Genomic DNA, 56548 nt, shown 5'->3' with positions numbered 1-56548 from the left:
TGTCCCTCGGGGATGGGCCACATCGCGCTGCCGAACGACTCATCCGGGCGCACCCCCGCTTCGGGCAGCCTGCCACGGACGACGCCGGGACTCCCGCCGAACGTCATCCCGGGAATCGACGCCATGCGCTCAAACCACGCCCTCACACACCCCGCCCTCCCGAGCTGGGCAGATCACTTCTGCGCCAGCCGCCCTCTACTCTGCAACAGCAGTTGTTCATTGTCGCAGCCCGCACACCAACGCACCGCCGATCTGAGCGACTTGCCAGCCCGACCACTGAGGTCCTCAAGGGATCAGCACTGTCACTCACCCGGCGCGGCTATCCCGGCTACTGCCTGCTGGGGCACGCTGCGTCACTGGCTCCGTCCTCGCCGCGGTGACGGTGCTGCCGCTTCATCGCGGAGCCGCGAACGCGGGATGAGGACAGCCGAGGGGGACAGCCACGGTCCACAGAGCTGAGGGCCCATGGGATCACACCTATAGGCAGACCCTCCCGGACCAAAAGGCTCTGAAGCGCAATTTCCTGCCTCTGCTGGACTGACGTAGACGCCCCTGGACGGCCTCTACAACCTGTGCCATGTGGTGCCGGTGCAGCCCAACCAGAGGGCAGCACGACAGGTTTCGCCACGGTGTCAAGCCGCGTCCCAGAGTCCCGCGTCAAGGACACGCGCCGCCTTGGTGATACTTCCCGGCATCAGGTGCCGGTAGGTGCGGTACGTCTCCTCGATCGACTTGTGCCCCATCCACTCGGCCACGTCCGTGATCGGAATGCCTCTGCCAAGAGCGTTAGAGGCGAAGTAGTGCCGGAAGCCATACATCCCCATCCCGTCCACCACAGGCAGCTTCTCGAAGAGTGCGCGGACGCGCCGGCGTTCCATCGGCTCCGTGTAGTACCCGCTCGGCCCCCGCAGCAGATTCCCCTCCCGCGTGGTGCCGTGCTTTGCCTCATAGCGTTCGATCGCCTCCCGTACCGAGCGGGGCAGCGGAACCTCCCGGAACTCCCCCACCTTGCGATGCTTCAGCTTCGCCGGCCGGTGCGTGTTGGAGTGGATCTGCTCGTGCACCCGGTACACGTCATCCGCCACCAGATTGTTGACGTTCACGGCCCGCGCTTCGCCGTTACGCAGCCCGCACCCCACCATCATCACGATCTCCAGAGCAAGGTCCTCACCCGCCACAGCCAGAGCCCGCCTCACATAAGCCAGGTCCGGAATGACCACCCTCTGACGAACGTACTCTGGCTCCTGCACCCCCCTCACCGGGTCATCAGCCATCGCCCCCTTGTCATAGGCGTCCCGCAGAATCGCCTTGAGCGCACGCAAAATATTGACCTGATTACCCCGGCCGACACCGTCGGCCTCCAAGTCATCCAGAAAGCGCTCCACCACCATCGGCGTGACGGATATCAACTTCCGTGACCCCAGACGCGGAACGATATGCACGTTGATGGAGCTGCTGACGTGCTCGCCCGTCGAATACACGGTCATACGACGCTGCCGACGCAACCACTGCCTCGCGAACTCCGCGACCGTCTGCTGACCCAACTCCCGGCGCGCCTCCGCGACAGACGGCTCCGTGCGTTTCTTCTCCGCGTAGACCTCTATGAGGCGGTCGATCGCCTCGTCCTGCGTTGCGAAGCCACCCTCCTCAAGCTGCTTCCCCACGCCGTTACGGAAACGGATCGTGTACGGGTGCAGGCACCGCGTCGGCCTGGCACAGCCGCAGTCCTTGAAGAACGACCCCATACCGCGAGCGAGCTGACGAGCCACGTGACGCACCTTCCGAGCGGGAGCCGGGCACCTGCGCCCAGGCCCTCCGCCGCGGCGGCCACCAGGTCAGCAAGCCAGGACGCCCTCGCACCCGATGCTGACCATTTGCTGACCTGAGCGACCCTACTACGCCTCTGACCTGCACAAACGCCCAGATACTAGTGTCCTGAGTCGTTAGTTCGCGTGCGGTTGTAGAGTGTGGCGATGCCTGGTCCGAAGCCGTTGCCGCTGGAGCTGTCCGATCACGAACGCAGGGTGCTGCGGGGCTGGTTGCGCAAGCAGACTGCGTCGCAGGCGCTGGTGATGCGGTCGAGGATCGTGCTGGCATGTGCGGAGGGTCGGCCGAACGCGGAGGTCGCGCAGGACCTGGGCATCTCGCGGGAGACGGTGCGCAAGTGGCGGTCCCGGTTCGCCGCGGACCGGCTGGAGGGCCTGGTGGACCGGCCGCGTTCGGGTGCACCGCGGAAGATCACGGACGAGCAGGTCGAAGCCCTGGTCGCCAGGACGCTCGGCCAGACGCCGCCGACGGGTGATTCGCACTGGTCGACGCGTTCCATGGCCCAGTCGGCAGGCATGTCGCAGTCGGCGGTCTCGCGGATCTGGCGGGCTTTCGGCCTCAAGCCCCACATCGTGGAGACGTGGAAGCTGTCGACCGATCCGCAGTTCGTGACCAAGGTCCGCGACGTGGTCGGCATCTACCTCTCGCCGCCGGAGAACGCCCTGGTCCTGGCGGTGGACGAGAAGTCGCAGATACAGGCCCTGGACCGGACCCAGCCGGTGCTGCCGATGGCGCCGACCGTGCCGGCGAAGATGACCCATGACTACGTCCGGCACGGCACGACCAGCCTGTTCGCCGCCCTGGACATCGCCTCCGGCTCGGTCATCGCCCAGCACTACCGCCGCCACCGCCACCAGGAATTCCTCCGCTTCCTGAAGGTCATCGACGCCGCCGTCCCCAAGGACCTCGAGCTTCACCTGGTCCTGGACAACTACGCCACCCACAAGACCGAACCGGTCAAGAAGTGGCTGCTGCGGCACCCCCGCTTCCACCTGCACTTCACCCCCACTTCGGCGTCCTGGCTCAACCTCGTCGAGCGCTGGTTCGCCGAGCTGACCTCCCGCAAACTCCGCCGCTCGGCCCACCGCAGCGTCATCGAACTCGAACGGGACATCCGCGGCTGGATCAACGAGTGGAACAAGAACCCCAGACCGTTCGTCTGGACGAAGACCGCCGACAACATCCTCGACACCCTCGCCGCATACTGCACACGAATTAACGACTCAGGACACTAGATCTTGGACTTGAACATGGTGCGCAGCATGTCGAACTCCTGGAAGACGGCTCCCTGCCCGCTTTGTGCAGGTCAAGGGCTGTCTTCACTGTACACGGGCACGCCTCACGGCCGAAGGCCTCGCGGAATATCGCGCACCGTACCGGGCGACCGCCGTTCCCGAACGGCCCTCGGCCGACGGTCCCTCACTCGCACCTGGGACAATGGCGATCAGTCACGGATACGGAGTGCTGCTGTTCATGCGGTTTCGGAAGAGCGCTGTCATCGCGGTTGTGTGCGTCTTGGCCGCCGGTGTCTCGGGGGACCGTGTCGGCATCTCCGCGCCCGCGGGGGGACCTGTGGAGGATCTCCTGAACGGCAGGGACTGGGCGCACTTCGCCGGCGGGAGGCCCACGCACGCAGGGGTGCGGGTCACACCCCTCGACCGGCGCATCACACGCCAGGACGGTACCGGTGGACAGCCGAACCCACCGGTGAACCTGCGCGGCCCCCACATGGTGTTCCGAGGGGATGTCCGGATCGAGGCCGGCCTGCGGCGCACGGATCACACGGACGCCTACCTGCATCTGTACGGTGAGACGCCGGTCATCTACGACGAATGGCGCTACGAACGGCGCGGCGTGCGCATCGGCGTGGTCGGCGGGAGGCTTCGGATCGACCGCTGGGACGGGGACTCCGACAGACCTGCGCTGACCCGCACCTTCGGGAGCGGCCTGGGGCGCGAAGTCCGCCTCGCCGTCGAAGTCCGCGCCGACAGGCTTGTGCTGGAGGCCGACGGCAGGGTCGTGGGGACCGTTCCCGCGCGGGACGTCTTCCGCGGTGGCCGCATCTGGTTCGGCGCGGACGCGGGAGCCCGCGGGAAGGGCTGGACCCTCAGCGATCTCCACGCGCGGTCACTGGGGCGGGGCCGGCTGTCCGTCGTGGACGCGCCCGGCCTGCGAGTGCCCCGGTCCAGCGATGCGATGCGCGATCTGGCGGCGGTCCTCCCACGCCCGATCCGCATGGGAACCGCCCTGGCCGCGGGCCCCTTGCTGACGGACAGCACCTACCGCCGGACGGCGGGTGAGGAGTTCTCCATGCTCACGCCGGAGAACGACTTCAAGCCGCAGTTCGTCCAGCCTCGACGCGGCGTGTTCGCGTTCGCGGAAGGCGATACCTTGGTGGACTTCGCCGAGGCCAACAGGATGAAGGTGCACGGCCACACCCTCGTCTGGTTCGAAGCCCTGCCCGCATGGATGCGCGCCGAGATGACGCACGAGCAACGCAGGCGCGTCATGGTGGAGCACATATGCGCGGTGGCGGGCCACTTCCGGGGGAAGGTGGCGGAATGGGACGTGGTGAACGAGCCCATGTCCGACGAGGACGAGGACTACTCCAACGGCAACCGGGGCGTGCGGCCGCAGTTGTGGTTCGAAGCGATGGGTGAGCAGTACATCGACATCGCCTTCCGTGCCGCCCGCGAGGCCGACCCGGACGCGGTGCTCTACCTCAACGAGTACGGGGTGGAGGAGGACGGTCCACGCTGGGATGCCCTCTACGCGCTGCTGGTCCGGCTGAAGGAGCGGGGCGTTCCGATCGACGGCGTCGGTTTCCAGGACCACGAATACGCCGCCGGCGACCGTACCGACCCCGAGGTCTTCCGACGCAAGGTCCGGGCTCTGGCCGGGCTCGGCCTCAAAGCCCGGGTCTCGGAGGCTGACGTCCTCGTCGACGAGGACGAAGAGGACATCCAGGCCCGTCAGTTGGCGGGGAAACTCGCGGTCTGCGTCGAAGAACCCAACTGCACCTCGTTCTCGACCTGGGGGTTCACCGACAGGTACGGCTCCACGGCCGACCTGCGGCACTATCCCCCGAGTCCGGGGAACGCCCTGCCCTGGGACGCGACGTACGAGGCGAAACCCGCCTACTGGGCACTGCGTGACGTCCTGGACGACGCTCGCCACTCAGGTACGGGATAGGCCACCCGCGTGCCGCCCGCTGCTCCGGCGGACGGCACGCCCTCACGTCGCTCAACGCTCCGACGCGAACCGTACGAACTGTCCCCAGCCTGCGCGGCCGACGGCGAAGGCCGAACGGGCCACGTCCTTGGAGTCCCGTACGTGGACGGCCTGTTCGGTGACGGCGACCTCCACGCAGTCGTCTCCCTGGGTGCCGCTGTAGCTGGACTTGAACCAGGCGAGTTCCGACGTACCGCTGCTCATAGCTCTCCTCGCAGTCGCTCCAGCAGGTCCCTGGATTGCTTGGGATTGAGGGCCTGTGAGCGCAGTGTGTCATAGCGTCGGCAGAGCAGACTCATCTCTTTCGGGTCGGAGATCAGCCGTCCGTTCTGCTGCCCCTCGGAGTAGCCGACTCGACGCCCCTCCAGGGTCTCCAAGATGCGCATGGGTCCGTCAAGGCACCCGTGGAACTCCATTTCCACCGGCACCACTTGAAGCGTCACGTTGCGCGGCGCGGTCAGCTCCAGCACGTGGTCCAGCATGTTCGTCTGAACCTGCGCCCCGCCCAGTCCGCGCCGTAAGACCGACTCCTCGACGATGAAGCCGAACGGCACGGTCGGCTGCTCCCGCATCATCGCCTGCCGGTCCATGCGGGCCGCGACCTGCGCCTCCGTCTGCTCGTCGGTCAGCAGCGGAATGCTGTTGTCGAACACCGCCCGCGCGTACGCCTCCGACTGCAACAACCCCGGAACCAACCGGCACTCGTACGTGCACAGGCTCACCGCCTCCCGCTCCAGCCGGGCCCACCGCCGGAACCATGCCGCTAGCCCCGCCTCCCCCCGCGTCAGATGCCGCGCGGCCCTCCGCAGGGCACCGGTGTTGCCGAGGGCTTCCTCCGCCCGCTCCACGAACGCCTCGTCCGGCATTCGCCGTCCCAACTCCACCGACTCCACCGTGTGCTTGGAGTACTGGACAAGGGCGGCCAGCTCGGTCCGGCTGAGCCCGGCGTGTTCCCGCAGCGCCTGAACGAACGCGCCGAACGTCCGCAGACTGTCCGACGGATGCGGCTCTCGCTCCCACTCCCCCGTCGGAACCGCCCGCGCACCGGCCGCCGCCTCCCCCTCGACTCCCACCACGTCCATCCGCCGCCCCTTTCCTCGTCTCCGCGAACACCCCCAGCCTGACGGATCATCAGACGTACCGTCCACTCTTCGTGTCCGTACGCTGACTCAACGTACGGGGTGCCACACTCGTCCCCGCCCCCGTCCGACCGCCACCCTGAGGTCACCAAGCGCCAGGAGAGACCGTCCACGTACACCGCTGACCTGCGGAGACACCGGGCGGCGGCTCTGCCTGGCCGCGTCAGACGAGCTGGAAGGTGCAGTGATGCAGAACGGAACCGACCTCTACGCGCTCGACCTCAGCGGAGCCGCGTTCACGAAGGCGTGCGGCGGCCCCTGTACCGAGGGGTGCGTGACCCTGGCCCGGATCGGCGAGGACGCCTGGGCCCTGGGCGACAGCAAGCGTCCGGACGCGCAGCCGTTGCGGTTCACCACGGAGGAGCTGGACGCGGCCGGTATCGACCCGGCGCGCTTCGGCATCGGCGTCTGACACTCCTCCGCCCCCTCCCGCCGGTCGGGCCGGGCCCGGCCGGCGCCTCTCGAAGCGGGAACAGCCCATGCACCACCACGCCTACCTCTGGACCGGCCCGAAGGCACGCTTCGACGACGAGGCCCTGCGGCGGCCCCCGCACCCCGATCCGCCCCCGCCGGGAGGCAGGCCGGAACTGATCGAGCGCTACCGCCAGGTCGCCGCGGAGTTCCGCACGTCGGACCTCCCGCCGCTGGAGACGGCGTACTGGCTCGTCAAGCCCCGCACACTCGTCCGGGGGACATGGGACGAGGCGAAGGAGGCGGCGGCCTGGCTCGGCGAGCGGCTGGCCGAGTACACGCCCCGGTTCGCCGCCGAGGCCGACCGGGACACCGCGCGTCTGGCCCGGCTGGTGGACGCCGCCGCCGAACGCCTGCGTTCGGGCGCCGACGTGTCATACGGCCACTACCTCGAACGCCCCTCCTACCTCTCCCTCGCCGTGGTGACGTGCTCCCCGAACCGCTCGGCACCCGAACTGCCGTGCCCTCGCGCGTAGAACCCGCCGATCGTTCACTGGATCAGGTCGGTGTGCGGGTGCTCGGGGGAGGCCGGGCAGACGTAGAGCTGCATGTTGTCGGCGCTGCCCACTTCGACCCGCGTGGGCTGGGCGGGGGACAGGCCGGCCCGGTGGCCGGCGGCGTGGGCGGCGGCCCGGTCCTCCTGCGGCGCCCAGCCGCGCGTGCCGCCGTCCCATTCGAAGGAGGCGATGGTCAGCAGCGGGACCATCCGGGCCTCGCAGACGGCGCAGTACCTGCGGTACGGGTCGGTGCGGCCCCAAGGCGGCCAGCCCCCGACCTTCCAGCCGGGAGCGTCGGCCAGCTCGCTGTCGTAGAACTCCGCCGGATACTCCTCATAGGAACTGTCCAGGTCCGCACCGGCGGCCTGCCACCGGCTCCAGTCCCCGACCACCTGTCTCAACTCCCGGCTCAGATCGAGGCTGTCGGGATACTCGGTGATGGCCTCCGGTGCCAGCAGGCACGGTTCGGGCACGTAGCCGGGGTAGTTGGCCTCGTACGGTTCCGGTGGGGTGGCGAGGACGTCGACGACCGAGGCTGCGGTCCGCCAGAACACCGCGGTCGCGGGCTTCCAGTCCGGCTCGTGGTCGTAGGGGCACCAGAGGACCTGGAGCAGATCGGCCTCGCCGGGCGGCCGCAGCAGGGGAACGTCACGCAGATACAGCTGAGCCACGGGCAACAGGGGGACCGGGCGGTCCGCGGGCCAGGGAGGGCCGGCGTCGAGCCGCTCCGCGAGCCGCGCGGCCTTCTGCTCCAGTGCCGCCACCTCCTCGGGCGTGAACGAGGGACCGTAGGGATCGTCATGCCGCCGGGCCCGGTCGTGCCTGTCGAGCCGTATCTCCGCCGGTGACTGGCGGAACCCGCTGTCACCGTGCAGGTGCGTGTCCTCGCAGTGCGGCCAGGGTTCCCCGGCCGGCCACAGCAACGGCCCCCCGACCGAGCTGTCCCCGACCGAGGGCGATCCCGGGCGGGGGTGCAGCCGGATGGCGGGGCGGGCCAGCGCAGCCAGTTCGGGGAAGACCGCGGTCACCTCGACAGAACGCGGCGGAGTAGTCCGTTCGAACACCATGCCGGCGATCCTGCCATCCCCCACTGACAGTCCCCCGCCCCTCGATGGGCATGGCCGCCCGCCCGGTACGCCCGCTCCGCGTACGGGCGCGCCGCACATCTCGCTCGGCTGCTCGCGGTGGCCGAACCACGCTCCCGCGACGCTTCGCACGACCTCACGGAGCGCGCCGAACTCAGCGGCAGGCAGCACAACCCTCGCGTCGCAGCGCTCAACGCTCAGGCGCTGCCGGGGCCGGAGGTCGGGGCGTACTCGTACCAGTCGAACGCCACCGACCCCTCCGTGGCGTACATGCCGATCACCCGGCCGGTGAAGCCGCCGGCGATCTCGGTGGACAGGTAGCGTCCGTCGAGTTCGGCGAGTGGGTGGGTGTGCGGGGTGGTGGGGTCGCCGAGCGTGAAGGCGAGGGTGTCGGGGCCCGTGGTGCCGCCGTCGGTGAGTGCGGGTGAGGCGGGGACGAGGTCGGACGTGCGGATCGTCACGGTGAGGACCAGTGGTCCGGGCGGGGCGGGTCTGCGGGCCACGGTCTGGCGGAGCGGTCCGATCCGGGCGAGGACGGCGACCTCGCCGTTCCCGGCCTCCACCTCGTAGTGGTGGGCCTCGTCCAGGCGCACGCAGAGGCCGCCGCGTCCCGTGCCCGGCTCGATCAGGGCGGTGACGCGGCAGTCGTGGTGCTGTTGGCGGCGGCCGACGAAGGTGTACCCGGGGCTGTCCAGGGTGGGGCCGGTGGCGTGGAGGAGCAGCCGGCCCGGGCGTTCGGTGAGCGACCAGGAGCCCTCCGGGCGGGCGAACGGCGAGATCCAGTGCGGGGCGAGGGCGGGGGCTTCGAAGTCGTCGCGGGCGGGCGGGGCCGGGACGGAGTGCCGGGCGCTGTCCGAGGCCGGGACGGGGTGCCGGGCGCCGCCCGGGGCCGGGTGGCGCTCGGGGACGGGCGTGACGACGGGCCAGCCGTCCGCGTCCCACTCCACGGGGGTCAGGAACGTCTCGCGGCCGAGCACGTGCACGTCGGGCGTGAAGCCGCGGGGGCGGACGCCGAGCAGGACCATCCACCAGGTGCCGTCGGGGGCCTGTACCAGGTCGGCGTGGCCGGTGTTCTGGATGGGGCGGGCGGTGCCGCTGTGGGACAGCAGGGGGTTGGCGGGCGCCCCCTCCCAGGGGCCGCGCGGCGAGCGGCTGCGGGCCAGGGAGATGCTGTGGCCGCGTTCGGTGCCGCCCTCCGCGATCAGCAGGTACCACCAGCCGCCGATGCGGTAGAGGTGCGGTGCCTCGGGGTACTTGAGGCCGGTGCCCGACCAGGTGGGGAAGGGGCCCTCCAGTACCTCACCCTTCACCGGGTCGATCCGCGCCATGTTGATGCCCCCTTCGGGGCCGGAGAAGGCGCACCAGCAAGTGCCGTCCTCCTCCCAGGCCAGGTCGGGGTCGATGCCGGTGAGGTCGAGCCACACGGGGTCGCTCCACGGCCCCTCGGGCCGCTCGGCCGAGACGAGGAAGTTGCCGCCTCCGTCGATGTTGGTGTTGACGACCCAGAAACGGCCGTCGTGGTGACGGATCGTGGGAGCGTAGAGGCCTCCGGACGCCTTGGCCCCGGGGACGGGCAGCGGCAGTTGACCGGGCCGGTCCAGCACGTTGCCGAGCTGCTCCCAGTGCACGAGGTCCCTGCTGTGGAAGAGCGGCAGCCCGGGAAAGTACTCGAAGCTGGAGCACACCAGGTAGTAGTCGTCCCCGACCCGGCACACGCTCGGATCGGGGTGGAATCCGGGGATCACCGGGTTGTCGTACATATGCACGGAAGTATGTTCCCTTTCCACGGGCCGCGGGGCCGCCGCCATGGTGGCGGCGGCCCCGGAACCCCTCAGTGCCGGCAGGCGATGACAGGCCGTGTCAGGACGTCAGTGTCCAGTGCTGGTTGCTGCCGCCGGAGCAGGAGTAGAGCTGGAGCTGGGTGCCGTTGGCGGTGCCGTTGCCGACGGCGTCCAGGCAGAGTCCGGACTGGACGCCCACGAGGGACCCGTCGGAGTTGAGGCGCCACTTCTGGTTGTCGCCGCCCCAGCAGCTGTAGATCTGGATCCGGGCGCCGTTGCCGCTGCCGGCGGCGTCCAGGCACTTGTTGCCGTAGACCCGCAGCTCACCGGCGGCCGTCTGCTCCCACTTCTGGTTGTCGGCGCTGTGGCAGTCGTAGAGCTGGACCTGGGTGCCGTCGGAGGTGGCGGCGTTCGGCACGTCCACGCAGCGGCCCGAGCCGACGCCCTTGAGCTGTCCGCTCTGCGTGCCGCCGTCACCGCCGTCGTCGCCGCCGTCATCTCCACCGTCGTCACCGCCGCCGGGCGAGGCGCTGTTGAGGGCGTTGAGGACGGAGGTGTAGGCCGACTTCTTGTTGCCGTTGTTGTCGAACAGCAGCGGCGACTGGCTCGAGCGCCAGGAGTCGCTGTCCCGCACGCCCCAGACGGTGATGCCGAGGCAGCGCGAGACGGCCAGGCAGTCGTTGACCACGTTGGCGTAGGTCGTGGCCGAGGCACCCTCGATGTCGAGCTCGGTGATGGCCACGTCCACGCCGAGGGCGGCGAAGTTCTGCAGCGTGGTGCGGAAGTTGCTGTCGTAGGGGCTGCCGCTGTTGAAGTGGGACTGGAAGCCGACGCAGTCGATCGGCACGCCGCGAGACTTGAAGTCGCGGACCATGTTGTACACGCCCTGGGTCTTGGCCCAGTTCCAGTTCTCGATGTTGTAGTCGTTGTAGCAGAGCTTGGCGGACGGGTCGGCGGCCCGCGCGGTGCGGAAGGCGACCTCGATCCAGTCGTTGCCGGTGCGCTGCAGGTTGGAGTCGCGGCGGCCGCCCGAGTTGCCGTCGGCGAAGGCCTCGTTCACGACGTCCCACTGCGCGATCTTGCCCTTGTAGTGGGCCATCACGCCGTTGATGTGGTCGATCATCGCCTGGCGCAGCGAGCTGCCGCTCAGGCTCTGCATCCAGCCGGGCTGCTGGGAGTACCAGGCCAGGGTGTGCCCGCGCACCTTCTTGCCGTTCTGCACCGCCCAGTTGTAGATGCGGTCGGCGCTGCTGAAGTTGAACTGGCCCCGCTGCGGCTCGGTGGCGTCGATCTTCATCTCGTTCTCGGCCGTCACCATGTTGAACTCACGGTTGGCGATCGAGGTGTACGTCGAGTCGCCGAGTTTGCCCGAGGCGATGGCGGTGCCGAAGTAGCGGCCGCTCTGCGCCGCGGCGGCGCCGAGCGTGTTCTCGGCGGAGTGCGCGGGCGGCGCCGAGAGCAGTGCGGTGACCAGGGCGAGGACGCCGGTGACCAGGGCCACCAGCAGGATGCGGCGCTGTGGTCCGGCGCCGGATCTGGAAAGGGCCTGAGAGCCCATGACTGTGCCTCCAAGGTAGGGCGACTGTGCGCGGCTCTTCCCGGGCAGCGCGGGTCCGCCCGGGGCATGCGGTTCGACATCTCGGATCACGGTCGGTCGGCCGACGTTCACGAGAGATGATGGCGAGATTGACGAGGGCCCGTCAACGGTAATGACGGATGTATTTTCCGATTGCTTCTCGAAAGTTTCGCTCCTGTCCGGGAGTGCCATTGAGCCAGATGGCCGGGGAGCGCCTGCCGGGACAGGTCAGTGCGCCTACAAGACCGAGGAGGCGTCCTTTTCCCACTTACGCCGCCTCGGGGACCGGCACATTCTCGAAACTATCGGAACGCGACTTGACCCCGGGCGTCGGAACGCCGATCGTCTTCCGCATCCACTGCGAGGGGGCCAGGTGTTCGGGAGGGACGCGCGGTTGCTGGTCGGCGCCGTGATCGTGGCGTGCATGCTGCTCGCCGGGCCCGTCGCGCCGGGTGGGGCGCCCTTCGCCGGGTCGCTGCCCGTCGGTACCGCGCGAGAGGTCGTGGACGGCCGGGTCATGACATGGAACCTGTGCAACCCGTGCGGGGCCGGGAACGTCGACCGGGCGGCGGAGATCGCCACGTACCGGCCACAGGTCATCGGCATGCAGGAGGCGTGCGCGCGCGACGTCGAGCGAATCCGGGACCATCTGGAGAGCCTCTACGGGCTGGTGTACCACGTCGCGTACGGGTCGGTGCTCCGCGACTGGGGACGCTGCGGGGGCGTGCCCTGGAGTCCGGGGGGCTACGGGCAGGCGATCCTCTCGGCGGCACCGATGAGGGACCCGGTCGTCGTGGAGTACCCCGACGGCGGCTCCGAGGACCGCGGTTATCTGGCGGTCACCACCGAGGTGGCGGGCCGGCCGGTCCGGGTCTTCGACACCCACTTCGCCGAGCGGCGTCAGGAGCCGGTCCGGGCGGGGCAGGCCCGTGTGCTGGCGGCGGCCGTCGCCGAGCACGACCGCGCGCTCGTCCTCGGGGACTTCAACGCCGTACCGGACGCTCCCGAACTCGACCCCATGTGGCAGCTGGCCGTGGACGCCGACGCCCGGTGCCGTCCCTCGGCCGCCGCCGCCTGCGCGCCGACCACCGACTGGCGGAGCAGGTTCGACTACGTCTTCCTGCGCGGCCTCACCTCCCGCGCGCACGGAGTGCACCCCACCCCGTACTCGGACCACCACCTGCTGCACGCCGACCTGGACCCAGCATGAAGGGTGGACGGACAACCGGCGGCCACCGGCCGGTGGGCCGCACCACCTGAACTCGATGCACGGCCCCGCCCGGCGGGGACCCGTGGACACCGGTGTATCCCCCATCGGGCAGTTCTCGTCGCGAGCCCCGCGGGCGTGCCGGACGGCCGGCCCGCCGCCGCGTGTGCGTGCGCGTACCGCCGCCTGCTCCTCCGTCCGCCCAGGCCCAGGACTTCGGCCTGCGCCTCTGCCCCGGCGGACCGCTGCCGTGCCCCGTCGGCCGACCGCCGGCGGAGGGTGCCCACGGCGGGGTGAACCGCCGCGCGGTCCCTCCCGTCTCGTCGGGCGAACGCGGCCGACCGTGCCGCGCGTCGCGCCCGGCCCGTCCGGCGCCCCCTCCGCTCCCGGCCGCCACGGCGGTCCGGCCGGTGGGGGTGCGGGCGGCGGCGCCGTGTCCTTACGTACCGCCGGGGCGGGCCGGTTCGCACCTGCCGGCCCCGGCTCCCACTCCGGGGCAGGAGACCATGCATCCTTCAGTCGACGACCGACCCGCCCGCGACGGCTCCCTACGCGGTACGGGCACCCGGTGGCCGGCGGCCCGGGCCGGCCGCGTCCGCGGGACCTCAGCCGCCGGGAGCCCGGCGACCGGTGGCGGTGCCACGGCATGAGGCACCGTTTCGATCCGCTGACCGCGGCAGCGATGGCGGTCGCCGTGCTCTCCATCTCGGCGACGGCGCCCCTCACTGCCGCCGCCTCCGCCTCGCCGCTGGCCATGGCGTTCTGGCGCAACGCCCTCGGCTTCGCCACCCTCGGTCCGTTCCTGTTACTGCTGCGCCGCCGCGAGGTGGCACGCGTGGCCCGCGGCGAACGCACCCTGCTGCGCCGGGCGCAGTGGGCGCCCCTGGGGCTCGGCGCCCTGGCCGCCACGGCGCTCGCGCTGCACTTCGCGGCCTTCATGACCAGCACGCGGCTGACCACGGTCGCCATGTCGACCGCGCTCGTCGCCACGCAGCCCGTCTGGCAGGCCCTCATCGCGGCGAGCCGGGGCGTCCGGGCGAGCGGGAGGACCTGGGCGGGCCTCGGCCTCGCCGTGGCCGGCGCGGCCGGTGCCGCCGGTCTCGACATCACCTCCGGCGGCACCGCGCTGGCCGGGGACCTGCTCGCCCTCGGCGGTGCCGTCGCGCAGGCCGCCTACACCGCGCTGAGCCAGAGTGCGCGCAGTGACATGAGTACGCCGATGTACTCGACGGTCTGCTCCCTGGTCTGCGGTCTGGAACTCTTCCTCGTCTGCCGGCTGACGGACGTTCCGCTCACCGGCTTCGACACCTCGACCCAGCTGTCCCTGCTCGGTCTGCTCGTCCTGCCGCAACTCCTGGGGCTGGGCTCCCTGAACTTCGCGCTCGGCAGGGCATCGGCGACGACCATGAGCGTGCTGCTCCTGCTGGAGACCCCGGTGGCCGCGGTCACCGCCTGGCTGCTGATGGGACAGCGCGTCCAGCCGGCGTCCGTCCCGGGGCTGCTGCTCCTCATCGTCGGCGTGATGGTCGTGGTGAAAGACGGCGGCGGGGAACGCGCCCCCGCGCCACAGGAGCCCGGGACGCCGTACCAGCCGCCGTACGCACCGCCGCCTCCCGCCCACGCCTCACAGGGCTTCCCACCGTCTCCCTCCCGGCTGCCGGAACCCGCCCCATGGCCCGCCCCGCCCGGCCCGGCCCTGACCCGGACCTGGCCCGCCGCACCGACCCCCACCCCGCCTCCGCCCCCACCCCGGCCCCACGTACGCGACCCCCGAGTCGCCTGGGCCGCGCTCGAGGTCGACAGCCCCACCCTGACTCTCAGCTACCACGGCGCCGGGGTGTTCGACGGACTGCCCACCGCCCGGCAGCGCGCGGCGGAACAGCCCTGACGGGGTTGCCCTGACGGGTTGCCCTGACGGGGGCGCCGCCGCACGCCCCCGTCAGTCCGTCCGCGGCCGGGCCAGACCGCGGTCGTAGGCGAAGATGACCGCCTGGATGCGGTCCCTGGCGCCGATCTTGGCCAGGACCCGGCCCACGTGGGTCTTGACCGTGGACTCCGACAGGACGAACTCGGCGGCGATCTCACCGTTGGTGAGGCCCTTGCCGATGGCGACGAGGATCTCGCGTTCGCGGTCGGTGAGGGAGGTGAGTCTCGGGTCCTCGGCGGTGTCGGAGCGGTGGGCGGGGACGTACTGGGCGAACTCGTCCAGGAGGCGGCGGGTCAGCGCGGGCGCGATGACGGCGTCACCGGCGGCGACGGCGCGGATGCCGGCGAGGAGTTCCTCGGGGCGGGCGTCCTTGAGGAGGAAGCCGCCCGCGCCGGCGCGGAGGGCGGCGTGGACGTACTCGTCGAGGTCGAAGGTGGTGAGGACCAGGACGCGGGAGCGGCCGCCGGAGGCGACGATGCGGCGGGTGGCCTCGATGCCGTCCATGCCGGGCATGCGGACGTCCATCAGGACGACGTCCGGGCGCAGTTCGGCGGCCTTGCGGACGGCCTCCGCGCCGTGCGCCGCCTCGCCGACGACGTCGGTCCCGGGCGCGGAGTCGAGGAGCAGGTGGAAGCCGTAGCGCTGCAATGGCTGGTCGTCGACGATGAGGACGGTGGTCATCGCCCACCGTCCTGCGGCGTGAGGTCGAGGACGGCCTCGACGTGCCATCCGCCGCCGCCCGTCGGCCCGGCGGTGACGGTGCCCCCGTACAGTGCCGCGCGTTCCCGCATGCCCACCAGGCCGTGCCCTTCGTCGTTCGGCGGTCCGGACCGCAGCGCCGGCCCGGTGTCCACGGCCCGTACGGTGAGCCGGCCGTCCGCCACGAGGACGGCCAGCCGGGACCGGGTACCGCTCTCGGCGTGCTTCAGGGTGTTGGTGAGCGCCTCCTGGACGATGCGGTACACCGTCAGTTGTACCCCGCTGTCCAGGGCGTCCACGTCGCCGGAGGTCCGGTAGACGACCTCCAGTCCGGCCGATCGCACCGTGGCGCACAGCGCGCCGATGTCCATGATGCGGGGCTGCGGGCTGAGTTCGGGTCCGCCGGCGGGGTCGTCGACGGCCTCGCGCAGGACGCCGAGCACGCGCCGCAGCTCGCCGAGGGCCAGCCTGCCGGTGTCGCCGATGAGCCGGAGGGCCTCCTTGCCCCGTTCGGGGGCGGTGCCGGTGGCGTAGGCACCGGCGTCGGCCAGCGTGATGATGACGGACAGGTTGTGGCCGACGATGTCGTGCATCTCGCGGGCGACACGGGTCCGTTCGGTGGCCGCGGCCAGTCTGATGCGCTGGTCGCGCTCGGTTTCCAGCCGGGCGGCGCGGTCGCGGAGCCCTTCGAGCTGGGCCCGGCGGATGCGGACCGTCAGGCCGAGCGCGAGGGCCGCGGTCGCCGTGCTCAGCAGGAAGAACAGCGCGTCCCAGACGGAGACGACCGACGCGGCGCGGACCGCGACCAGCGCCATGGCGCCCGCCATCACCGCGCAGGCCCACGGCAGTTGGCGCAGCCGCCCGTGCAGGGTCAGGCTGTAGAGGGCGACGAACAGGGCGACGTCCGCGCGCAGTGCCGCGTCCAGGGACCACTGCACGACGAACACCGCCGCGATGGCGCCGAAGGCCACGAGCGGACGGCGCCTGCGCCACAGCAGGGGCAGCACCAGTCCGGCCTGAAGCGCCAGCATGGCCGCGACGGGCAGCTGGGCGAAGGCGAGCCGGATCCGCCGCGGGCCGTCGCCGTCGTCGCCGTCGTGCAGCAGGTCGGGCAGGCAGAACATCAGGAAGAGCAGGACCACGACCGCGGTGTCGAGGACCCAGGGGCGCGCCCGGTCGGCGTGCCGCAGCCGCCGGCCGCCCCGGGACAGGCGGGCGACCAGCGGCCCCAGCACGCCGAGCTCGTCGGTGGTCACGGTCATGGACGTCACGGTGCCATGGTCCGCCCGGCCGGCCGTCACTGCCACGGCCGGTCTCCTCGGGCGTCGCTGCCACGGCCCGTACGGTCACACGTCACTGTCACGTCGCGCCGGTCAGACGTCGGTGCGGGCCAGCCGGTACGCCGCGCCCGCGAGCGCCAGCGCCGTCCAGCCGGCGAAGACGAGCAGCCCGGTGCCCGGCGACAGCGTCGAGGAGTCGTGGGTGAGGGCGAACATCGCCTGCCCCGCCTCGGACGGCAGATAGGGGCCGATGTTGTCCTGCCAGGAGCTGGGCAGCAGGGAGATGAGCCCCGGGATCAGCATCAGGGCGGCGACCAGTGCCGAGATGCCGCCGGCCACCGACCGCAGGAGCGCGCCCAGGGCGGTGCCGATCACGCCGACCATGCCGAGGTAGAGCCCGGCGCCCAGCAGGCTGCGCACGACCCCGGCGTCCGAGAAGCCCAGGGCCGCGGGCGTGTCCGAGACCATGCCGTTCCCGCACAGGAAGGCGACGAACCCGCCGGCCGTCGCCAGGACCAGGGCGACGAGACCGAACACGGCCGCCTTGGACCACAGCACGGGCAGCCGGCGGGGCACCGCCGCGAGCGTGGAGCGGATCATGCCGGTGGAGTACTCCCCCGCCGTGACCAGCACGCCGAGGACGCCCAGGGCGAGTTGGGCGAAGTTGGTGCCGAAGAGGGACAGGCTGACGGCCGTCGAGTCGGCGAGGTCGGGGTCCAGGTTGCCGGAGTCGTAGCCCGACGTGTAGCGGCTCGCGGCGATCAGGCCGAAGGCCACCAGGAACAGCAGGGCGACGCCCAGGGTGATCCAGGTCGAACGCAGGGACCACAGCTTGGCCCACTCGGAGGCGAGCACCCGCCGTCCGGTCACCCGGTGGACGGGGCGGGCGGGCGCGGTCCGCGGCTCCTCGGCGGTTGCGGTGAGCGTGCTCATGCGGTCCTCCCCAGGCTGTCGCCGCCGTCGGCGCCGGTCGTCGTGCCGCCCGCGCCGGTCGTCGTGCCGTGGTACTCCACGGCGTCCCTCGTCAGGTCCATGAACGCCTCCTCCAGTGACACGGTGCGCGCGGTCAGCTCGAACAGGGCGATCCCGTGCTCCGCCGCCCGCAGCCCGATCTCGCGCGCGGTCAGCCCGGTCACCTCAAGCTCCTCCGAGCCGATCCGGCCGGTGACGTCGACGCCCGGCCCGGCCAGTACGTCCCGCAGCCGCGCGGGATCCTCCGTCGCCACCTTCACCGTGTCGCCGCCCGCCTCGCGGATCAGGTCCGCCACGGTGGTGTCGGCCAGCAGCCGGCCGCGTCCCACGACGATCAGATGGTCGGCCACGAGGGCCATCTCGCTCATCAGGTGCGAGGAGACGAAGACCGTACGGCCCTGTTCGGCGAGCCCCTTGAGGAGGTTGCGGATCCAGAGCACGCCCTCGGGGTCGAGCCCGTTGACCGGTTCGTCCAGCATCACCGTCTGCGGATCGCCCAGCAGCGCCGCCGCGATGCCGAGCCGCTGCCCCATGCCGAGGGAGAAGGCGCCGGCCCGCTTCCCCGCCACCCCGCTCAGCCCGGCGAGCTCGATGACCTCGCCGACGCGGCGGTCCGGGATGCCGTGGGTCAGTGCCAAGGCCCTGAGGTGGTGGTACGCCGAGCGGCCCGGGTGGTTCGACTTGGCCTCCAGGAGGGCGCCGACCTCCTGGAGCGGTGCCCGGTGGCGGGCGTAGTGGCGGCCGTTCACGGTGACGGAGCCGCTGGTCGGGGCGTCGAGGCCGACGATCATCCGCATGGTCGTGGACTTGCCCGCGCCGTTGGGGCCGAGGAAGCCGGTCACCGTGCCCGGCCGCACGGTGAACTCCAGCCCGTCGACGGCCGTCTTCTCGCCGTACCTCTTCGTCAACCGCCGTGCGTCGATCATGCGCGCGCCTCCCTGTCGGCCCCCGGCGCCCGCCGTCCGCGGCGCCACACGGGAAACGCTAGGGGCCGGGGTGCGGCACTCCGGTGGTACCGGGGGGCCGAACCGCGCGGGGTGCGTAGTACCCGGGTACTACGCGACCGCCCGCTCGGAGGCCGCCGGGACCGGCCGGTCCACGGCGCCGGCCGCCGCGCCGGCCGCCTGTGTGCCGCGGCGCTGGGCTTGGTGCCCACGGGTGAGGGCGTCGAGGTCGAGGTGGCGGGCGAAGGCGGGGTGGGCGGCGAGGCGGCGGGCGTAGGTCCAGAGGTGGGGGTGCGCGGTGACGCGGTGGACGGCGGTGGCGTCCAGGTGGTGGCGGTGCACGGTGTCGAGCTGGACCAGCGTGACCCACAACTGCACGTCGGCGAGCGTGAGTTCGGCGCCCAGGACGTACGGCTGGGAGGCGAGCCGGGAGTCCAGGGCGTCCAGGGTGCGCAGCAGCTCGGTCAGGGCCGTCTCGCGTGCGGCCGGGTCGGCGTCGGTGCGGCCGGCGTGCTGGGCGGCCTCGGTGATGCCCTCGCAGAGCCGGCCGACGGCCGCGACGGCCTCCTCAGCGCCCCGGGGGTGCAGGTCGGGGCCGTGGGCGCCGAAGCGCCGGGCCAGGTCGCGCAGGATGCCGGGGGTGTGGGTGCTGACGATCGTTCCGGTCCAGTTGTCGCTCAGGACCGGTGCGACGGCCGGGCCGGGGTGCTGGTGCGAGCTGGCCTCGTACAGCGGGCGCAGCGTCTGGTGGCCGCCGTCGGGGGCGTCGGGGAGGGCGGGCAGCACGGTCACCGGGAGGACGTCGTCGAGGCCGAGGAGGCTGTGCGTGACGGCTATCTGCAGACAGTCCGGACAGGACGGCGACAGATGGAGCCGGTAGCGCCGGGGCGCGGCGTAGTAGCCGCTGCGCGCGTCACAGCCGATCCTGCCGCGGAAGGACGGCACGACGGTCGGGGATATGGCGGACATGCGTCTCCCTGGGGTGCTCGGTCACAGGCGTACGAGCGCTCTTTCCCTACTGAATCACTAGGATTACCGTATGGGAGTCTCGGCCCCCCGGTCCGACCCCGTCAAGTGGGCCCGTGCCGCCCGCGCCGGAACGTCTCACCAGGTGAGAAGCGCGCGGACGGCCCCCCGCCTCACGGCCGCCGCCACACCCCCCGTGCCCGAAGCCTCGGCAGTACGCCCTCGCCGAACCAGTACGCCTCCTCCAGGTGCGGATAGCCGGAGAGCACGAACTCCTCGATGCCCAGGGCCGCGTACTCGCCGATCCGGTCGGCCACCTCGTCGTGGCTGCCGACCAGTGCCGTGCCCGCGCCCCCGCGCACCAGACCGATGCCCGCCCACAGGTTGGGGTGGATCTCCAGCCGCTCGCGGCTGCCGCCGTGCAGCGCGCGCATCCGCCGCTGCCCCTCGGACTCGCTGCGGGCGAGCCCCGCCTGGACGGCCTCGACGGTCTCCGCGTCGAAGCCGTCCAGGAGCCGGTCCGCCTCGGCCCAGGCCTGCGCGGCGGTGTCCCTGGTGATGACGTGCAGCCGGATGCCGAAGCGGATCCGACGCCCCTCCCGCTCGGCCGACCCTCGTACCCAGGCGATCTTCTCCGCGACGGCGGCGGGCGGCTCGCCCCAGGTGAGGTACACATCGGCGTGCCGGGCGGCGATCTCGCCCGCGATCGGCGAGGAGCCGCCGAAGTAGATTTCGGGGAGCGGGTCGGGCACGCGGGCCAGCCGCGCGTCCTCGACGTGGAGGTGCCGGCCGCGCGCGTCGACGGTCCGGCCCTCCCACAACTCCCGCACGATGCCCAGGAATTCACCGGTGCGGTGGTAGCGGGCGTCCTTGTCGAGGAAGTCGCCGTACGCCCGTTGCTCGTGGCTCTCGCCGCCGGTGACGACGTTGAGCAGCAGCCGTCCGCCGGACTGCCGCTGGAAGGTGGACGCCATCTGCGCGGCGAGGGTCGGCGAGAGGAAACCGGGGCGGAAGGCGACGAGGAACTTCAGCCGCTCGGTGTGCCGGCTGACCATCGCGGTGGTCAGCCAGGCGTCCTCGCACCAGGCCCCCGTCGGGGTGAGCACGCCGACGAAGCCCAGGTCCTCGGCGGCGCGGGCGATCTGGCCGAGGTAGGCGACGGTCGGCGGCCGGTCGCGCGCGGAGCGCGTGGCGGGGGCGCCGTGGCTGCCGCCGACGACGTGCCGGCTGTCGCCGTTGGTCGGCAGGAACCAGTGGAAGACGAGGGACACGACGGACTCCGATCAGGGTGTACGGGTGGGCGGTGGCCGGCCGGGGTTCAGCCCGTCGCCGCCAGCACCGTGGTACGGCCGCCCAGCGCCGCCGAGAACTGGTCGGTGACCCGGGCCAGCCCCTCGGCCGGGCCCGGCGCGAGCGTCGCGGTGCCGTCCTCGCCGACGGTGATGTCCTTGTCGAGCGTGAACCAGCCCGGTGTGATGTGCGCGGGGCCCATGGAGGCGAGGACCGGACGCAGGGCGTAGTCGATGGCCAGGACGTGGGCGGTGGTGCCCCCGGTGGCCAGCGGCAGGACGGTCTTGCCCGCCAGGGCGTACTGCGGCAGCAGGTCGAGCAGCGACTTCAGCAGGCCCGAGTAGGCGGCCTTGTAGACGGGCGTGCCGATCACCACCCCGTCCGCCTGCTCGAACAGCGCGGTGGCCCGGACGATCGCCGGGTGAGCGAAGTCGGCCAGGAGCAGCGCCTCGGCGGGCAGGGAGCGGACGTCGAGCGCGGTCACCCGGTGGCCCTGGGCGACGAGCCGCCGGTCCAGGTGGCGCAGCAGGCGGGCGGTGCGGGAGGTGGCGGAGGGGCTTCCGGAGACGGACAGGACGGTGGCCATGCGGGGACCTTTCGATGCGTCGGGTCGGTCGGTGGAGGTCAACGGGGCCCGTGACCGGATCAGTTGGGCCCGAGCGTGTGCCCGCGCCCTCGCCACTCCTCGGCGAGGAGGGCGTAGGACCGCACCCGGTCGGCGTGGTCGTGGGTGATCGTCGTGACGAGGACTTCGTCCGCGTCCGTGGCCTCCCGCAGCCGCTCCAGTTCGTCGGCCACCCGGCCGGGCGTGCCGACGAACCGGGTGTCGAGGCGGTCCTGGACGAGCGCCCGGTCCGCGTCGGTCCACGGGTACGCGCGCGCCTCCTCGGGCGTCGGGAACGGGATGGCGCCCTCGGCGGTACGGATGCTGCGCACCCACGGGCCGTACCCGGCGGCGAGTGCGCGGGCGGTGGCGTCGTCCTCGGCGACGACGACGTCCGCCGAGACGCTGACGTACGGCTTGTCGAGGAATTCGGAGGGCTGGAAGAAGGACCGGTACCCCTCCACCGCCTCCAGGACGGTGGCCGGGCTGACGTGGTAGTTCGCCGCGAACCGCAGCCCCCGGCGGCCCGCGACCGCCGCGCTCTGGCCGCCGCTGCTGCCCAGGATCCACACCTGGAGGTCGGCGCCCTCGCCGGGCACGACGTGTGCCTCGACGCCCTCCGGGGAGCGGTAGGTGCCGGCCAGCAGGGCGAGGAGGTCGTCGATCTGCTCGGCGTAGTCCTGCGGTGCGGCGCCCGGCAGTGAGAGCAGCCGGCGTTGCAGGGCGATGCGGGGCGAGCCGAGGAGCTGCGCGAAGTCGAACCGGGGCGGGACGAGCAGGCCGTTGGGTGCCCGCCCGTCGACCACCGGGGTCGCCGTCGGCAGCGCCTGGGCCCGCTCCCCCGGCGGGCGCCCGCCCGAGCGGCCGAGACCCAGGTCGAAGCGGCCGGGGTGGGCCGTGTCGAGCAGCCCGAACTCCTCCACGGTGGACAGCGCCGTACGGTGGCCGAGCTGCACGGCGCCGGAGCCGAGCCGGATGGTGGAGGTGGCGGCGGCGGTGAGCGCCAGGACGACGGCGGGCGAGGTGCCGGCGACGCCGGGGTTGAGATGGTGCTCGGCGAACCAGTAGCGGCCGTAGCCGAGGCGTTCGGCCTGCTGGGCGAGGTCGACCGAGTTGCGCAGCGCGTCGGCGGCCGTCGCGCCGGACGGGATCGGGACCAGGTCGAGGACGCCGAGGGTGAGGTCAGACACGGGCGGACTCCTCCGGGACGGGGGCGGCCGGGAGCACGGGGCCCCAGGCGAACGGCGGGTCGGGGATCTCCCGGCGCAGCACGGGGGCGACGGCGGACTGGAACAGTTCGAGGGAGGCGCGGTGCCGGTCGGGGGGCAGCCCGCCGGCATCGGCGTGCACATGGAGGACGGTGTGCCCGAACCGCTCGTGGTAGCGGTGGACCTTCTCGACGACCTGCTGCGGGCTGCCGATCAGCGCCGAGCTGCGGGCGACGTAGTCCTCCAGGGTCTCGAAGACCACGGGCAGGCCGGCCTCGCGGGCGAAGGCCAGATTGGCCTCGAACACCGGCCGGTAGGCGGCGACGGCCGCCTGCGAGGTCGGGGCCACGAGGAGGCCGGCCGTACCCGCGCCGACCGTGAGCGCGGCCGGGTCGTGGCCGTAGTGCGCCCAGCGCTCCCGGTAGTACCGGATCAGTGCGGCGTACGGTTCCATCGGGTGGGTGACGTTGGCGGAGAACAGCGGCTCGCCGTGGCGGGCGGCCAGGTCGACGGACTCCCTGCTGGTGGCGCTGCCGTGCCAGATCCGGACCGGCCGCTGGTACGGGCGCGGCCACACCTCCGCGTCGGTGAGCGGCGGGCGGAAGCGGGTGGCCGCGGTGACCTTGTTCTGGCGCCAGATCCGCCGGAACACCTCGTAGCTCTCGGCGTTGCGCTCCCACTGGTCCTCGGGCGTGACGTGGAACAGCTCGCGCTGGGCGGCGCCGTTGCCCTTGCCGATGATGAGGTCGAGGCGGCCCTCGGAGAGGTGGTCGAGGGTGGCGTAGTCCTCGTAGGCGCGGACGGGGTCGAGGAGGCTGAGGGTGGTGACGCCGGTGAAGAGCCGGATCCGCCGGGTCAGCGCGGCGATGTGGCTGAGGACGACCGGCGGCGCGGAGGAGAGGAACGGCCGCTCGTGCCGCTCCCCCACGCCGAAGCCGTCGAAGCCGAGTTCCTCGGCGAGCAGCGCGCTGTCGAGGACTTCGCGGAACCGGTCGTGGGTGGGGGTGAGGACACCGGTGAGCGGGTCGGGGCGGTGCACGATGAGAGTGAGGGCGAGGAACTTCACGACGCCACCCGCTGCTCGGCGCCCGCGTGCTCCGGCTCCGGCCGCCGCCCGTCGTGCGCGTGGCCCGGGTGGGTGAGACCGAGGTGGTCGCGCAGGGTGGTGCCCTCGTACTCGGTGCGGAACACGCCCTGTTCCTGGAGCAGCGGGACGACCGTGTCGGCGAACTCGTCGAGGCCGCCGGGGGTGAGGTGCGGGACGAGGATGAACCCGTCGCTCGCGTCGGTCTGCACGAACGCGTCGATGGCCCGGGCGACGGTGGCGGGCGAGCCCACGAAGCTCTGGCGGTTGCCGGTGTGGATGACCAGGTCGCGGATGGACCAGTCGTGCGCGGCGGCGAGCTCGCGCCACTCGCGGGCGACGGCCAGCCGGTCGTGGTACTCCCGCACTTGGGCGCGCCCGCGCACGAGGTGCTCGTCGCCGGTGTCCGGGTCGATGTCGGGCAGCGGGCCCTCGGGGTCGTACGAGGACAGGTCCCGGTTCCAGACGAACTCCAGGTGCCGCAGGGCGGTGGCCCCGCTGACCTGGAGGCGGCGCACCTCGCGGGCGCGCTCCTCCGCCTCGGCGTCGGTGTCGCCGAGCACGAAGGTGGCGGCGGGCAGGATGAGCAACTGGTCGTGGCGGCGGCCGTACTTGGCGAGGCGGGACTTGACGTCGGCGTAGAAGGCCTTGCCCGCGTCCAGTCGCGCGTGCCTGCTGAAGATCGCGTCGGCGCTCGACGCGGCGAACTCGCGGCCCTCCTCGGAGTCGCCGGCCTGGAAGATCACCGGACGGCCCTGCGGGGAGCGTGGCACGTCGAACTGCCCGTGGATGTCGAAATGTTGCCCTGTGTGGACGAAGGACCCGGCCTTCGCGTCCCGCAGGAACGTGCCGGTGGCCGGGTCGGCGACGATCTCGTCGCCGTGCCAGGAGTCGAAGAGGTCGTGCGCGGTGGCGAGGAACTCCTTGGCGCGGGAGTAGCGCTCCTCCTGCGGCAGAAAGCCGCCCCGCCGGAAGTTCTCGCCGGTGAAGGCGTCCCAGGAGGTGACGACGTTCCAGGCGGCGCGGCCGTCGGAGAGGTGGTCGAGACTGGCGAACTGGCGGGCCACCTCGTAGGGCTCGTTGAAGGTGGAGTTGATGGTGCCGGTCAGTCCGAGCCGGTCGGTGACGGCGGCGAGCGCGGCCAGGACGGTGAAGGTGTCCGGGCGGCCCACGACGTCCAAGTCGTAGATCTTTCCGTGCTGTTCGCGCAGTCGCAGGCCTTCGGCGAGGAAGAGGAAGTCGAACTTGGCGCGTTCGGCGGTGCGCGCGAAGTGGGCGAAGGAGGCGAACTCGATGTGGCTGCCGGCCTCCGGGTCGCTCCACACGGTGGTGTTGTTGACGCCGGGGAAGTGGGCGGCCAGATGGATCCGCTTGAGCGGCTTGCCGGTGTCGGTAGGGTGCGGGGGCTTGGTCATGGTGGGCAGGTCCCTCCGGCTCAGGCGGCCGCGTAGCGGTTGGCGGGGCGGGCGAGGCCGAGGAGACCGCGCAGGGTGTCCGCCTCGTAGGCGCGGCGGAAGAGGCCGCGGCGCTGGAGTTCGGGGACCAGGCGCCGGCCGACGGCCGGGAGGTCGTGCCCGGTGACGGCGGGCCGCAGCCGGAAGCCGGTCAGCCCGGTCGACCCCAACTCCTCCAGCAGGTCGGCCAGTTCGGCGGGTGTCCCGGCGAAGACGCGGGCGTCGGAGGTGTACGGGGCCCCGGCGAAGTCGTCCAGCCGGGCGAGCCGGTCCTCCGCGGCGGCCCGGGTCTCGTCCAGGAAGACCACGAGGTCGCCGAAGACGTGCAGGGGTTCACCGGCGCGTCCGGCGGCCTCCTGCTCGGCGCGGATCTCGGCGACGATCGCGCGCGCCTGGCCGGTGTCGTGCGGGGTGACGTAGCCGACGTCGGCCTGCCGGGCCACCAGCCGGTACGGGACGTTCTGGTGGGCGAGAGCGGTGACGAGCGGCTGGCCCTGGGGCGGGCGCGGGGTGATGGAGGGGCCCTTGACGCGGAAGAAACGGCCCTCGAAGTCGATGTAGTGCAGCTTGTCCCGGTCGACGAAGCGGCCGGTGACCACGTCCCGGATCTCGGCGTCGTCCTCCCAGCTGTCCCACAGCCGCCGCACCACCTCGACGTAGTCGGCGGCCTCGTCGAACAGGTCGGTGACCGAGGGCTGGGCGGACAGGTTCTCGGCGAGGTCGACGCGCGGGACGCGGCGGCGGCCGAAGTGGTCGGCCTCGTGCGGGCGGGCGCTGATCCGCACCCGGAGCCCGGCCCGGCCGCCGCTGACGTGGTCAAGGGTGGCGATCGCCTTGGAGAGGTGGAACGGCTCGGTGTGCGTGGCGATCACGGTCGGGACCAGGCCGATGTGCTGGGTCAGCGGGGCGACCCGGGAGGCGATCAGCACGGCGTCGAGCCGGCCGCGCACCTGGTCGGTGCGGTCGTCGGGGTCGAGGAGGAGGGAGGACTGGAGACCGAGGCCGTCCTCGAACGTGACGAAGTCGAGCAGCCCCCGCTCGGCCTCGGCGACCTGGTCGGCCCAGTACCCGGCGGTGAACAGCTCCCGGGGACGGGAGCCCGGCTCGCGCCAGGAGGCGGGGTGCCAGCCGGTGCCGTCGAGGGCGACGGCGAGGTGGAGGGGGGAGGAGACGGTGGACGCGTCGGACACGGGGAAGGCCTTCCTGGAGGTCCGTGGCGGGGAGGGTGGGTCAGGGGCGGGGCCGCGCACCGGGCGGGGCCGTCGCCGGTGTCCGGACCTGGAGGATCGTCGTCCGGCGGCGGAGCGTGAAGCCGAGCGACTCGTACAGCGCGATCGCCCGCGCGTTGCTCGCGGCGGCGTGCAGGAACGGGGTGTCGCCGCGTTCGCGGATGCCCGCCGCGACCGCGCGCACCAGCCGGGTGGCCAGGCCCCGGCCGCGGTGGTCGGGGTCGGTGCAGACCGCGCTGATCTCCGTCCAGCCGGGCACCCGCAGCCGCTCACCGGCCATGGCGATCAGCCGTCCCCGGTGCCGGATGCCGAGGTAGGTGCCGAGTTCGACGGTCCGGGTGAGAAACGGCCCCGGTGCGGTGCGGGCGATGAGGTCCAGGATCTCGGGGACGTCGTCGGGGCCGAGCCGTACGGCCTCGGGGTCCGGCTCGGCGCGCAGGGCGGTGTCGACGAGCTGGACGCCCTGTCCGCCGCCGACGGTCTCCCAGCCGGCGGGGACGCCGCCGACTCCCTTGATCTGTACGACGGCCGACGGTCCGGCGAGCGCGTGCAGATCGGCCCAGGCGGCCGGGTCCACGGGTTCGGCGACGGCGGCGAACGCGTAGACGTCGGCGGGATAGCGGGCGGCCCGGCCGACGCGTTCGGCGAACCGGGCGGCGTGCGGCCCGGTGAGCGCGGCCCAGACGGGGTTGTCCAGGAGGTGCGGCGCGGGCGGGGCGGCGGGGGCCTCGTCCGCGGGGAGGTGGATCGTGTGCGCCATGGTGGCGGGGTTCCTTACGGGTCGAAGAGGGGACCGTCCGGGGCTACTTGTTGCTGCGGGGCAGCCCCGGCGGGTTCACCTCGGACTCCGTCACGGCCTCGTCCGACAGCCCCCAGCGGCTCAGCACCTTGGCGTACGTGCCGTTCTCGATGACGTGGTTGAGCGCGTCGGCGAGCGGCTTCGCCAGCCCGCTGTCCTTCTTGGTGGTGGCCGCGATGAGCCCCTGGAGGGTGGCCCCGGCGCCGGAGTAGGTGCCGACGACCTCCGACTCGCCGGCGGTGGCGACGTGGTAGGCGGCGGTCGGGTTGGGGCCGAGGGCGAGGTCGATCCGGCCGGAGCGGAGCGCGAGGTAGGTGTCGGTGGGGTTCTGGTAGTACTTGATGTCGACCGGCTTGCGCCCGGCCTTCACGTTGGTCCTGCTCCACTCGACGAGCAGCTTCTCCTGGTTGGTGCCGCTGCTCACGGCGACGGTCCGGCCCGCCACGTCCTTCGGCCCGGTGACCTTCCAACCGCTGCCCTTCCTCGCCTCGAAGGCGAGGTTGTCCTCGCGGTAGGAGGCGAAGTCGTACTTCTCCTTGCGCTCCTCGGTGACGGTGATGTTGCTGAAGCCGACGTCGTACTTGGCGCTGTCGAGGCCGACGAAGATGTTCTCCCAGGAGACCGGGTTGAGGTGTGCCTCGAGCCCGAGCACGTCGGCGACGAGGTACGCGAGGTCGGGTTCGACGCCGATGACGGTGCGGTCGTCGGTGGCGTAGAAGGTGAGCGGTGCCGCGGAGCCGGAGGAGTCGGCGATCTCCAGGGTGCCTCTCTCGCGGATGGGGGCCGGGACCTCGGCGGCGAGGGAGGCGACCTTGTCCGTGGTGATGCGGGCCCGGTCGGGGCTGGTGTCGATCGTCGTCCTCGCGGTGGCGCCCGGGGTGGCCGCGACCTCGGCCGTGGCGCCGTCGTCGGGGTTGCCGCAGGCGGTGAGGGCGAGGGCGGCGGCGAGTCCGAGCGCGGTGGCGGTGGTGCGGCGGGTGAGGGGGGCGGTCATGGGCGTGCTCCTGGTGGTCGGAGAAGAGGTGGGGCGGGCGGCAGGTCAGAGGACCTTGGAGAGGAACGCCCGGGTGCGCGCGTGCCGCGGGTCGTCCAGGACGGCCGCGGGTGGGCCCTGTTCCACCACGACCCCGCCGTCCATGAACACCACGGTGTCGGCGACCTCGCGGGCGAAGCCGATCTCGTGGGTGACGACGATCATCGTGGTTCCGGTGCGGGCCAGGTCCTTGATGACGTCGAGGACCTCGCCGACCAGTTCCGGGTCGAGCGCGGAGGTGGGCTCGTCGAAGAGCAGCACCTTGGGTTCGAGGGCGAGCGCGCGGGCGATGGCGACGCGCTGCTGCTGGCCGCCGGACAGCTGGCGCGGATAGGAGTCCGCCCGGTCCGCGAGTCCGACCCGCTCCAGCAGCCGGCGGGCTCTCTCGCGCGCCTCCTTGCGGGGGCGGCGCAGCGCGGAGACGGGGGCCTCGATCAGGTTCTCCAGCACGGTCAGATGCGGGAAGAGGTTGAAGTTCTGGAAGACGAACCCGATGTGGGTGCGCTGCCGCAGGACGTCCTTCTCCTTGAGTTCGTGCAGCTTGTCCCCGGCGCGGCGGTAGCCGATGAGTTCGCCGTCGATGCTGATCCAGCCGCTGTTGACCTTCTCCAGGTGGTTGATGGTGCGCAGCAGCGTGGACTTGCCCGACCCGGACGGGCCGAGGATCACGGTGACCTCGCCGGCGCGGACGGTGAGGTCCACGCCGCGCAGCACCTCCAGCGGGCCGAAGCTCTTGTGGACGCCGTGGACGTCCACCATGACCTCGCTCATCGGGTCTCTCCCAGGGGTTGCGGGCTCCTCAGCGGTACGACGGGGCGGTCGCGGTGGGCCGCCGCCGCGCGCAGGGTGCGCAGCGAGCGGCGGGCGCGCTGGAGGGGGGTGGGTGGTGGGGTGCGGTCGGCGCCGCGGGCGTAGCGGCGCTCGACGTAGTACTGGGCGACCGACAGCAGCGAGGTGAGCAGCACGTACCAGGCGGTGGCGACCAGCAGCAGTGGGATCACCCGGCCGTTGCGGCCGTAGACCACCTGGACCTGGTAGAACAGCTCGCCGATCGACATGACGTAGACCACCGAGGTGCCCTTGAGCAGGCCGATGACCTCGTTGCCCGCGGTGGGCAGGATGGCGCGCATCGCCTGCGGCAGCACGATCCGGCGGATCTGGCGCAGCCGCGGGATGCCGAGGGCGGCGGCGGCCTCCAACTGGCCCTGGTCGACGGCGAGTACGCCGCCGCGGACGATCTCGGCGCAGTAGGCGGCCTGGTGCAGGGTCAGCCCGATGACGGCGGCGCCCATGGTGCCGATGATGCTGTTGCTGTCGACGGACCAGAACACGGGGCCGAAGGGGATGCCGAGGCCGAGCCGGTCGTAGAGCGCGCTCAGGTTGAACCAGAACACCAGCTGGACGATCATCGGGATCGACCGGAAGATCCAGATGTAGGTCCAGGCGACGGTCTGGAGCACCGGGCTGCGCGAGAGCCGCATGAAGGCGAGCACGGTGCCGAGCAGGAAGCCCAGCACGGTGGCGTAGGCGGTGAGTTGGAGGGTCACCCAGACGGCCCGGACGATGGTCTCGGACAGGACGTAGGCGCGGAAGACGTGCCATTCCCAGACCGGGTTGGTGGCCAGTCCGTGCGCGAGCTGGGCGACCAGGACGAGGACGGCGAGGGCCGCCGCCCAGCGGGCGTAGTGGCGGGCGGGTACGACGGTGAAGGTGGCCGGGTCGTCGGGGGCGGGCGGGGTCCGCCCGGCGGCCGGCCCGGTGTGCGGTGCGGCCGCCTCGCCGGGTGGCGCGGCGACGGAGTCGGTGGTGGGTCCCATGGTGGCGTTCTCGCTCACTGGTCACTCGTGCTCGGGCGGGTTGATCCGGGAGGCGTCGATCGCGGAGGCGGTGGTGCCCCATTTGTCGAGGATCCGGGTGTACGCGCCGTCCTTGAGCAGCTCGTTGACGGCGGCCTGGAAGGCCTTGGTGAGCGGGGAGCCCTTCTTGAAGGCGAAGCCGACGTCGAGCCGGTGGTACTCCCCGAGGAAGGTGGTGCCGGAGGCGGGCTGGGCGGCCTGGTAGCGCAGGCCGTTGATGGTCGACATGACGACGTCGATGCGGCCCTGCTGGAGCGCGGTGAGGGTGGCGGCGTTCTCGGAGAACACCTTCACGTCGTACGGCTTCCTGCCCGCCTTCGTGCACACGTCCTTCTGGGCGGCGAGGGTGGTCTCGAAGGTGGTGCCGGCGCCGGTGCCGATGGTGAGGCCGCACAGCTGGGTGAGGTCGGTGATCTTCTTCTTGAGGGTGGTGCTGCCCTTCTTGACCGCGAAGCCCTGGCCGTCGTCGATGTAGGTGACGAAGTCGATGGTCTTCAGCCGGGCTGTGGTGACGCCGAAGTTGCCGGTGCCGACGTCGTACTTGCCGCTGTCGAGGGCGGGCAGGATCGTCTCGAACGAGGCGTCCTGGCGCTGGAGTCTCACGCCGAGCACCTTGGCGACGGCGTCGGCGAGGTCGATGTCCTGCCCCGCGGGCGCCTTGTCCGAGCCGTTCGGGTAGTAGGCGCTGGGCGGGGCCCCGACGGCGCTGCCGACCCGGAGCGTGCCCGACGTCCGTACGGCGGCGGGGAGCAGGGCGGCGACGGAGTCCACCTTGCGCACGGCGGCGACGGGGTCGTCGGTGGGTGCGGGCGAGGCGCCCGCGCCGACGGCCGCCGTGCCGTCGGGGTCGCCGGAGCCGCAGGCGGTGAGCGCCAGGAGCGGCAGCAGGGCGAGCGCGGCGGCGCCGAGCGACCGGGTGCGCAGGGCGCTCATCCGCCCACCACCGCGAGGTTCTGGGTGCCCCGGGGCGTCCGCGCGGCGTCGCGCTTGGCGACCTCCTCGCGGACGAGCGGGATCACGTAGCGGCCGAAGTCGACGGCGTCCTGGAGCAGGTCGTAGCCGCGTGCGGAGAGGATGTCGACGCCGAGGTCGTAGTAGTCGAGGAGGGCCTGGGCCACCGTCTCGGGGGTGCCGACCAGGGCGTTGGAGTTGCCCGCGCCTCCGGTGGCGGCGGCGGTGGGGGTCCACAGGGCGCGGTCGTAGCGCTCGCCCGCCTCGGCGATGGCGAGCAGCCGCTGCGAGCCGGCGTTCTCCGGCTCCGTCCGCCCGTGGTGGCGCCGGCTGATCCGTTCGCCCTTCGCCCGGCGCTCCTTGATCGCGCCGACGGTGCGGTGGGCCTTCTCCCAGGCCTCCCGTTCCGTCGGGGCGATGATCGGGCGGAACGCCACCTGGATGCGCGGCACGTCGGTGCGGCCCGCCTCCCATGCGGCGGCCCTGACCGCGTCGATCTGCTGGGCGGTCCTGGCCAGCGGCTCGCCCCACAGGCAGTAGATGTCGGCCTCGGCGCCCCCGGCGGCGTACGCGGCGGGCGAGGAGCCGCCGAACGAGACGTCGGGGCGCGGCTGTTGGACGGGGAAGACGTCGCTGACGAAGTCGTGGAAGCGGTAGTGCTCGCCCTGGTGGTCGAAGGGTGTGCGGGTGGTCCAGATCTTCTTGACGATCTCGATGTACTCGCGGGTGCGGGCGTAGCGCTCGTCCTTGGTGAGCGTGTCGCCCTCGCGGCCCTGCTCGTGGTTGTTGCCGCCGGTGATGAAGTGCACGGTCAGCCGGCCCTCGCTGATCTGGTCGAGGGTGGCGAAGGTCTTGGCGGCGAAGGTGGGGTAGGACACGTTCGGCCGGTGGGCGAGCAGGATCTCCAGGCGCTCCAGCCGGCTCGCGATGTACGCGGCGGCGGGTGCGGGATCCGGGGAGCCGGAGCCGTAGGCGAACAGCACACGGTCCCAGCCGTGTTCCTCGTGGGCGGCGGCGAGACGGAGCGTGTACTCCTTGTCGAAGGCGGCGCCGGAGCGCGGGGTGGTTTCGGAGCCGTCGTTGGTGGCGGCGATCCCGAGGAACTGCACGGGCATGACGGTGGCCTTTCACGGGTGAACCGCGGCGCGGAGACATGACGAACTCGCCCTGCGCACGGGTTGGGTGATGGTGCGTCAGAAAAGGGAGAGTGGTGCGGGCCATGCGCTGCCGGTGGTGCGGTGCGGGCAGCTCGGTGCGGGTGTGACGACGACGGGCGTCGGGGAAGGGGCGTGCGGCGGCAGCGCGCGAAGGCGGAGGGAGCGGCCCGCGTCGGGGGTCACCGGGACAGGCCGGGACTCACCGAGGGAGGGACGGGCCGGTCAGCGGGCCCGCTGCCGAGTCAGGCGCAACACGCGGCGGACCACACTCGACCGAAGTCGATGTGACCGCGCGAGACCAAGCGCTGCTGGGCGTCCATGCGATTAATTGAGCAGTGCGTCGCGCCGTTCGTCAAGCGGCGTTCGGATGGCGGACCGGCCCGGAGCCGCCGCCCGCCAGGCCCTGTTGACAGCTGCGCGCGGTGGGCACATACGATCGAGGGCGGGTCGGCTCCGCCGTGTGCGGCAGCCTCTCCGGCCGCGTTGAGGGACGCGGTGACCGTGACGACGTCGGACCCCGGACGCACCGGACCGGCGCGGCTCCTGCCGCGCTCCCTGGTGTCCCGGGCGGTCATCCACGCCAGCGACTCCCTCCCCCGGAGAGGCCTTCCGATGTTCACGCCTTCCGATGTCACCGCCGTCGGCTCCGGCCCCGCCGGCCGGGCCGCCGCGCAACAGCCGCCCGCGCCGGGCGGTTCGGGCGCCGCCGATGCCCCGCGGATCGTGCCGCGCCGGCACCTCGGGCGTCAGGCGACCGCCGTCCTCGCGCTGCTCGTGCTCGCCATGGTGGTCAACTCCGTCGTCCGCAACGACGCCTTCCAATGGGCCGTGGTGGGGCGGTACTTCGCCGCCACCGCCGTGCTCGACGGGCTGCTGCTCACGCTGTGGCTGACCGGCGCGGTGATGGTGCTCGGGTTCCTGCTCGGCACCGTCCTCGCCGTGATGCGGCTCTCCGCCAACCCGGTGCTGCGCACGCTGAGTTGGGGCTATGTGTGGATCTTCCGGTCCACTCCGCTGCTGGTGCAGCTGCTGTTCTGGTTCAACATCGGCGCGCTCTACCCGACGCTCGGCCTGGGCGTCCCGTTCGGCCCGCAGTTCGTGACCGTCGAGACGGTGAACCTCCTCGGGCCCACCCTGACCGCCGTGATCGGGCTCACCCTGCACGAGACCGCGTACGCCGCCGAGGTGGTGCGCGGCGGCATCCTCTCCGTCGACTCCGGTCAGACGGAGGCCGCGCAGGCGCTCGGGCTGAGCCGGCGCCGCACCCTGCGCCGGATCGTCATTCCGCAGGCCATGCGCTCGATCGTGCCGACCGCCGGGAACATGCTGATCGGCACGCTCAAGGGCACGAGCATCGTCAGCGTGCTGGCCGTGCACGACCTGCTGTACTCGGTGCAGCTGGTCTACAACCAGACCTACCAGGTCATCCCGCTGCTGATGGTCGCCACTCTCTGGTACATCGCGGTCACCACGGTGCTGGGCGCCGGGCAGTTCTACGTCGAGCGGTACTACGCACGCGGCAACGTCCGCGCCCTGCCGCCCACCCCGCTGCAACGGCTGCGGGCACGGCGGAGGCCCGGCACCGGGGTGCCGGGCCCGACGTGGTGGGTCAGGACTCGCCGTTGAGCATCGCGGCGGTCAGGATGTTGCCGGCGACTCCCCAGCCGCCGTCCGGGACCTCGTCGACGAGGACGACCGTGGTCGGCCGTGCGCGCTCGCCGTAGATTTCGGCGTAGAGGTCGGTGGTGCGCTCGACGATCTTCTTCTTGTCGGCGTCGCCGAGGGTGCCGGCCGGGACCTTGAAGTGGGCGAAAGGCATGGTTGTCGCTCCTTGGAAAGGATGTGTCGCGGGTGTGTGTGCCGGTCAGAGGCTGGCGCCGGGCGTGAGCAGTTCGCCGATGCCGACGCGGTGGTAGAACTCCGCGCGGACGCGGTCGTAGACGGCGGAGACCACCTCGCTGCCGTCGCGGCTGGGGTCGACGTGGGTGCGCAGCGGGCGGGCGCCGTGCGGCAGGCCGACGACGCGGACGATCTCGTCGGCCACCTCGTCCACCTCGCGCCCCGGCGGGAAGACACCGGCGAGCGCGCCGGTCATGCTGTCCCTGAGCGTGCCGTACGCCGCGTCGTACTCCGCCGCCCTCGCGGTGTCCGCGGGGGTGCCCGCGTGCGCGAAGTGGTTGGTGCCGCTCGGATACGCCCCCGGGATGACGAGGGTGGTCTCGATGCCGTACTTGACCACCTCGGCTGCGTAGCTCTCGGCGAGCGCGTCCATCGCGGCCTTGGCGGCGAAGTAGGGCGCCAGGAAGGGCGGATGGCCGCCGCGGGTGGAGGAGGACCCCACCCAGAGGAGGAGGCCGCGGCCCTGGCGGCGCATGAGCGGGAGCACCGTGCGGTTGACCCGCTGGGTGGAGAGGACGTTGATGTCGTAGACGTCGGCGAGCTGCTCGGGCGTGAACGCCTCGGCCGGCCCGAGGACCATGTGGCCGGCGTTGTGCACCACGGTGTCCAGGCGTTCCTGCTCGGCCTCGATCCGGGCGACGGCGGCGTCGACCGACTCCTGGTCCTGGACGTCCATCTCGACGGCCGCCAGGCGCAGCCCGTGTTCGGCGGCGAGCGCGTCGAGTGCGGCGACGGCGGGGGCGTTGCGGCCGGTGGTGGCCCGCATGCCCGCGTAGACGGTGTGCCCGGCCCCGGCCAGGGCGCGTGCGGCGAGGTTGCCGAAGCCGCTGGAGGCGCCGGTGACCACCACGACCTGAGGGCGGGTGCTCATACCATCCCTCCGTTCGCGCGCAGGATCTGTCCGTTGACCCAGCGCCCCTGCGGGCCGGCCAGGAAGGCGACCACGCGGGCGATGTCCTTTGGGGTGCCGAGCCGCTCCAGCGGCGGGGTCTTGGCGAGCCGCTCGATCTGCTCCTCCGTCTTGCCCTCGAGGAAGAGGTCCGTGGCGGTGGGCCCGGGCGCGACCGTGTTCACGGTGACGTCCCGGCCGCGCAGCTCGCGGGCGAGGATCAGGGTGAGCGCCTCGACGGCGCCCTTGCTCGCCGCGTAGGCGCCGTAGGAGGGGAACTGCGTGCCCACCACGGAGGTGGAGAAGCCGACGAACGCGCCGCCCGACCGCAGCCGGCGCGCGGCCTGCTGGGCGACGACGAAGGTGCCGCGGATGTTGGTGCGGTGCACGGCGTCCAGGACGGCGAGGTCGAGCTCGGCGACGGGGGCCAGGGCCATCCGGCCGGCGCAGTTGACGACGACGTCCACGCCGCCGTACTCCTTCTCCGCCCGGTCGAACAGTGCGGCGACCGCCTGCTCGTCCGCGACGTCGGCCCGGACGGCGATCGCCCGGCCGCCGTCGGCGGTGATCTCCGCCACCGTCTCCTCGGCGGCCGCCTCGTCACCGGCGTAGTCGACGACGACGGCGAGCCCGTCCTTGGCGAGCTCCCGGGAGACCGCCCGGCCGATGCCGCGGGAGCCACCGGTGACGACGGCGACCCGGGTGGCCGCCGGCTGCTGGGCTGAGGTGTTCGTGTTCATGCCTCCAGCGTGGACGGCCGCCGCCGGCGGAACCAGGGGATCCCGTCCCCTGTGTCCCGGCCCCGCCCGGGCACACAATGGACACCATGGCTTCTGCGAAGTACACCGAGCTGGGAGCGTTCCTGCGGTCCCGGCGGGCGCGCATCAGACCCGGCGACGTGGGGCTCCCGACGGGGCCCCGGCGCCGGGTGCCCGGGCTCCGACGGGACGAGGTCGCCCAGCTCGCCGGGGCGTCCGTGGACTACTACAACGAGCTGGAGCGGGGCGCCGGATCGCAGCCGTCCGAGCAGATGATCGCGGCGCTGGCCAGGGCGCTGCGGCTGACGGCCGACGAGCGCGACCATCTGTACCACCTGGCCGACCGGCCGGTGCCGGCGAACGCGGGCGCCGTCTCGCACGTGCATCCCGGGATGCTGGACCTGTTGCAGCGGATGCCGTCGACGCCGGCGCAGGTCATCACCGACCTGCACGTCACCCTGGTCCAGAACCCGCTCGCGGTGGCCCTGCTCGGGGACCAGACCGGGTTCCGGGGCGCGCGGGCCAGCTTCGTGCACCGGTGGTTCACCGAGCCGGAGGCGCGGCGGCTGTACCCGGAGGCGGACCACGGGATCCAGTCCCGGGCCTTCGTCGCCGACCTGCGCGCGGCCGCGGCGCGGCGGGCCGCGCGGGACGGCGAGGCGCGGGAGCTGGTCGAGTCGCTGCTCGACCGCTCGGCGGAGTTCGCCGCGCTGTGGAACGACCACGACGTGGCGTTCCGGCGCAACGACCGGAAGCGGTTGAACCATCCGGCGCTGGGGCTGGTCGAGGTCAACTGCCTCAACCTGTTCAGCGAGGACGGCCGGCAACGGCTGCTGTGGTTCACCCCGGCGGTGGGCACGGAGAGTGCGGGTCTGTTGGACCTGCTGGGGGTGGTGGGGACGCAGGAACTGGCCGCCGGGGGTGGGGCGGGGTAAAGGGGCGCAGCCCCTTACGGGTGCTCGGCCTCCGGGCGGGGTGACCGTTGCTGTGGGAGGGCGATCAGGCCCGGTTCCGGGGGTTGGCCCTGCAGGGCGACCGTCCGGGTCGGGGCGGGGATGCGGATGCCTTCCACCCCGTACCGCGCATGGAGCCGCTTGATGAATTCATGCTTGATCCGGTACTGGTCGCTGAACTCCCCCACCCCCAGGATCACCGTGAACCCGATCCGCGAGTCCCCGAACGTGTGGAACCGCACCGCCGGCTCGTGCTCCGACAGCGCGCCCGTGATCTCGGTCATCACCTCCGCGACCACCTCCAGGGTGACCCGCTCCACGTGCTCCAGGTCGCTCTCGTAGCCGACCCCCACCTGCACCAGCACGGTCAGGTTCTGCTCCGGCTTGGTGTAGTTGGTCATGTTCGCCTTGGCGAGCTGCCCGTTGGGTATCACGACCAGGTTGTTGGAGAGCTGGCGGACGGTCGTCTGCCGCCAGTTGATGTCGACGACGTACCCCTCCTCACCGCTGCTCAGCCGGATGTAGTCACCGGGCTGGACGGTCTTGGACGCGAGGATGTGGATGCCCGCGAAGAGGTTGGCGAGGGTGTCCTGCAACGCGAGCGCGACGGCCAGACCGCCGACGCCCAGCGCGGTCAGCAGGGGCGCTATCGAGACGCCGAGCGTCTGGAGCATCACCAGGAAGCCGATCGCCAGCACCACCACCCGGGTGATGTTCACGAAGATCGTGGCCGAGCCCGCGACGCCGGACCGGGACTGCGTGACCGTCTGCACGAGGCCGCTGATCACCCGGGCCGCCGTCGCCGTGCTGACGGCGATGAGGAGCACGGTCAGCCCCTGGTCGACGTGGTGCCCCACGCCACTGGTGAGCGGCAGCGCCGCCGCGGCGGCCGCCGCCCCGCCCGCGACCGCGGCCCACGGCACGACGGTGCGCAGGGCGTCGACGACCACGTCGTCGCCGCGCCAGCGGGTGCGCCCGGCGTGCTTGCCGAGCCAGCGGAGCAGCAGCCGCAGCAGGAACCCGGCGAGCAGCCCCGCGACGAGGGCGACCCCGGCGACGACCAGATCGTCCAGGGTGAGCGCCCGGGTCACCGGACGCCCCCGGCGGTGAGGGGTGTGTCGGCGGAACCCGCCGCCGGCCGGATGTGCGGTTTCGTCACGTGCCACCTGCTCGTTCTCGGATGTGCGGTACGCCCAGCGGGACGCCCGAGGGCGCGACCTGGGACGCGACCTGGGACGCGACCTGGGACGCGACCTGGGACGCGACCGCACATCCTGCCGCATCCGCCTGCCGGTGCGTCAGCCGACTGGGACGGGCGGTGCGTTGGTCGTTCACCGGGGTGAAAGAAATGCCCGGGGGCTGCGCGGTTCGTCGTCATCCGCAGGCCGGTGGGGGCTGGCCGCGCAGTTCCCCGCGCCCCTGGAAACCCCGGGCAGCCCCCGGGCTGTGGGGTCCCGCCCCGAAGCCCCCCGTGCCGCCTCGCCCCCGCACGAGATATCTTGATGTCAAGCAATGTCACAGACGACGCAGACGAAGACGACGTGGACGTGGAGCGGAGCACCCGGTGACTGACTCGACCATCATCTACACACACACTGACGAGGCCCCGGCCCTGGCAACGCATTCGTTCCTGCCGGTGATCAGGGCGTACGCCTCGCAGGCCGGTGTCGCCGTGGAGACCCGCGACATCTCGCTGGCCGGGCGCATCATCGCCGTCTTCCCGGAGTACCTGAACGAGGACCAGCGCATCCCCGACGCGCTGGCGGAGCTGGGCGAGCTGGCCAAGACCCCGGCCGCCAACATCATCAAGCTGCCGAACATCTCGGCCTCCATCCCGCAGCTCAAGGCCGCCGTCGCCGAGCTCCAGGGCCAGGGCTACGCCCTGCCGGACTACCCGGACGACCCGAAGTCGGACGAGGAGCGGGAGATCCGCGCCCGGTACGACAAGGTCAAGGGCTCCGCCGTGAACCCGGTGCTGCGCGAGGGCAACTCCGACCGCCGCGCCCCCGCCTCGGTGAAGAACTACGCCAAGACCCACCCGCACCGCATGGGCGCCTGGTCCTCGGACTCGAAGACCAACGTCGTCACGATGGGCGCCGACGACTTCCGCTCGACCGAGAAGTCCGCCGTCATCGCCCAGGACGGCACCCTGCGCATCGAGCTCAAGGGCGACGACGGCTCCACCACGGTGCTGCGCGAGTCCGTGCCGGTCCAGGCGGACGAGGTCGTCGACGCCTCCGTACTGCGCGTCGCCGCGCTGCGCGAGTTCCTCACCGCGCAGGTCGCCCGTGCCAAGGCGGAGGGCGTCCTGTTCTCCGTGCACCTCAAGGCCACGATGATGAAGGTCTCCGACCCGATCATCTTCGGTCACGTCGTGCGCGCCTTCTTCCCGAAGACGTTCGCGAAGTACGGCGAGACCTTCGCCGCCGCCGGCCTCACCCCGAACGACGGCCTCGGCGGCATCCTCAAGGGCATCGAGAACCTGCCCGAGGGCGCCGAGATCAAGGCCTCCTTCGACGCCGAGCTCGCCGAGGGCCCGGCGCTGGCCATGGTCGACTCCGACAAGGGCATCACCAACCTGCACGTGCCCTCCGACGTGATCATCGACGCGTCGATGCCGGCCATGATCCGCACCTCCGGCCACATGTGGGGTCCGGACGGCCAGGAGGCCGACACCCTCGCCGTCATCCCCGACTCCTCCTACGCGGGCGTCTACCAGGCCGCGATCGAGGACTGCCGCGCCAACGGCGCCTACGACCCGTCGACGATGGGCTCGGTCCCGAACGTCGGCCTGATGGCGCAGAAGGCCGAGGAGTACGGCTCGCACGACAAGACGTTCGAGATCCCGGCGACCGGCACGGTCCGCCTGGTCGACCAGTCCGGCGAGGCCGTCCTCGAGCTGGCCGTCTCGGCCGGTGACATCTTCCGCGCCTGCCAGACCAAGGACGCCCCGATCCGCGACTGGGTCAAGCTCGCCGTCACCCGCGCCCGCGCCACCGGCGACCCGGCCGTGTTCTGGCTGGACGAGGACCGCGCCCACGACGCGCAGCTCATCGCCAAGGTGAAGCAGTACCTGCCGGAGCACGACACCGAGGGCCTGGACATCCGCATCCTGCCCCCCGTCGAGGCGACCAAGCTGTCGGTGGAGCGCATTCGCCGCGGTGAGAACACCATCTCCGTCACCGGCAACGTGCTGCGCGACTACCTGACCGACCTGTTCCCGATCCTGGAGCTGGGCACCAGCGCCAAGATGCTGTCGGTCGTGCCGCTGATGGCGGGCGGCGGCCTGTTCGAGACGGGCGCGGGCGGCTCGGCCCCCAAGCACGTGCAGCAGCTCGTCAAGGAGAACTACCTGCGCTGGGACAGCCTGGGCGAGTTCTTCGCGCTGGTGCCGTCGCTGGAGCAGTACGCCGAGGCCACGGGCAACACGCGGGCCAAGGTCCTCGCCGACGCGCTCGACCGTGCCACGGCGACGTTCCTCAACGAGGACAAGTCCCCGAGCCGCCGCGTCGGCGGCATCGACAACCGCGGCAGCCACTTCTACCTGTCCCTGTACTGGGCGCAGGAACTGGCCGGGCAGACCGAGGACGCGGACCTGGCGAAGGCCTTCGCCCCGCTCGCCGAGACGCTCGCCGCGAACGAGCAGAAGATCGTGGCCGAGCTGGCCGCGGTCCAGGGCAAGCCGGCGGACATCGGCGGCTACTACCAGCCCGACGTGAAGAAGGCGTCCGCGATCATGCGCCCGTCCACCACGTGGAACGAGGCGCTGGCGTCGCTGGCGTGACGCCACCGCCGTAGGGGGCGCGGAGCCGCGTGCGCGAGCGCGGCTCCGCGCCCCTCGGGGGTCGTGGACCCCCTCTCCCCCGGCAGAGCCCCCGGTTATGATCGGCCAATGTCCGACACGACCGAAACCACGCCCGGCTGGCTGTCCTCCGACGACCTCGAGCAGGCGCGCGCCCAGATGCCGATCCTCTACGTCGAGGCGGTACCGGTCCGCGTCGACGACAGCGGTGAGGTCACGAGCATCGGACTGCTGCTGCGCATCGGCCCCGACGGCACGGTCAGCCGCACCCTCGTCTCCGGCCGCGTCCTGCACCACGAGCGGGTCCGCGACGCCCTGCTGCGGCACCTGGAGAAGGACCTCGGTCCGGTGGCCCTGCCCCGGGTCCCCGCCTCGCTGCAGCCCTTCACCGTCGCCGAGTACTTCCCGACGCAGGGCATCACCCCGTTCCACGACCCGCGTCAGCACGCCGTGTCCCTGGCCTACATCGTCCCGGTGACCGGCGACTGCCGCCCCCGGCAGGACGCGCTGGACCTGGTCTGGTTCAGTCCCCAGGAGGCCGCCTCCGCGATGGTGCAGAACGAGATGCCGGGCGGCCAGGGCGTCCTGCTCAAGCAGGCACTGGCCCACGTGGGCTGCGCGTTCTGAGCGCACGGGCACGGAAGTTCTGAGCACGCGGGCACAGGGGTCCCGAGCACACGGGCACGCGAAAAAGGAAGAGGCCGGAAAACTCCGGCCTCTCCCTTTTCGCTCTCCGACCGTCGGGACGACAGGATTTGAACCTGCGACCCCTTGACCCCCAGTCAAGTGCGCTACCAAGCTGCGCCACGTCCCGGTCGCGTCCGACGCGGGTCACCCCGCGTGATCACGCAGGTCAACCCTACCGTACGGGGGCACCGCGCCCCAATTCCCGGCCCTGGCCGGCCACCGCGGCCGCCGTCTCCGGCGGCATGTTGTACGGCGTCACCACATGGATCGCCGCCGGCCGCACGGGCCCGGCCGGCGGCAGCGCCCCATGGGCGCGCAGCAGGATCCGGCAGGCCTGGCGCATGTCCTGGCGCAGGTCGTGGTGGAGGACGGCGGAGAGCCGGTGCGCGGCCAGCAGCCGGGTGTTGTCCTGGTCGAGGTCGTGCGCGACGAACACCGCGCACTCGCGGCCCACCGCCTCGAACGCCTTCAGCGTGGCCACGTTGCCGCCGCCGATCGAGTAGACCGCGCGGATCGCGGGATCGCGGGCGAGCGCGTCGAGGACCAGGTGGTACTGGGCGGCGTCGAGCCCCTGTCCCTCGTCGATCTCCACGAGCGCGCGGCGGGGCCGCAGGCTGCGCAGGGTGCTGCGGAAGCCCATCTCGCGCTCCTCCTCATTGCGCATGAAGCCGCTGCTGAGGCTGATCAGCACACTGCCGGGACGGTCGCCGAGCCACTGGGCGGTGAGATACGCGGCCGTGGCGCCCGCCGCCCGGTTGTCGATGCCGACGTAGGCGAGGCGGCCGCCGGCGGGCAGGTCGGTGGCGAGGGTGACCACCGGGACGCCGGCCGCGGTGAGCCGGCCGACGGCGGCGGTGACCTCGGGCACGTCGGGCGCCTTGAGCAGCACGCCCTGCGAGCCGCGCCGGGCGATCCGGTCCAGGGTGGCGACGAGGCCGTCCACCGGGCCGGTCTCGCGCAGGTGGAAGCGGCAGCGCAGCACGGCGGGCTGGAGCAGCGGCAGCTCGGCCTCCAGGGCGCCGCGCACGGCGGAGGAGAACCGTTCCGGCGCCTGCATCACGATGTCGATCATGAAGGTGCGGCCGACGAGGCCGACCTGTGTCTGCTGCCGGTCGAGTTCGGCGATGGCCCGGTGCACCTCGCGCGCGGTGCCGGGGCGCACTCCCCCGCGTTCGTTGAGGACGCGGTCGACGGTGGCCTCGCTGAGCCCGGCCTGGCGGGCTATCTCGCGCAACGGGTACGGGTGGGCCATGTCGGGGGTCTCCTGGGGGTTCTCTCGGGGTCGGCTGAGGGGTTTTTGAGGGTTCTCTGCTGGTTGTCCGAGGGGTCCGCGCTCCTCAGAATGGCAGTGATCGGGCGTTCCGTCGCCCCTCGGTCAGGAAAGGACGCCGATGTCCCACGCCACCCCCGTGCGCAGCTCATGGCTGTCCGAGCAGGACTGCGACCTCGACGCCTTCCGTGCCCTGGTGGAGCGCACCACCGATCCGGCCGACCATCCGCACGCCGCCGAGGTGGCGCACGACGTCCTCTTCTACGACGGCGACCGGCTGCGCGCGGCCGGGGCGGCCGAGCGGCGGGCGGTGGCGGAGGAGGTGGTGCGCGCGCTGACCGACGGTCCCGGGGTGGCCGTCTTCCGCGGCGCCTTCCCCGACCCCGGCGTCGTGGACCGGGCCACCGCGGCCTTCGAGGCGCTGATAGCCGCACAGCGCGCGGCCGGCACGGTGGCGGGCGACCACTTCGCCGCGCCGGGCGCCAACGACCGGGTGTGGAACGCGCTGGAGAAGCTGGCGCGGCAGGACCCGGAGGTGTTCGCGGACTACTACGCCAACGAGATCGTGGCGCTGGTCTGCGAGGCGTGGCTGGGCCCCGGCTACCAGATCACCTCGCAGCTCAACCAGGTGAACCCGGGCGGTGCCGCTCAGTCCCCGCACCGCGACTACCACCTGGGCTTCCTGTCGGCCAAGGCGGCGGCCGCGTATCCGGCGCACGTCCACCGGCTCTCCCCGGTGCTGACGCTCCAGGGCGCGGTGGCGCACTGCGACATGCCGGTCGAGTCGGGGCCGACGCTCTACCTGCCGTACTCGCAGGGCTACGAACCGGGCTATCTGGCCTGGCGGCTGCCGGAGTTCCGCGCCTACTTCGACACGCACCACGTGCAGCTTCCGCTCGCCAAGGGGGACGCGGTCTTCTTCAACCCGGCGCTGTTCCACGCGGCGGGCGCCAACCGCTCGGCGGACGTCCGCCGGATGGCCAACCTGCTGCAGATCTCGTCGGCGTTCGGCCGGGCGATGGAGAGCGTGGACCGCGAGGCCGTGGTGAACGCCGTCTACCCGGTGCTGCTCGAGCGGAAGGCCCAGGGCGCGGACGAGGAGTGGCTGGACCGGGTCGTCGCCGCCTGTGCCGAGGGCTACCCCTTCCCCACCAACCTGGACCTCGACCCGCCGGTGGACGGCCTGGCCCCGCCCTCGCAGGCGGATCTCGTACGGCGCGCGGTGCGCGAGGAGTGGCCGGCGGAGACGCTGCGCGAGGCCCTGACGGCCGCCGCCGGGCGCCGCAGGAGCTGACGAGGACCCGCGACCGGCCGGAAGGGAAGGGGCACGCGATGGGACTGCTGGACGACAAGGTCGTACTGGTCAACGGCGGCAGCCAGGGCGTCGGCGCCGCCGTGGCCCGGGCCGCCGCCCGGGAGGGCGCGGTGGTCACGGTCACCGGCCGCCGACCGGAGCCGGGCGAGGCCCTGGCCGCCGAACTGACCGCCGCCGGGGCGAAGGCGACGTACGTCCGCGCCGACCTCGCCGACGCGGAGGAGGCGGGCGCGAGCGTGACCCGGGTGGTCGCGGCGCACGGCCGGATCGACTGCCTGGTCAACGCGGCCGGACTCACCTCGCGGGGCACACTGCTCGACACCACGCCCGAACTGTTCGACGCACACATCGCGGTGAACCTGCGGGGGCCGTTCTTCGCGATGCGGGCCGCCGTGGCGGACATGGTGCGGCGCGGCGCGCCCGGCACGATCGTCAACATCGGCTCCAACTGCGCGCACGGCGGCCCGCCGCACCTGGCCGCGTACTCCGCCGCCAAGGCGGGGCTCGCCGGGCTGACCCGCAACGCGGCCCACGCCCACCGCTGGGACCGCGTCCGGATCAACACGCTCAACATCGGCTGGACGGCGACGGAGGGTGAGGACGCCACCCAGCGGGCCTTCCACGGGGCGGGCGACGACTGGCGCGAGGAGGCGGGCCGGCGTCTGCCCATGGGCAGACTCGGCGACCCGGACGAGATCGCGGACTTCGTCGTCCTGCTGCTCTCCGACCGCTCCGGCGTGGTCACCGGGTCGGTCCTGGACTGGGACCAGAACGTCGTCGGCGGACAGGACTGACGTACGGTCCGGACGGGGCCCGAAACGGGACACGGCCGGCCCCGAGCACGACCGAGAACGAAACGAAAGGCAGCACATGCGCATCGGCATCATGGGGCTCGGACGGATCGGCGCGTTCCACGCCGAGACCCTCTCCGCCCTCCCGGTGGTCGACTCCCTCGTGGTCACCGACCCGTTCACGGAGGCCGCCAAGCGGGCCGCGGAACGGTTCGGCGCCGAGGTCGCGGACTCGCCGGAGGCCGTCCTGGCGTCGGGCGTGGACGGCGTGGTGATCGCCGCGGCGACCGACGCCCACCCCGAACTGCTCCTGGCCGCGGTGCGGGCCGGGGTGCCCGTCTTCTGCGAGAAACCGGTGGCCCGCACGATGCGAGAGGGCACGGAGGTCCTCGCGGCGGTCCGGGACAGCGGCGTGGAGATCCAGATCGGCTACAACCGCCGCTTCGACGCCGGTTTCACCGCCGCCCGGGAGGCCGTGCGCGCCGGTGAGCTGGGCCCGCTGCACACCGTACGGTCCACGACGCTGGACCCGGCGCCGCCGCCCGCCGCGTACATCGCCACCTCCGGCGGCATCTTCCGCGACTGCGCGGTCCACGACTTCGACATCATCCGCTGGGTGACCGGCCGCGAGGTCACCGAGGTGTACGCCACCGGCGGCAACCGGGGCGCCGAGTTCATCAAGGAGGCGGGCGACGCGGACACCACGGGCGCGCTCCTCACCCTGGACGACGGCACGATCGCCGTGGTGTCCAACAGCCGCCACAACGCCCGGGGTTACGACGTCCGCATGGAGCTGCACGGCTTCAACGACAGCATCGCGGTCGGCCTGGAGGACCGGTTGCCGCTGCGCTCGGTGGAGCCGGGGGTGTCGTTCCCGTCGGGGCTGCCGTACGACTTCTTCATGGACCGCTTCACCGCCGCCTACCGGAGCGAACTGGCCGCGTTCACCGAGGTGGTGGCCGGCCGGCGGTCCTCACCGTGCACGGTGGCGGACGCGCTGGAGGCCGGCTGGATCGCGGAGGCGTGCACGCTGTCGCTGGCCGAGCACCGACCGGTCACGCTCGCGGAGGTGCGCCGGGAGTCGTAGCGACGGGAGACACGGCGGCGGGTGCGGCGGCGGCCTCCTCGGGCGCGGCGGCCTCCTCGGGAGCGGCGGCCTCCTCGGGAGCCGCCTGGGCAGGGAGCCCGGGGGCGCCCTGGGGAGTGGCCCCGGCGGCGGTCCGCGGAGTCGCCCCGGGGGCGGCCGCCGCCGCGCCGCGCAGGGCGGTGATGCAGCTGCCGATGGCCTGCTGGAGCTCCTCCAGGCGGGTCAGCATGTCGTCCTCGTAGAGCGTGCTCAGTTCCTCCGCGTCGTCGAAGGTGAGCTCCTCGAAGACCTTCGTCGCCTTCTGCAGGCTGCTGTAGAACTTGGTGCGGCGCTCGGTGAGGTGCAGCTCGGGGTCGGCCTCGACGGTCTGGACGACGAGTTCGCGGACGGTGTCGTAGGCCTCAAAGGCCCACTGCCCGGCGTCCTCGTCGTCGTCCAGCTCGTCGAGCAGGGACAGATGCCGCTCGGCCTCCACGCGCAGCGGGGCCGGGGCCTCGATGGTCTGCCCGGCGGGCGTCTTGACCTGGCCCTCCTCGGCGATCCGGCGGACGTAGCCGATCCGCCCCGCGACCTGGTTCTCGGTGGCGACGGCCTTCTTCAGCTCGTCGGTGCGGGCGATGTCGCGGGCCAGTTCGGTCTGGAGCGCTGGGTCCTCGCGCAACCGGTCGAGGAGGGCGGCGCGGGCGGTGTGCGCGGTGGCCGGGTCGGCGAGGATCGCGGCCCGCAGCGCGGTGGGGTTCTCGGCGACCTCCAGGGCCTTGGTGGGCCGGATGCCCTCCGCCTCGGCGGCGGCGGTGATCGCGGTGCCGCGCACGGAGCCGGCGCTGTTGCGGGAGCTGTAGTAGGCGGCCCAGGCGTCGGCGTCGGGCAGGTCGATCTCCTGGCCGGGGGCGAGCGCCTCGAACTGGGGGACGAGTCCGTCGTCGGCGGCCATGTCCCACGCCTTGTAGTGGCGCATGACCCGCTCCGGCGAGCAGCCGGCCAGCTCGGCGAACCGCCTCGCGGACACCTTCGGGGTCTGTCCGGCCGGCTGCCCGCCGGGCCGGACACTGCGGGCGACCTTCAGCGCGAAGGCCCAGCCGCCGGTACGGGCGTACTCCCCGAAGTCGCGGGCGTCCCGCAGCACGGTTTCGGGCACGTCGACGGGGTCGGCGGCCTCCGCGTCGTCGGCCGGCTCGGCGTCACCGGCCGCTTCCGTGGCATCGGCCGTCCTGGTCCCGTCGGCCGCCTCCGCGGAGGGCTCCACCCAGACGCCCCCGCCGAGGAGGGCGTCCTCGGCCGCTCCGACCTCGGCGGTCTCGGACGTCACCGATGTCATGGTCGACTCTCCAGGCACTGACGCCACCCCAGGCACTCTCGTCTCGAACGTCTCGTAGGTTTCGCACGTCTCGAAGGTTCCGAAGTCAGCAGCCTAGTACCCCGGCCGGAGCCACCGGGCCCGCGGCAAAGGGACCCGTTATTCGGCGTCACTATCTCTCCCGCCATACACAGATATTCCTGAAAGCGCACGCAATTACCGGCCCACACATTCCCGGCGCCTTATCTTGAGCGGGATTTGAGCATGTCCGAGGACCGAGCCGGAAACACTGAGAAATTGGGTCGCCCAAAGGATCAGCCCGAAAGCCGTTGACATATCTCCGCGCTGGAGGCTCCATGTCGGAAAAGAATGGCTGGAATCGAATACAACCGGTCACCGAACCGGGCGCGATCATTCATCAATTGGCGCTCAACGAAACGCACCACCCGCCGCTCCCCGCCGTTCTCGACGCCGTACGGGAGACCGCCGCACAGGCCCACCGCACGCTGGACGCCCTGGGTACGGGCCTTTCCCGGGTGCTGGGCGAGCACCTCGGCGTACCGGCCGGGGACGTCATGGTGGGCCCCGGATCCGGGGCCCTGCTGCAACTGCTGTTCAGCACCTTCACGGGGCCCGGCACCCACACCGTGCACGCCTGGCCGTCGTGGGAGGCGTATCCGATGATGGCCGAAAACGCGGGCTCCTCCGTGGTCCGCGTCCCCCTCGTCGACGAGCGGCACGCTCTCGACGCGCTCGCCGCCGCCGTGACCGACGAGACCCGTATGGTCGTCGTCTGCAATCCGAACAACCCCACCGGCACGGTCGTCCCCCCGGGCGCGCTGAAGGCGTTCCTCGATCTGCTGCCCGCGCATGTCGTCGTGGTCCTGGACGAGGCGTATCTCGACTTCGCCGATCCCGGCAGCACGGACGACGGCGTCGAGCTGTACCGGACCGATGAACGCGTGTGCGTCGTACGGACGTTCTCCAAGTCGTACGGGCTGCTCAGTCTCCGTGTGGGCTATCTCGTGGCCCATCCCCGCGTCCTGGATCCGATGCGCGGCCAGCAGCTGTTCCTGCGTGTCAGCGCGCCCGCGCAGGCCGCGGCCGTCGCCGCGCTCGGCGCGCACGACGAGATCCGGCGCCGCTGCCGGGCGACCGCCGCCGAACGCGACCGCCTGCACACGGTGCTGACCGGTCAGGGCTGGACCTCGGCCGACAGCCAGGCCAACTTCGTCTGGCTGCCCCTGACCGAGGGCGTCGAGGAGCTGACCCGGTTCTGCGCCGACCACGGCGTCATGATCTGCGGCAAACCCGGCGAGGGCGTCCGCGTCACCCTCGCCGAACCGGCGGCCAACGACGCGTTCGCCGCCCTGGCCGCGGAGTTCCGCACGGGCACCGGGAGCCCGGAGTGAACGCGGGCGGGGCGACACCCTCCCTCACCCTGCCGCCCCGGGACGCGACCGCGCTGATCGAGCCCACCGTGCGGCTGCTCCGCGCCGAGCTGGAGCGCCGATGTCCCGACGGGCTCGGCGGGGTGGACGCGATGGGCCGCTCGGCCCTGCTGCCGCCGGGCAAGCTGCTGCGGCCGCTGCTGTTCACGGAGTCCGCCGCCGCGGCCGGGATGCGCCGCGAGGACACCCTCGGCGTCGCGCTCGGCATGGAGTTCCTGCATGTCGGCTCGCTCGTCCACGACGACATCATCGACGGGGACGAGTTACGGCGCGGGCGCCCCTCGGTCGTCGCCCGCCACGGGCTGCCCCACGCGGTCGTCACCGGTGACGCCCTGTTCATCGGCGCGTTCCGCGCGGTCGCCGAGCGCGCGGGGGCGGGAATTCCCGGCGACCGGCAGCTGGCCGTGGTGCGCACGCTCGCCGACGCGGGCATCGACCTGTGCCGCGGGCAGGTGATGGAGGACGAGGTGCGCGCGGACCCCGGCAGCGGGCTGCGGCACTACCTGACGATGATCGCCCTCAAGACCGGCGCGCTGTTCCGGGCCGCCTGCCTCGGCGGCGCGCAGCTCGCGGGCGCGCCGGCCGCCACACAGTCGGCGCTCGCCGCCTTCGCCGAGCACCTGGGCCGGGCCTTCCAGATGGCCGACGACCTGCTGCCGCACACCAGCGACACGGCGACGAGCGGCAAGTCCGTCCTCAGCGACCTCGCCAACGGCCGCCCCACCTTTCCCCTGCTGCTGTGCTGGGAGGAGGCCGACGCCCGGGGCCGCCGGCTGCTGGCCACCGCGCTCGACGGGTCCCTGCCCGCCGACGAGGCCCTGGTCACCGTGCGGTCCCTGCTGGCGAGCACCGGTGCGCTGGACCGGGCCCGCGCGCAGGCGCTGGCCGAGGGAGAGCGGGCCAAGGAGGCGCTGCTCGGCCTGCCCGCGAGCCGGGCCCGCGACACCCTCGCGGCGGTGGCCGACCTCTCCGTGTCCCGGGAGAGGTGAGCCGTGGGATTCGCCGGCGCACCGCCCAAGTCCCCGAGGCTCACGGCGGTGCGCGCGCACCTGGAGACATGGCGCCCGTACACCCTCTCCTACCCCGGCCTGGTGGGCCTGGCCGGTGCGGCGTCCGGCACCGGCGACCCCACGGCCGCCGGGGTCCTGGCCGCGTGGCTCTGCCCCACGCTCGCCTGGCTGGGCGGCCACTATCTCGGCGACTACTTCGACCGCGACCTCGACGCGATCGGCAAGCCGCAGCGGCCCCTGCCCTCCGGCCGGCTGTCCGCGGCGACGGCGCGCGCCTGCGGGCTGGGGTGCGTCCTGGCCGCCGCGGCCGTCACCGCCGCCGTCGACTGGACGGCCGTCGTCGCGGTGCTGCTCGCGCTCGCGGGGGTCGTCGCCTACAGCCGGCTGCTGAAGGGGCGCGGGCTGCTGGGCAACGCGGTACGGGGCCTGCTGACCGCGATGGCCGTCGGCTACGGCGCGGCGGTGAGCGTCCCGCTCGGGGAACCGCCGTCCTGGCATGTCCTCCCCGTGGCCCTGGCCTTCCTGCTCCACGACACCGCGTCCAACATCGTCGGCACGCTGCGGGACACGGAGGCCGACCGGGCGGGCGGCTACCGGACGCTGCCGGTGGCGCACGGTCCGGTGGTGGCGGTGCGGACGTCCGCGCTGCTGTACGCCGCCGCGCTGACGGTCACCGCCCTGCACCTGGGCACCGCCGCCCACACCGCCGCCGGTGCCGTCCTCGCCGCGTGCGCGGCGGCGGCCGGGGCGGCGGCGTTCGTCCCCCTGCTGCGCCACCACGCTCCCTCCGCACGCCGTTCCCTGCGCTCCCACGAGGTCCTGGTCGGCGAACGCCTGACACTGGCCGCCGCGATCCTCGCGTCCGGCTGGGGCCCGACGCCCGCACTGGCCCTGCTCCTGCCCCTCCTCGCGGCCAGCCTGCTGACCCAGACCCGGATGCGCGCCGGACACGAGTTCCCGGACGGCGACGGGCGGGACGGGGGCTCGAGCGGTGCCGCGGGCGCGCCGACTCCGGCCGGGAGCCGCGGGGTTCGGCCGGGAGACACCGGCCGGACCGGGGCCTCCCCCGCTCCCGGCCCGGCCGGGCCCGACGGGCCGGGCGCGGACACGCCCGGGGCCGGCGCGGCCCGGCCCGCTGCGGCTCGCCCGTCCCACACGTCCCCCGCCGCGCCCCCACGAACGAAGGGCTGATCCTCCGATGTCCGACGCCACCAGCCAACCCAGGGGCGCGGGGAACCGCGCGACCAACCACACCGCACCCGCACCCGCCGACCCACCGCACCCCCCGAGCCCTCCCGCGCACGACCAGCCCCACCCCCCGCCCGACGAACCGTTGGCGCGCGCGATCCGCGCCGGCGCCGACGCCCTGCTCGACGCCCGCCGCGCCGACGGCGTCGTCGCCCCCGCCGGCGACCGCTTCTCCCCCGCCAACACCGCCGCCGCCCTCATCGCCCTGCACACCGCACGCGCCCACGGCGCCGCCCCGACCGCGGACGCCGACACCGTGCGCGACCACGCCGTGGCACGCCTGTGCGCCACCCAACGCCCCGACGGCGGCTGGGCCATGGCCGGCGTCCCGACGGAGACGTTCACCACCGCCGTCGTCGCCGCCGCACTCACGCTGACGGCACCCGACAGCACCGGGCGAGCCGTCGCCGCCGCGCACGACCTCGTACGCCGGCGCGGCGGCGTCGACAGCCTCCCCGAGCCCGCGATGCGCGCGCTGGCCCGGCAGTTCGCCGCCCTCTCCGACCCCGGCGCCCGGACCTCCACACCCCGGCTGCCCCTGGAGCTGCTCCTGCTGCCGGGGCTCGCCCGCCGGGCACTGAGCCTGCGGCTGCCGATCTTCGCGGCCTCCGCGCTCGGCCAGTCCGTGCGGCGCCCCCGCCGCGGGCTCGGCGGCCGGCTGGACCGCGCCCTGCGGCCCCGCGCCCTCGCCCTCGTCCGCGAGGCCTTCGCCCGGGAGCGCGGCACCGGTTCGTTCAGCGCGGACCCCTGGCTGACCGCGCTGATCGCGCTCGGCGTCGGACGTTCCGAACTGGCCCCGGACCTCGTGCGGGCCGCCGCGCACTGGCTGACCGGCGCCGCCCGGCCCGACGGCGGCTGGGACCTGATGCCCCTGGACCTCACCTGGTCCAGTTTCGCCGCCGCCGCGCTCCTGGAGGCCGGTTACGCCGACGACCCCCGGCTCGTCCCCCTGCGTACGATGCTCCGCGACCGTCAGCAGGACGTGCCCTTCGAGGCGTTGGCCTGTCCGCCGGGACACTGGGGCTTCTCCACCGACCGCTCGTGGCCGATGGCGCTGGAGACCGCCGAGATCAGCTCGCTGCTGCACCGGATGCCCGGCGGCGACGACGATCCGCACGTGCGGCGCGGCCTGGAATGGCTGACGGCCATGCAGGACCGCTCCGGCTCCTGGAGCCTGGCGGTGCGCGACAGCCGGCCCGGCGGCTTCGGCCCCTGCCCGCAGATGACGGCCAAGTCCGTCCTGGCCCTCCTGGACTGCGGCGCGGGCCGGGACGACCCCCGGGTGCGCAAGGGCCTGGACAGCCTCCGCCGGGCGCAGCGGCCCGACGGCGCGCTGGAGGCGATGTGGTACCGCGGCATGGTCCCCGGCACGGCCGCGGCCCTCACCGCCTGGTCCGCCGCGGGCCTCGCGGCGACCGAACCGGCGCGCAGGGCCCGCGACTTCCTCCTGCGCACCCAACTGCCGGACGGCTCCTGGGGCACGGCCGGCGAGGACCCGGGCGGCACGGCCGAGGCCCCCGGCGGCACCGTCGAGGAGACCGCCTGGGCACTCCACGCCCTGCTCACCGCCGGCGAGCCACCGGACTCCGCCCCGCTCACCCGGGCCACCGCCCACCTCCTGCACCACCAGAACCCCGACGGCACCTGGCCGGGCGCACCCGTCAACGAGTACATACGCCACTGCTACCGCTACGCCGACCCGGTCCTGGCCACCTCGCTGGCCGTGAAGGCACTGGCGGCCTCGCGGCGGCCGGCCGGCGGCACGGCCGAGGATGCCGGTTCGGCGGCCGACGGGGCCGGCACCGTGACCGACGCCGCCCGCCCCGCCTCCCGTGCGACAGGCGGCCCCCGGCCGCACCCCTCCCACGACTACGACGTCCTCGTCTGTGGTGCCGGTGTCGCGGGGCTCGCCGCCGCGCGCGGGCTCGGTGGGCTCGGGCTGCGTGTGCTGTTGCTCGACAGGCAGGCCGCGCCCCGTGACGTCGCCAAGGGGGAGGTCCTGCAACCCGGTGCGCTGCGCGTGCTGCGGCGCTGGGGTGTGGCGGAGGCGCTGCGCGAGCGGGGCGCGGTGTCCATGAACCGTCTTGTGGTCCGCGATGCCCACGGCACGCCCCTCATGGCCCTCGATTACGGGCAACTTCCTCCCGGAGACCGCGAGTTGCTGGTCCACGACCACCGGGAGATCCTCACCGCCCTCACCGAGGGCCTCACCGGAGACGTCGAGGTCCGCCGCGGCACCGTCGTCCGCGAGGCCCTGCGCACCCCCGACGGCCGGGTGACGGGCCTCGTCCTGGCCGGCCCGGACGGCGACCGCCCGGTGCGCGCACCCCTCGTGGTCGCCGCCGACGGCATCTCCTCCCGGCTGCGGCGCGCCGCCGGCATCCTCGGCCGCCGTACGGAGTACCCGCACCGCCTGGTCTCCGTCGAACTCGCCGATGCCGCCCGCCAGGGCCCCGGGGACTTCTCCGCCTACCTCTCCGACCGGGGGCTGCGCCTGCTGTACCCGCTGCCCGGGGACCGCGTCCGCCTGTATCTGCAGTGCGCGCCCGACGAACTGCGCGGGCTCGGCGCGCGCGACTTCGCCGACTGGCTCGTCCGGGCCGTCGGCGAGGTGCCCGCACTGGCGGGGTACGTCCCGGCCCTCGCGGCGGCCGCCGGAACCCGGCAGGTCTTCTCCGTCGGCCGCTACCTCACCGACCGCTTCGCCGCCCCCGGCCTCGCACTGGTGGGCGAGGCCGGGTATGCCGTCCACCCGATGGCCGCCCAGGGCATGAACACGGCGATCACCAGCGCCTGGGCGCTCACCGAGGCGCTCTCGGCACAGTTGTCGGCGCACAGCCGGACGGGCGGCAGGCCGGCCCTGGAGGCGACCGCCGTCGACGCGGCCCTGGACGCCTACCGCCGCGAACGCGCCCCGGTCCTCGCGTCGGCCGCCCGCACCAGCGCCAACGCGACCCGCATGGTGACGGGTCTGTCCTGGCCGGGGCGGGCCGTCGGCCGGCGGGCGGTGCGCCACACCGGCGCCAATCCGCGACTGCTGCACACGGTGACCCACAACATGGCCGGTCTCGGCCCGCTCCCGCTCACCCCCCTCGACCGCCTCCAGCAGCTCGGCCTCCTCCCGGACCCGCGCGCCCACCGGGTCCCCGCCCCGCACTGACCCCGCCCGACACCACGCACGTCACCCCGACCGAGAGAACCGAAGGAACCGAAGGAGTCGTCACCATGTCCACCACCACCCCCGGCACCGGCACCGGCACCGGCACCGGCACCGACACCGACCTGCGCATCCGTCCCATGTCCGGCGCCCTCGGCGCCGAGGTGCACGGCATCGACCTCGGCGCGCTCACCGACGCCCAGTTCGAGCGGATCCACGAGCTGATGCTCCGTCACCTCGTGCTGTTCTTCCCCGGCCAGGAGAACCTGACCCCGAAGGCCCACGTCGCCCTCGGCCGCCGCTTCGGCGAGGTCGAGGTGCACCCGTTCCTGCCCAAGCTCGCCGACCACCCCGAGGTCACGCTCATCGAGTCCGACAAGGGCGGCAAGGCCGACGAGTGGCACATCGACGTCACCTTCAGCCCCCACCCCCCGGTCGCCTCCATCCTGCACCTGGTGACCTGTCCGCCGGCCGGCGGCGACACCATGTGGAGCAACCAGTACCTGGCCTACGAGACGCTGTCCGCGCCGTTCCGGGAGATGCTGGACGGCCTCACCGCGATCCACGTCCTCAAGGCGCCGGAGGTCGGCGAGCTCAAGGCGGAGCACCCGGTGGTCCGCGTGCACCCGGTCACCGGCCGCCGCTCGCTCTACGTCACCCGGATGTGGACCTCGCACATCCCGCAGCTGAGCAGGCCCGAGAGCGACCTCGTGCTCCAGCACCTGTTCGACCACTCCGAGCAGCCCCGCTTCACCTGCCGCCACCGCTGGGACCCGAACACCGTCGCCCTGTGGGACAACCGCGCCACCCAGCACCTCGCGATCAACGACTACGACGCGTACCGCATGGGCCGGCGCGTCACCGTCGTCGGCGACCGGCCCACCGGCGACACCCCGCGCCGCCCCGACTACGAACGCCGCGGCGACGAGCGCTACTACCCGCGCCGGGTCACCGCCCGCTACGGCTACTGAACGGCGGCCGGAACGGTCCGCGAACCGCCCGAGAGACCCGAGGAGCAGTCCATGACCTCTCCCCCGCTCGTCTTCGTCGTGGGCACCGGACGCTGCGGCTCGACGGCCCTGTCGGAGATCCTGCGCCGCCACCCGTCGGTGCTGAGCCTCAGCGAACTGTTCGCCGCCCTGTACCCCGGCGGACTGCCCGAAGAGCCGCTGGACGGCGCCGAGTTCTGGCGGATGCTCGCCGAGCCGCCGCACTTCGGGAACCGGCTGATCCGCGACGGCACCCCGCTGCCCGAACACCTGTACCCGCACATGCCGGGCCGCTTCACCGCGTCCGACGGCATCCCGGCCCTCTCCCTCACCACACTTCCGCACCTCTCCCCCGACCCGGACGCGCTGTTCGACGCCCTGCGGCCGGCCCTCACCGGGCGGCCGCGGGGGCCGGTCGCCGGGCACTACCGCGCCCTGTTCGCCGCGCTCGCCGCCCGGTGCGGCGGACGGCTGGTCGTGGAGCGCTCCGGCTACTCGCTGAACCGGGTGTCCCTGCTGCACCGGCACTTCCCCGAGGCGCACTTCCTGCATCTGTACCGGGACGGTCCGGACTGCGCGGTCTCGATGAGCCGGCATCCGGGGTTCCGGTTCGTCCGGCTGATGGCCGACCTGGCCGGGGAACTGGGCCCCGAGAAGGCCGCCGCCCAGGTGGGCCGGCTGCTCTCCGACGAGAGCCGCCCGCTCACGGAGGCACTGTCCGGGCGGGTCCCGGTGGAACGGTTCGGCACCCTGTGGTCGGAGGCGATCACCGAGGGTCTGGCGCAGCTCGACGCCCTCCCCACCGGCACGCACACCGCGCTCGCCTACGAGGACCTCCTCGACGCCCCCGCAGGCGAGCTGACCCGGCTCGCCGGTCTCTGGGGCATCGAGGCGGACCCGGCCTGGCTGGCCGAGGCCACCCGGCTGCTGACCACCGACCGCCGCGGCACCGCCGCCGCGCTCCCGCCCGACCGGCGCACCGCCCTGCGCGAGGCGTGCGCCCCGGGCACCCGGGCCCTGGCCGCGCACGCGGCCCGCGCATGACGGAGGGGCGGTCCCGGATCACTCCGGAACCGCCCCTCGGCACGTCATCGCTTCCGACGACTCTCACGAGTCGGGACGACAGGATTTGAACCTGCGACCCCTTGACCCCCAGTCAAGTGCGCTACCAAGCTGCGCCACGTCCCGATGCGCGCCGTGCGGTGGAACCGCGCGTTCGCGCGTAGAGCACTCTACCCCACACCGGGCGCCGTCCCGCAGGAGGTGGGCGTGCGGGACAATCGGGGCATGAGCGGGACATCCGGAGTACGCACGGACGACGGTCGGGACCGGGACGCCGAGGGGCGGGCGCGGAACGCGCGGCCACGGGACGGGCTGGGACGGCCGCTGCCGTACGGCGCCGAGGGCGTCCCCCGGCAGCCCGAGGGCGTCGTACGGGAGCCGGCCGAGTCGGTGGCCCAGGCGCAGGAGCTGCTGGACGCGGGCCGGCCCTTCCACGCGCACGAGGTCTTCGAGGACGCGTGGAAGACCGGTTCCGAGGAGGAGCGCGGCCTGTGGCGCGGGCTGGCACAGCTCGCGGTGGGCCTCACGCACGCGGCCCGCGGCAACGTGACGGGCGGCGCCCGGCTGCTGCGGCGCGGCGCCGGGGCGGTGGCGGAGTGGCGGTCGGGGGACGGGC

The 56548-nt window shown here is 72.8% G+C and carries 50 protein-coding genes and 2 tRNA genes (2 of these 52 cut by a window edge); 20 read left to right on the top strand and 32 right to left on the bottom strand.

The features are described from left to right. Both OIE12_RS28630 and OIE12_RS28625 read right to left on the bottom strand, forming a co-directional pair. Positions 1-125, bottom strand: partial view of a hypothetical protein gene (locus OIE12_RS28630; protein WP_261383763.1) — the 5' end (the start) only. 451 nt of this gene lie to the left of the window's left edge; the window shows 125 of its 576 coding nt (coding positions 1-125); it begins with the start codon at positions 123-125; the stop codon falls past the left edge of the window. A gap of 507 nt (positions 126-632) precedes the next feature. Beyond that, positions 633-1769 (bottom strand): tyrosine-type recombinase/integrase, encoded by a 1137-nt coding sequence (locus tag OIE12_RS28625; RefSeq protein WP_329140224.1) that lies wholly within the window; start codon positions 1767-1769, stop codon positions 633-635. Between the two features lie 204 nt (positions 1770-1973). On the opposite strand from OIE12_RS28625, the gene OIE12_RS28620 reads away from it, so the two are divergent. Beyond that, on the top strand, positions 1974-3062 hold the full coding sequence (locus tag OIE12_RS28620) for an IS630 family transposase (RefSeq protein ID WP_329130307.1): 1089 nt from the start codon (positions 1974-1976) through the stop codon (positions 3060-3062). A gap of 493 nt (positions 3063-3555) precedes the next feature. Further along, positions 3556-5019 (top strand): endo-1,4-beta-xylanase, encoded by a 1464-nt coding sequence (locus OIE12_RS28615; protein ID WP_329140222.1) that lies wholly within the window; start codon positions 3556-3558, stop codon positions 5017-5019. A gap of 51 nt (positions 5020-5070) precedes the next feature. On the opposite strand, the gene OIE12_RS28610 is transcribed toward OIE12_RS28615, so the two are convergent. Both OIE12_RS28610 and OIE12_RS28605 read right to left on the bottom strand, forming a co-directional pair. After that, complete coding sequence (locus OIE12_RS28610) at positions 5071-5262, bottom strand: DUF397 domain-containing protein (protein ID WP_329140220.1); 192 nt, start codon at positions 5260-5262, stop codon at positions 5071-5073. Further along, complete coding sequence (locus OIE12_RS28605) at positions 5259-6140, bottom strand: helix-turn-helix domain-containing protein (RefSeq protein WP_329140218.1); 882 nt, start codon at positions 6138-6140, stop codon at positions 5259-5261. The genes OIE12_RS28610 and OIE12_RS28605 overlap by 4 nt, the downstream gene beginning before the upstream one ends. A gap of 244 nt (positions 6141-6384) precedes the next feature. On the opposite strand from OIE12_RS28605, the gene OIE12_RS28600 reads away from it, so the two are divergent. Both OIE12_RS28600 and OIE12_RS28595 read left to right on the top strand, forming a co-directional pair. Further along, a complete protein-coding gene (locus tag OIE12_RS28600) occupies positions 6385-6609 on the top strand; it encodes a DUF397 domain-containing protein (protein ID WP_329140216.1) in 225 nt (74 codons plus the stop codon). A gap of 67 nt (positions 6610-6676) precedes the next feature. Beyond that, complete coding sequence (locus OIE12_RS28595) at positions 6677-7144, top strand: hypothetical protein (protein WP_329140214.1); 468 nt, start codon at positions 6677-6679, stop codon at positions 7142-7144. A gap of 14 nt (positions 7145-7158) precedes the next feature. Here the strand turns inward: OIE12_RS28595 and OIE12_RS28590 are convergent, their stop codons facing one another. The 3 genes from OIE12_RS28590 to OIE12_RS28580 form a co-directional block, all read right to left on the bottom strand. Further along, positions 7159-8232, bottom strand: coding sequence for a hypothetical protein (locus OIE12_RS28590; protein ID WP_329140212.1), 1074 nt, complete (start codon positions 8230-8232; stop codon positions 7159-7161). 215 nt (positions 8233-8447) lie between these two features. Further along, positions 8448-10010 carry a glycoside hydrolase family 43 protein gene (locus tag OIE12_RS28585; RefSeq protein ID WP_329142289.1) on the bottom strand — a complete coding sequence of 521 codons (1563 nt, stop codon included), beginning with the start codon at positions 10008-10010 and terminating at the stop codon, positions 8448-8450. A 100-nt stretch (positions 10011-10110) separates the two neighbouring features. Next, positions 10111-11589: an endo-1,4-beta-xylanase gene (locus OIE12_RS28580; RefSeq protein WP_329140210.1), complete on the bottom strand. Its 1479-nt coding sequence runs from the start codon at positions 11587-11589 to the stop codon at positions 10111-10113. 442 nt (positions 11590-12031) lie between these two features. Between OIE12_RS28580 and OIE12_RS28575 the strand changes: the two genes are divergently transcribed. Next, complete coding sequence (locus OIE12_RS28575; RefSeq protein ID WP_329142287.1) at positions 12032-12817, top strand: endonuclease/exonuclease/phosphatase family protein; 786 nt, start codon at positions 12032-12034, stop codon at positions 12815-12817. A gap of 643 nt (positions 12818-13460) precedes the next feature. Beyond that, positions 13461-14702, top strand: a complete 1242-nt coding sequence (locus OIE12_RS28570) for a DMT family transporter (RefSeq protein WP_329140208.1) — start codon at positions 13461-13463, stop codon at positions 14700-14702. Between the two features lie 51 nt (positions 14703-14753). Here the strand turns inward: OIE12_RS28570 and OIE12_RS28565 are convergent, their stop codons facing one another. The 17 genes from OIE12_RS28565 to OIE12_RS28485 form a co-directional block, all read right to left on the bottom strand. Next, positions 14754-15422, bottom strand: a complete 669-nt coding sequence (locus OIE12_RS28565) for a response regulator transcription factor (protein ID WP_329140206.1) — start codon at positions 15420-15422, stop codon at positions 14754-14756. Continuing rightward, a complete protein-coding gene (locus tag OIE12_RS28560; RefSeq protein WP_329140203.1) occupies positions 15419-16702 on the bottom strand; it encodes a sensor histidine kinase in 1284 nt (427 codons plus the stop codon). Before OIE12_RS28560 ends, OIE12_RS28565 begins: the two co-directional genes overlap by 4 nt. Positions 16703-16813: 111 nt before the next feature. Beyond that, a complete protein-coding gene (locus OIE12_RS28555; RefSeq protein ID WP_329140201.1) occupies positions 16814-17653 on the bottom strand; it encodes an ABC transporter permease in 840 nt (279 codons plus the stop codon). Beyond that, a complete protein-coding gene (locus tag OIE12_RS28550) occupies positions 17650-18618 on the bottom strand; it encodes an ATP-binding cassette domain-containing protein (protein WP_329140199.1) in 969 nt (322 codons plus the stop codon). Before OIE12_RS28550 ends, OIE12_RS28555 begins: the two co-directional genes overlap by 4 nt. Before the next feature lie 129 nt (positions 18619-18747). Next, on the bottom strand, positions 18748-19605 hold the full coding sequence (locus OIE12_RS28545) for a glutathione S-transferase C-terminal domain-containing protein (protein WP_329140197.1): 858 nt from the start codon (positions 19603-19605) through the stop codon (positions 18748-18750). A 170-nt stretch (positions 19606-19775) separates the two neighbouring features. Further along, a complete protein-coding gene (locus tag OIE12_RS28540; protein WP_329140195.1) occupies positions 19776-20873 on the bottom strand; it encodes an LLM class flavin-dependent oxidoreductase in 1098 nt (365 codons plus the stop codon). 47 nt (positions 20874-20920) lie between these two features. Further along, entirely contained in the window at positions 20921-21478 is a 558-nt protein-coding gene (gene ssuE / locus OIE12_RS28535) for an NADPH-dependent FMN reductase (protein WP_329140193.1), read from the bottom strand. 59 nt (positions 21479-21537) lie between these two features. Further along, positions 21538-22686 carry an LLM class flavin-dependent oxidoreductase gene (locus OIE12_RS28530; protein ID WP_329140191.1) on the bottom strand — a complete coding sequence of 383 codons (1149 nt, stop codon included), beginning with the start codon at positions 22684-22686 and terminating at the stop codon, positions 21538-21540. Beyond that, on the bottom strand, positions 22679-23770 hold the full coding sequence (locus tag OIE12_RS28525; protein WP_329140189.1) for an LLM class flavin-dependent oxidoreductase: 1092 nt from the start codon (positions 23768-23770) through the stop codon (positions 22679-22681). The genes OIE12_RS28530 and OIE12_RS28525 overlap by 8 nt, the downstream gene beginning before the upstream one ends. After that, a complete protein-coding gene (locus OIE12_RS28520) occupies positions 23767-25203 on the bottom strand; it encodes an NtaA/DmoA family FMN-dependent monooxygenase (protein WP_329140187.1) in 1437 nt (478 codons plus the stop codon). Before OIE12_RS28520 ends, OIE12_RS28525 begins: the two co-directional genes overlap by 4 nt. A 20-nt stretch (positions 25204-25223) precedes the next feature. Beyond that, the gene (locus tag OIE12_RS28515) at positions 25224-26432 is read right to left on the bottom strand and encodes an LLM class flavin-dependent oxidoreductase (RefSeq protein ID WP_329140185.1); all 1209 of its coding nucleotides are present in this window, start codon (positions 26430-26432) and stop codon (positions 25224-25226) included. Positions 26433-26472: 40 nt separating this feature from the next. Next, entirely contained in the window at positions 26473-27231 is a 759-nt protein-coding gene (locus OIE12_RS28510; RefSeq protein ID WP_329140183.1) for a GNAT family N-acetyltransferase, read from the bottom strand. A gap of 43 nt (positions 27232-27274) precedes the next feature. Continuing rightward, positions 27275-28264 (bottom strand): ABC transporter substrate-binding protein, encoded by a 990-nt coding sequence (locus tag OIE12_RS28505; protein ID WP_329140181.1) that lies wholly within the window; start codon positions 28262-28264, stop codon positions 27275-27277. A gap of 45 nt (positions 28265-28309) precedes the next feature. Further along, the gene (locus OIE12_RS28500) at positions 28310-29074 is read right to left on the bottom strand and encodes an amino acid ABC transporter ATP-binding protein (RefSeq protein ID WP_329140180.1); all 765 of its coding nucleotides are present in this window, start codon (positions 29072-29074) and stop codon (positions 28310-28312) included. Next, complete coding sequence (locus tag OIE12_RS28495) at positions 29071-30120, bottom strand: amino acid ABC transporter permease (RefSeq protein ID WP_329140178.1); 1050 nt, start codon at positions 30118-30120, stop codon at positions 29071-29073. The genes OIE12_RS28500 and OIE12_RS28495 overlap by 4 nt, the downstream gene beginning before the upstream one ends. Positions 30121-30141: 21 nt before the next feature. Continuing rightward, positions 30142-31092, bottom strand: coding sequence for an ABC transporter substrate-binding protein (locus OIE12_RS28490; RefSeq protein ID WP_329140176.1), 951 nt, complete (start codon positions 31090-31092; stop codon positions 30142-30144). Beyond that, on the bottom strand, positions 31089-32225 hold the full coding sequence (locus tag OIE12_RS28485; protein WP_329140174.1) for an LLM class flavin-dependent oxidoreductase: 1137 nt from the start codon (positions 32223-32225) through the stop codon (positions 31089-31091). The genes OIE12_RS28490 and OIE12_RS28485 overlap by 4 nt, the downstream gene beginning before the upstream one ends. Positions 32226-32879: 654 nt before the next feature. On the opposite strand from OIE12_RS28485, the gene OIE12_RS28480 reads away from it, so the two are divergent. Then, positions 32880-33893 (top strand): amino acid ABC transporter permease, encoded by a 1014-nt coding sequence (locus OIE12_RS28480; protein WP_329140172.1) that lies wholly within the window; start codon positions 32880-32882, stop codon positions 33891-33893. On the opposite strand, the gene OIE12_RS28475 is transcribed toward OIE12_RS28480, so the two are convergent. The 3 genes from OIE12_RS28475 to OIE12_RS28465 are packed head-to-tail and all read right to left on the bottom strand — an operon-like array spanning position 33877 to position 35795. After that, positions 33877-34086, bottom strand: coding sequence for a tautomerase family protein (locus OIE12_RS28475; RefSeq protein WP_329140170.1), 210 nt, complete (start codon positions 34084-34086; stop codon positions 33877-33879). The genes OIE12_RS28480 and OIE12_RS28475 overlap by 17 nt on opposite strands. 45 nt (positions 34087-34131) lie before the next feature. After that, a complete protein-coding gene (locus OIE12_RS28470) occupies positions 34132-35037 on the bottom strand; it encodes an SDR family NAD(P)-dependent oxidoreductase (protein WP_329140168.1) in 906 nt (301 codons plus the stop codon). Continuing rightward, entirely contained in the window at positions 35034-35795 is a 762-nt protein-coding gene (locus tag OIE12_RS28465) for an SDR family oxidoreductase (RefSeq protein WP_329140166.1), read from the bottom strand. The genes OIE12_RS28470 and OIE12_RS28465 overlap by 4 nt, the downstream gene beginning before the upstream one ends. Before the next feature lie 77 nt (positions 35796-35872). On the opposite strand from OIE12_RS28465, the gene OIE12_RS28460 reads away from it, so the two are divergent. Beyond that, positions 35873-36748, top strand: a complete 876-nt coding sequence (locus tag OIE12_RS28460; RefSeq protein WP_443053941.1) for a helix-turn-helix transcriptional regulator — start codon at positions 35873-35875, stop codon at positions 36746-36748. A 14-nt stretch (positions 36749-36762) separates the two neighbouring features. On the opposite strand, the gene OIE12_RS28455 is transcribed toward OIE12_RS28460, so the two are convergent. Next, entirely contained in the window at positions 36763-37857 is a 1095-nt protein-coding gene (locus OIE12_RS28455; protein WP_329140162.1) for a mechanosensitive ion channel family protein, read from the bottom strand. Between the two features lie 473 nt (positions 37858-38330). On the opposite strand from OIE12_RS28455, the gene OIE12_RS28450 reads away from it, so the two are divergent. After that, positions 38331-40550 (top strand): NADP-dependent isocitrate dehydrogenase, encoded by a 2220-nt coding sequence (locus tag OIE12_RS28450; RefSeq protein ID WP_329140159.1) that lies wholly within the window; start codon positions 38331-38333, stop codon positions 40548-40550. 108 nt (positions 40551-40658) lie between these two features. Then, entirely contained in the window at positions 40659-41195 is a 537-nt protein-coding gene (locus OIE12_RS28445) for an NUDIX hydrolase family protein (RefSeq protein WP_030380224.1), read from the top strand. Between the two features lie 113 nt (positions 41196-41308). On the opposite strand, the gene OIE12_RS28440 is transcribed toward OIE12_RS28445, so the two are convergent. Both OIE12_RS28440 and OIE12_RS28435 read right to left on the bottom strand, forming a co-directional pair. After that, a tRNA-Pro gene (locus tag OIE12_RS28440) sits at positions 41309-41382 on the bottom strand. 45 nt (positions 41383-41427) lie between these two features. Further along, positions 41428-42507 carry a LacI family DNA-binding transcriptional regulator gene (locus OIE12_RS28435; protein ID WP_329140156.1) on the bottom strand — a complete coding sequence of 360 codons (1080 nt, stop codon included), beginning with the start codon at positions 42505-42507 and terminating at the stop codon, positions 41428-41430. Positions 42508-42646: 139 nt separating this feature from the next. Between OIE12_RS28435 and OIE12_RS28430 the strand changes: the two genes are divergently transcribed. From OIE12_RS28430 to OIE12_RS28420, 3 genes are all read left to right on the top strand, one after another. Beyond that, positions 42647-43819, top strand: coding sequence for a phytanoyl-CoA dioxygenase family protein (locus OIE12_RS28430; RefSeq protein WP_329140154.1), 1173 nt, complete (start codon positions 42647-42649; stop codon positions 43817-43819). Positions 43820-43857: 38 nt separating this feature from the next. After that, complete coding sequence (locus OIE12_RS28425; protein ID WP_329140152.1) at positions 43858-44634, top strand: SDR family oxidoreductase; 777 nt, start codon at positions 43858-43860, stop codon at positions 44632-44634. A gap of 76 nt (positions 44635-44710) precedes the next feature. Further along, positions 44711-45718, top strand: a complete 1008-nt coding sequence (locus tag OIE12_RS28420) for a Gfo/Idh/MocA family protein (protein WP_329140150.1) — start codon at positions 44711-44713, stop codon at positions 45716-45718. Here the strand turns inward: OIE12_RS28420 and OIE12_RS28415 are convergent. Next, positions 45687-47036: a hypothetical protein gene (locus OIE12_RS28415; protein WP_329140149.1), complete on the bottom strand. Its 1350-nt coding sequence runs from the start codon at positions 47034-47036 to the stop codon at positions 45687-45689. The genes OIE12_RS28420 and OIE12_RS28415 overlap by 32 nt on opposite strands. A gap of 335 nt (positions 47037-47371) precedes the next feature. Between OIE12_RS28415 and OIE12_RS28410 the strand changes: the two genes are divergently transcribed. The 6 genes from OIE12_RS28410 to OIE12_RS28385 all read left to right on the top strand — a co-directional run bounded on the left by OIE12_RS28410 (position 47372) and on the right by OIE12_RS28385 (position 55914). Next, positions 47372-48427 (top strand): aminotransferase class I/II-fold pyridoxal phosphate-dependent enzyme, encoded by a 1056-nt coding sequence (locus OIE12_RS28410; RefSeq protein WP_329140147.1) that lies wholly within the window; start codon positions 47372-47374, stop codon positions 48425-48427. Then, positions 48424-49455: a polyprenyl synthetase family protein gene (locus OIE12_RS28405; protein ID WP_329140145.1), complete on the top strand. Its 1032-nt coding sequence runs from the start codon at positions 48424-48426 to the stop codon at positions 49453-49455. Before OIE12_RS28410 ends, OIE12_RS28405 begins: the two co-directional genes overlap by 4 nt. A 3-nt stretch (positions 49456-49458) precedes the next feature. Further along, a complete protein-coding gene (locus tag OIE12_RS28400; protein ID WP_329140143.1) occupies positions 49459-50667 on the top strand; it encodes a UbiA family prenyltransferase in 1209 nt (402 codons plus the stop codon). Positions 50668-50674: 7 nt separating this feature from the next. Further along, the gene (locus OIE12_RS28395; RefSeq protein WP_329140141.1) at positions 50675-53884 is read left to right on the top strand and encodes an FAD-dependent monooxygenase; all 3210 of its coding nucleotides are present in this window, start codon (positions 50675-50677) and stop codon (positions 53882-53884) included. Between the two features lie 65 nt (positions 53885-53949). Continuing rightward, positions 53950-54852 carry a TauD/TfdA dioxygenase family protein gene (locus tag OIE12_RS28390; protein ID WP_329140139.1) on the top strand — a complete coding sequence of 301 codons (903 nt, stop codon included), beginning with the start codon at positions 53950-53952 and terminating at the stop codon, positions 54850-54852. Between the two features lie 51 nt (positions 54853-54903). Next, positions 54904-55914, top strand: a complete 1011-nt coding sequence (locus tag OIE12_RS28385; RefSeq protein ID WP_329140137.1) for a sulfotransferase — start codon at positions 54904-54906, stop codon at positions 55912-55914. A 70-nt stretch (positions 55915-55984) separates the two neighbouring features. Here OIE12_RS28385 and OIE12_RS28380 read toward each other — a convergent pair. Further along, a tRNA-Pro gene (locus OIE12_RS28380) sits at positions 55985-56058 on the bottom strand. Positions 56059-56157: 99 nt separating this feature from the next. Between OIE12_RS28380 and OIE12_RS28375 the strand changes: the two genes are divergently transcribed. Continuing rightward, positions 56158-56548, top strand: the 5' portion of a protein-coding gene (locus OIE12_RS28375) for a DUF309 domain-containing protein (protein ID WP_329140135.1). The gene runs 140 nt beyond the window's last position; 391 of the gene's 531 nt are visible here — the first part of the coding sequence; it begins with the start codon at positions 56158-56160; its stop codon lies beyond the right edge, outside the window.

It is taken from the genome of Streptomyces sp. NBC_00670 (assembly GCF_036226765.1).
In the GTDB taxonomy this organism is placed as follows: domain Bacteria; phylum Actinomycetota; class Actinomycetes; order Streptomycetales; family Streptomycetaceae; genus Streptomyces.
Note: the sequence above shows the minus strand (reverse complement) of the source record. Positions and strands in the feature narration are given on the sequence as shown.

Coding starts and splice junctions, on each gene's coding strand:
- OIE12_RS28620 (WP_329130307.1), top strand. CDS start 1,974: ATGCCTGGTCCGAAGCCGTTGCCGCTGGAGCTGTCCGATCACGAACGC.
- OIE12_RS28615 (WP_329140222.1), top strand. CDS start 3,556: ATGGTGTTCCGAGGGGATGTCCGGATCGAGGCCGGCCTGCGGCGCACG.
- OIE12_RS28610 (WP_329140220.1), bottom strand. CDS start 5,262: ATGAGCAGCGGTACGTCGGAACTCGCCTGGTTCAAGTCCAGCTACAGC.
- OIE12_RS28605 (WP_329140218.1), bottom strand. CDS start 6,140: ATGGACGTGGTGGGAGTCGAGGGGGAGGCGGCGGCCGGTGCGCGGGCG.
- OIE12_RS28600 (WP_329140216.1), top strand. CDS start 6,385: ATGCAGAACGGAACCGACCTCTACGCGCTCGACCTCAGCGGAGCCGCG.
- OIE12_RS28595 (WP_329140214.1), top strand. CDS start 6,677: ATGCACCACCACGCCTACCTCTGGACCGGCCCGAAGGCACGCTTCGAC.
- OIE12_RS28590 (WP_329140212.1), bottom strand. CDS start 8,232: ATGGTGTTCGAACGGACTACTCCGCCGCGTTCTGTCGAGGTGACCGCG.
- OIE12_RS28585 (WP_329142289.1), bottom strand. CDS start 10,010: ATGTACGACAACCCGGTGATCCCCGGATTCCACCCCGATCCGAGCGTG.
- OIE12_RS28580 (WP_329140210.1), bottom strand. CDS start 11,589: ATGGGCTCTCAGGCCCTTTCCAGATCCGGCGCCGGACCACAGCGCCGC.
- OIE12_RS28575 (WP_329142287.1), top strand. CDS start 12,032: ATGCTGCTCGCCGGGCCCGTCGCGCCGGGTGGGGCGCCCTTCGCCGGG.
- OIE12_RS28570 (WP_329140208.1), top strand. CDS start 13,461: ATGAGGCACCGTTTCGATCCGCTGACCGCGGCAGCGATGGCGGTCGCC.
- OIE12_RS28565 (WP_329140206.1), bottom strand. CDS start 15,422: ATGACCACCGTCCTCATCGTCGACGACCAGCCATTGCAGCGCTACGGC.
- OIE12_RS28560 (WP_329140203.1), bottom strand. CDS start 16,702: ATGACCGTGACCACCGACGAGCTCGGCGTGCTGGGGCCGCTGGTCGCC.
- OIE12_RS28555 (WP_329140201.1), bottom strand. CDS start 17,653: ATGAGCACGCTCACCGCAACCGCCGAGGAGCCGCGGACCGCGCCCGCC.
- OIE12_RS28550 (WP_329140199.1), bottom strand. CDS start 18,618: ATGATCGACGCACGGCGGTTGACGAAGAGGTACGGCGAGAAGACGGCC.
- OIE12_RS28545 (WP_329140197.1), bottom strand. CDS start 19,605: ATGTCCGCCATATCCCCGACCGTCGTGCCGTCCTTCCGCGGCAGGATC.
- ssuE (WP_329140193.1), bottom strand. CDS start 21,478: ATGGCCACCGTCCTGTCCGTCTCCGGAAGCCCCTCCGCCACCTCCCGC.
- OIE12_RS28520 (WP_329140187.1), bottom strand. CDS start 25,203: ATGACCAAGCCCCCGCACCCTACCGACACCGGCAAGCCGCTCAAGCGG.
- OIE12_RS28510 (WP_329140183.1), bottom strand. CDS start 27,231: ATGGCGCACACGATCCACCTCCCCGCGGACGAGGCCCCCGCCGCCCCG.
- OIE12_RS28505 (WP_329140181.1), bottom strand. CDS start 28,264: ATGACCGCCCCCCTCACCCGCCGCACCACCGCCACCGCGCTCGGACTC.
- OIE12_RS28500 (WP_329140180.1), bottom strand. CDS start 29,074: ATGAGCGAGGTCATGGTGGACGTCCACGGCGTCCACAAGAGCTTCGGC.
- OIE12_RS28495 (WP_329140178.1), bottom strand. CDS start 30,120: ATGGGACCCACCACCGACTCCGTCGCCGCGCCACCCGGCGAGGCGGCC.
- OIE12_RS28490 (WP_329140176.1), bottom strand. CDS start 31,092: ATGAGCGCCCTGCGCACCCGGTCGCTCGGCGCCGCCGCGCTCGCCCTG.
- OIE12_RS28485 (WP_329140174.1), bottom strand. CDS start 32,225: ATGCCCGTGCAGTTCCTCGGGATCGCCGCCACCAACGACGGCTCCGAA.
- OIE12_RS28480 (WP_329140172.1), top strand. CDS start 32,880: ATGTTCACGCCTTCCGATGTCACCGCCGTCGGCTCCGGCCCCGCCGGC.
- OIE12_RS28475 (WP_329140170.1), bottom strand. CDS start 34,086: ATGCCTTTCGCCCACTTCAAGGTCCCGGCCGGCACCCTCGGCGACGCC.
- OIE12_RS28470 (WP_329140168.1), bottom strand. CDS start 35,037: ATGAGCACCCGCCCTCAGGTCGTGGTGGTCACCGGCGCCTCCAGCGGC.
- OIE12_RS28465 (WP_329140166.1), bottom strand. CDS start 35,795: ATGAACACGAACACCTCAGCCCAGCAGCCGGCGGCCACCCGGGTCGCC.
- OIE12_RS28460 (WP_443053941.1), top strand. CDS start 35,873: ATGGACACCATGGCTTCTGCGAAGTACACCGAGCTGGGAGCGTTCCTG.
- OIE12_RS28445 (WP_030380224.1), top strand. CDS start 40,659: ATGTCCGACACGACCGAAACCACGCCCGGCTGGCTGTCCTCCGACGAC.
- OIE12_RS28435 (WP_329140156.1), bottom strand. CDS start 42,507: ATGGCCCACCCGTACCCGTTGCGCGAGATAGCCCGCCAGGCCGGGCTC.
- OIE12_RS28430 (WP_329140154.1), top strand. CDS start 42,647: ATGTCCCACGCCACCCCCGTGCGCAGCTCATGGCTGTCCGAGCAGGAC.
- OIE12_RS28425 (WP_329140152.1), top strand. CDS start 43,858: ATGGGACTGCTGGACGACAAGGTCGTACTGGTCAACGGCGGCAGCCAG.
- OIE12_RS28420 (WP_329140150.1), top strand. CDS start 44,711: ATGCGCATCGGCATCATGGGGCTCGGACGGATCGGCGCGTTCCACGCC.
- OIE12_RS28415 (WP_329140149.1), bottom strand. CDS start 47,036: ATGACATCGGTGACGTCCGAGACCGCCGAGGTCGGAGCGGCCGAGGAC.
- OIE12_RS28410 (WP_329140147.1), top strand. CDS start 47,372: ATGTCGGAAAAGAATGGCTGGAATCGAATACAACCGGTCACCGAACCG.
- OIE12_RS28395 (WP_329140141.1), top strand. CDS start 50,675: ATGTCCGACGCCACCAGCCAACCCAGGGGCGCGGGGAACCGCGCGACC.
- OIE12_RS28390 (WP_329140139.1), top strand. CDS start 53,950: ATGTCCACCACCACCCCCGGCACCGGCACCGGCACCGGCACCGGCACC.
- OIE12_RS28385 (WP_329140137.1), top strand. CDS start 54,904: ATGACCTCTCCCCCGCTCGTCTTCGTCGTGGGCACCGGACGCTGCGGC.